Source organism: Bradyrhizobium sp. in8p8 (assembly GCF_000426845.1).
Classification (GTDB): domain Bacteria; phylum Pseudomonadota; class Alphaproteobacteria; order Rhizobiales; family Xanthobacteraceae; genus Bradyrhizobium; species Bradyrhizobium japonicum_C.
Map to the genome: position 1 here is coordinate 283,091 of NZ_AUGD01000010.1, position 56,823 is coordinate 339,913.

Annotated in this window: 53 protein-coding genes, 1 pseudogene and 1 riboswitch (2 of these 55 only partly in view); of the genes and pseudogenes, 37 read left to right on the top strand and 17 right to left on the bottom strand. The window is 64.3% G+C overall.

What is annotated here, in order from left to right:
- From dctP to K408_RS0125400, 3 genes are all read left to right on the top strand, one after another.
- On the top strand, positions 1-342 hold the end of the coding sequence (dctP, locus tag K408_RS0125390) for a TRAP transporter substrate-binding protein DctP (protein ID WP_024341288.1). Its footprint begins 699 nt before the window's first position; only the last 342 of its 1,041 coding nucleotides appear in the window; its start codon lies beyond the left edge, outside the window; the stop codon is at positions 340-342.
- A 121-nt stretch (positions 343-463) separates the two neighbouring features.
- Positions 464-1,006 (top strand): TRAP transporter small permease subunit, encoded by a 543-nt coding sequence (locus K408_RS0125395; RefSeq protein WP_024341289.1) that lies wholly within the window; start codon positions 464-466, stop codon positions 1,004-1,006.
- 15 nt (positions 1,007-1,021) lie between these two features.
- Positions 1,022-2,344: a TRAP transporter large permease gene (locus K408_RS0125400; RefSeq protein ID WP_024341290.1), complete on the top strand. Its 1,323-nt coding sequence runs from the start codon at positions 1,022-1,024 to the stop codon at positions 2,342-2,344.
- 660 nt (positions 2,345-3,004) lie between these two features.
- On the opposite strand, the gene gltA is transcribed toward K408_RS0125400, so the two are convergent.
- Complete coding sequence (gene gltA / locus K408_RS0125410) at positions 3,005-4,306, bottom strand: citrate synthase (RefSeq protein WP_024341292.1); 1,302 nt, start codon at positions 4,304-4,306, stop codon at positions 3,005-3,007.
- Between the two features lie 147 nt (positions 4,307-4,453).
- Complete coding sequence (gltX, locus tag K408_RS0125415; RefSeq protein ID WP_024341293.1) at positions 4,454-5,881, bottom strand: glutamate--tRNA ligase; 1,428 nt, start codon at positions 5,879-5,881, stop codon at positions 4,454-4,456.
- A gap of 142 nt (positions 5,882-6,023) precedes the next feature.
- On the opposite strand from gltX, the gene K408_RS0125420 reads away from it, so the two are divergent.
- The 4 genes from K408_RS0125420 (at position 6,024) to K408_RS0125435 (ending at position 10,803) form a co-directional block, all read left to right on the top strand.
- Complete coding sequence (locus K408_RS0125420; protein WP_024341294.1) at positions 6,024-7,700, top strand: glutamine--tRNA ligase/YqeY domain fusion protein; 1,677 nt, start codon at positions 6,024-6,026, stop codon at positions 7,698-7,700.
- Positions 7,701-7,710: 10 nt separating this feature from the next.
- Positions 7,711-8,097 carry a nuclear transport factor 2 family protein gene (locus K408_RS0125425; RefSeq protein WP_024341295.1) on the top strand — a complete coding sequence of 129 codons (387 nt, stop codon included), beginning with the start codon at positions 7,711-7,713 and terminating at the stop codon, positions 8,095-8,097.
- Positions 8,098-8,186: 89 nt separating this feature from the next.
- A complete protein-coding gene (locus K408_RS0125430) occupies positions 8,187-8,420 on the top strand; it encodes a DUF2171 domain-containing protein (protein WP_024341296.1) in 234 nt (77 codons plus the stop codon).
- A 97-nt stretch (positions 8,421-8,517) separates the two neighbouring features.
- A complete protein-coding gene (locus K408_RS0125435; RefSeq protein WP_024341297.1) occupies positions 8,518-10,803 on the top strand; it encodes a ComEC/Rec2 family competence protein in 2,286 nt (761 codons plus the stop codon).
- A gap of 114 nt (positions 10,804-10,917) precedes the next feature.
- Here the strand turns inward: K408_RS0125435 and K408_RS0125440 are convergent, their stop codons facing one another.
- The 6 genes from K408_RS0125440 to K408_RS0125465 form a co-directional block, all read right to left on the bottom strand.
- Entirely contained in the window at positions 10,918-11,352 is a 435-nt protein-coding gene (locus K408_RS0125440) for a hypothetical protein (protein WP_024341298.1), read from the bottom strand.
- Between the two features lie 443 nt (positions 11,353-11,795).
- Positions 11,796-12,497 carry a transcriptional repressor LexA gene (gene lexA / locus K408_RS0125445; protein WP_024341299.1) on the bottom strand — a complete coding sequence of 234 codons (702 nt, stop codon included), beginning with the start codon at positions 12,495-12,497 and terminating at the stop codon, positions 11,796-11,798.
- Between the two features lie 177 nt (positions 12,498-12,674).
- Positions 12,675-13,886 (bottom strand): molybdopterin molybdotransferase MoeA, encoded by a 1,212-nt coding sequence (locus K408_RS0125450; RefSeq protein WP_024341300.1) that lies wholly within the window; start codon positions 13,884-13,886, stop codon positions 12,675-12,677.
- 206 nt (positions 13,887-14,092) lie between these two features.
- On the bottom strand, positions 14,093-14,299 hold the full coding sequence (locus tag K408_RS0125455; protein ID WP_024341301.1) for a hypothetical protein: 207 nt from the start codon (positions 14,297-14,299) through the stop codon (positions 14,093-14,095).
- A 155-nt stretch (positions 14,300-14,454) separates the two neighbouring features.
- Entirely contained in the window at positions 14,455-15,078 is a 624-nt protein-coding gene (locus K408_RS0125460; RefSeq protein ID WP_024341302.1) for an HAD family hydrolase, read from the bottom strand.
- Positions 15,079-15,107: 29 nt separating this feature from the next.
- On the bottom strand, positions 15,108-16,241 hold the full coding sequence (locus tag K408_RS0125465; protein ID WP_024341303.1) for an alpha-hydroxy acid oxidase: 1,134 nt from the start codon (positions 16,239-16,241) through the stop codon (positions 15,108-15,110).
- A gap of 303 nt (positions 16,242-16,544) precedes the next feature.
- Between K408_RS0125465 and K408_RS0125470 the strand changes: the two genes are divergently transcribed.
- Positions 16,545-17,882, top strand: a complete 1,338-nt coding sequence (locus K408_RS0125470) for a S41 family peptidase (protein ID WP_024341304.1) — start codon at positions 16,545-16,547, stop codon at positions 17,880-17,882.
- Between the two features lie 113 nt (positions 17,883-17,995).
- On the opposite strand, the pseudogene K408_RS0125475 reads toward K408_RS0125470, so the two are convergent.
- Positions 17,996-18,433, bottom strand: a pseudogene (locus K408_RS0125475) (EAL domain-containing protein); the annotation flags it as partial.
- On the opposite strand from K408_RS0125475, the gene K408_RS44320 reads away from it, so the two are divergent.
- Both K408_RS44320 and K408_RS38680 read left to right on the top strand, forming a co-directional pair.
- A complete protein-coding gene (locus K408_RS44320; RefSeq protein WP_024341306.1) occupies positions 18,366-19,043 on the top strand; it encodes a dimethylarginine dimethylaminohydrolase family protein in 678 nt (225 codons plus the stop codon). The pseudogene K408_RS0125475 and the gene K408_RS44320 sit on opposite strands and share 68 nt — an antisense overlap.
- Before the next feature lie 20 nt (positions 19,044-19,063).
- The gene (locus tag K408_RS38680) at positions 19,064-19,642 is read left to right on the top strand and encodes a histidine phosphatase family protein (protein WP_024341307.1); all 579 of its coding nucleotides are present in this window, start codon (positions 19,064-19,066) and stop codon (positions 19,640-19,642) included.
- A 278-nt stretch (positions 19,643-19,920) separates the two neighbouring features.
- Here K408_RS38680 and K408_RS0125490 read toward each other — a convergent pair whose 3' ends face one another.
- The 5 genes from K408_RS0125490 to K408_RS0125510 all read right to left on the bottom strand — a co-directional run bounded on the left by K408_RS0125490 (position 19,921) and on the right by K408_RS0125510 (position 27,119).
- Positions 19,921-22,653 carry a bifunctional diguanylate cyclase/phosphodiesterase gene (locus tag K408_RS0125490; protein WP_024341308.1) on the bottom strand — a complete coding sequence of 911 codons (2,733 nt, stop codon included), beginning with the start codon at positions 22,651-22,653 and terminating at the stop codon, positions 19,921-19,923.
- Between the two features lie 176 nt (positions 22,654-22,829).
- Entirely contained in the window at positions 22,830-23,363 is a 534-nt protein-coding gene (gene moaC / locus K408_RS0125495; protein ID WP_024341309.1) for a cyclic pyranopterin monophosphate synthase MoaC, read from the bottom strand.
- 1 nt (position 23,364) lies between these two features.
- Entirely contained in the window at positions 23,365-24,186 is an 822-nt protein-coding gene (gene trpC / locus K408_RS0125500) for an indole-3-glycerol phosphate synthase TrpC (protein WP_024341310.1), read from the bottom strand.
- Between the two features lie 6 nt (positions 24,187-24,192).
- On the bottom strand, positions 24,193-25,206 hold the full coding sequence (trpD, locus tag K408_RS0125505) for an anthranilate phosphoribosyltransferase (protein WP_024341311.1): 1,014 nt from the start codon (positions 25,204-25,206) through the stop codon (positions 24,193-24,195).
- Positions 25,207-25,220: 14 nt separating this feature from the next.
- Positions 25,221-27,119, bottom strand: a complete 1,899-nt coding sequence (locus K408_RS0125510; protein WP_024341312.1) for a SurA N-terminal domain-containing protein — start codon at positions 27,117-27,119, stop codon at positions 25,221-25,223.
- A gap of 221 nt (positions 27,120-27,340) precedes the next feature.
- Here K408_RS0125510 and tpiA point away from each other — a divergent pair, with 221 nt between their 5' ends.
- The 6 genes from tpiA to K408_RS0125540 all read left to right on the top strand — a co-directional run bounded on the left by tpiA (position 27,341) and on the right by K408_RS0125540 (position 32,997).
- A complete protein-coding gene (gene tpiA, locus K408_RS0125515) occupies positions 27,341-28,096 on the top strand; it encodes a triose-phosphate isomerase (protein WP_024341313.1) in 756 nt (251 codons plus the stop codon).
- Positions 28,097-28,235: 139 nt separating this feature from the next.
- On the top strand, positions 28,236-28,619 hold the full coding sequence (gene secG / locus K408_RS0125520) for a preprotein translocase subunit SecG (RefSeq protein WP_024341314.1): 384 nt from the start codon (positions 28,236-28,238) through the stop codon (positions 28,617-28,619).
- A gap of 166 nt (positions 28,620-28,785) precedes the next feature.
- Positions 28,786-30,417: a CTP synthase gene (pyrG, locus tag K408_RS0125525; RefSeq protein WP_024341315.1), complete on the top strand. Its 1,632-nt coding sequence runs from the start codon at positions 28,786-28,788 to the stop codon at positions 30,415-30,417.
- Positions 30,418-30,498: 81 nt separating this feature from the next.
- Complete coding sequence (locus K408_RS0125530) at positions 30,499-30,825, top strand: NIPSNAP family protein (protein ID WP_024341316.1); 327 nt, start codon at positions 30,499-30,501, stop codon at positions 30,823-30,825.
- A 118-nt stretch (positions 30,826-30,943) separates the two neighbouring features.
- Positions 30,944-31,792, top strand: coding sequence for a 3-deoxy-8-phosphooctulonate synthase (kdsA, locus tag K408_RS0125535; RefSeq protein ID WP_024341317.1), 849 nt, complete (start codon positions 30,944-30,946; stop codon positions 31,790-31,792).
- Positions 31,792-32,997 carry an MFS transporter gene (locus K408_RS0125540; protein WP_024341318.1) on the top strand — a complete coding sequence of 402 codons (1,206 nt, stop codon included), beginning with the start codon at positions 31,792-31,794 and terminating at the stop codon, positions 32,995-32,997. The genes kdsA and K408_RS0125540 overlap by 1 nt, the downstream gene beginning before the upstream one ends.
- A 42-nt stretch (positions 32,998-33,039) precedes the next feature.
- On the opposite strand, the gene queF is transcribed toward K408_RS0125540, so the two are convergent.
- Positions 33,040-33,528, bottom strand: a complete 489-nt coding sequence (queF, locus tag K408_RS0125545) for a preQ(1) synthase (protein ID WP_024341319.1) — start codon at positions 33,526-33,528, stop codon at positions 33,040-33,042.
- Between the two features lie 127 nt (positions 33,529-33,655).
- On the opposite strand from queF, the gene eno reads away from it, so the two are divergent.
- From eno to K408_RS0125575, 6 genes are all read left to right on the top strand, one after another.
- The gene (eno, locus tag K408_RS0125550) at positions 33,656-34,939 is read left to right on the top strand and encodes a phosphopyruvate hydratase (RefSeq protein WP_024341320.1); all 1,284 of its coding nucleotides are present in this window, start codon (positions 33,656-33,658) and stop codon (positions 34,937-34,939) included.
- Between the two features lie 39 nt (positions 34,940-34,978).
- Entirely contained in the window at positions 34,979-36,112 is a 1,134-nt protein-coding gene (locus tag K408_RS0125555; RefSeq protein ID WP_024341321.1) for a zinc-binding dehydrogenase, read from the top strand.
- A gap of 117 nt (positions 36,113-36,229) precedes the next feature.
- Positions 36,230-37,228 carry an MBL fold metallo-hydrolase gene (locus tag K408_RS0125560; protein ID WP_024341322.1) on the top strand — a complete coding sequence of 333 codons (999 nt, stop codon included), beginning with the start codon at positions 36,230-36,232 and terminating at the stop codon, positions 37,226-37,228.
- 204 nt (positions 37,229-37,432) lie between these two features.
- Complete coding sequence (locus K408_RS0125565) at positions 37,433-37,984, top strand: NADPH-dependent FMN reductase (RefSeq protein ID WP_024341323.1); 552 nt, start codon at positions 37,433-37,435, stop codon at positions 37,982-37,984.
- Positions 37,985-38,185: 201 nt separating this feature from the next.
- On the top strand, positions 38,186-38,503 hold the full coding sequence (locus K408_RS0125570) for an FtsB family cell division protein (RefSeq protein WP_024341324.1): 318 nt from the start codon (positions 38,186-38,188) through the stop codon (positions 38,501-38,503).
- A 201-nt stretch (positions 38,504-38,704) separates the two neighbouring features.
- Positions 38,705-39,667: a helix-turn-helix domain-containing protein gene (locus tag K408_RS0125575; RefSeq protein WP_024341325.1), complete on the top strand. Its 963-nt coding sequence runs from the start codon at positions 38,705-38,707 to the stop codon at positions 39,665-39,667.
- On the opposite strand, the gene K408_RS42270 is transcribed toward K408_RS0125575, so the two are convergent.
- A complete protein-coding gene (locus tag K408_RS42270) occupies positions 39,648-39,887 on the bottom strand; it encodes a hypothetical protein (RefSeq protein ID WP_155248625.1) in 240 nt (79 codons plus the stop codon). The genes K408_RS0125575 and K408_RS42270 overlap by 20 nt on opposite strands.
- Between K408_RS42270 and adh the strand changes: the two genes are divergently transcribed.
- The 10 genes from adh to K408_RS0125625 all read left to right on the top strand — a co-directional run bounded on the left by adh (position 39,880) and on the right by K408_RS0125625 (position 50,416).
- Positions 39,880-41,397: an aldehyde dehydrogenase gene (gene adh / locus K408_RS0125580; RefSeq protein ID WP_024341326.1), complete on the top strand. Its 1,518-nt coding sequence runs from the start codon at positions 39,880-39,882 to the stop codon at positions 41,395-41,397. The genes K408_RS42270 and adh overlap by 8 nt on opposite strands.
- A 259-nt stretch (positions 41,398-41,656) precedes the next feature.
- The gene (gene pdhA, locus K408_RS0125585; protein WP_024341327.1) at positions 41,657-42,679 is read left to right on the top strand and encodes a pyruvate dehydrogenase (acetyl-transferring) E1 component subunit alpha; all 1,023 of its coding nucleotides are present in this window, start codon (positions 41,657-41,659) and stop codon (positions 42,677-42,679) included.
- Positions 42,680-42,708: 29 nt separating this feature from the next.
- Positions 42,709-44,103 (top strand): pyruvate dehydrogenase complex E1 component subunit beta, encoded by a 1,395-nt coding sequence (locus K408_RS0125590; protein ID WP_024341328.1) that lies wholly within the window; start codon positions 42,709-42,711, stop codon positions 44,101-44,103.
- Positions 44,104-44,106: 3 nt separating this feature from the next.
- Positions 44,107-44,409, top strand: coding sequence for a DUF5076 domain-containing protein (locus K408_RS0125595; protein ID WP_018320291.1), 303 nt, complete (start codon positions 44,107-44,109; stop codon positions 44,407-44,409).
- A gap of 2 nt (positions 44,410-44,411) precedes the next feature.
- Positions 44,412-44,864, top strand: a complete 453-nt coding sequence (locus tag K408_RS0125600) for a nucleoside deaminase (RefSeq protein ID WP_024341329.1) — start codon at positions 44,412-44,414, stop codon at positions 44,862-44,864.
- Positions 44,865-44,926: 62 nt separating this feature from the next.
- Complete coding sequence (locus K408_RS0125605; RefSeq protein WP_024341330.1) at positions 44,927-46,303, top strand: pyruvate dehydrogenase complex dihydrolipoamide acetyltransferase; 1,377 nt, start codon at positions 44,927-44,929, stop codon at positions 46,301-46,303.
- A gap of 16 nt (positions 46,304-46,319) precedes the next feature.
- Positions 46,320-46,559, top strand: a complete 240-nt coding sequence (locus K408_RS0125610) for a hypothetical protein (RefSeq protein ID WP_349509769.1) — start codon at positions 46,320-46,322, stop codon at positions 46,557-46,559.
- 17 nt (positions 46,560-46,576) lie between these two features.
- On the top strand, positions 46,577-47,998 hold the full coding sequence (gene lpdA / locus K408_RS0125615) for a dihydrolipoyl dehydrogenase (protein WP_024341332.1): 1,422 nt from the start codon (positions 46,577-46,579) through the stop codon (positions 47,996-47,998).
- Between the two features lie 123 nt (positions 47,999-48,121).
- Complete coding sequence (locus K408_RS0125620) at positions 48,122-49,363, top strand: threonine synthase (RefSeq protein ID WP_024341333.1); 1,242 nt, start codon at positions 48,122-48,124, stop codon at positions 49,361-49,363.
- An 81-nt stretch (positions 49,364-49,444) separates the two neighbouring features.
- Positions 49,445-50,416 carry a tripartite tricarboxylate transporter substrate binding protein BugD gene (locus K408_RS0125625; protein ID WP_024341334.1) on the top strand — a complete coding sequence of 324 codons (972 nt, stop codon included), beginning with the start codon at positions 49,445-49,447 and terminating at the stop codon, positions 50,414-50,416.
- Between the two features lie 104 nt (positions 50,417-50,520).
- Here K408_RS0125625 and K408_RS0125630 read toward each other — a convergent pair whose 3' ends face one another.
- Positions 50,521-52,707, bottom strand: a complete 2,187-nt coding sequence (locus tag K408_RS0125630) for a lytic transglycosylase domain-containing protein (protein ID WP_024341335.1) — start codon at positions 52,705-52,707, stop codon at positions 50,521-50,523.
- Positions 52,708-53,024: 317 nt separating this feature from the next.
- Between K408_RS0125630 and K408_RS0125640 the strand changes: the two genes are divergently transcribed.
- The 5 genes from K408_RS0125640 to K408_RS0125660 form a co-directional block, all read left to right on the top strand.
- Positions 53,025-54,761 carry an adenylate/guanylate cyclase domain-containing protein gene (locus tag K408_RS0125640; RefSeq protein WP_024341336.1) on the top strand — a complete coding sequence of 579 codons (1,737 nt, stop codon included), beginning with the start codon at positions 53,025-53,027 and terminating at the stop codon, positions 54,759-54,761.
- A 102-nt stretch (positions 54,762-54,863) separates the two neighbouring features.
- Positions 54,864-55,040 (top strand): hypothetical protein, encoded by a 177-nt coding sequence (locus tag K408_RS42870; protein WP_196232397.1) that lies wholly within the window; start codon positions 54,864-54,866, stop codon positions 55,038-55,040.
- A gap of 153 nt (positions 55,041-55,193) precedes the next feature.
- On the top strand, positions 55,194-55,406 hold the full coding sequence (locus K408_RS0125650) for a hypothetical protein (protein WP_024341337.1): 213 nt from the start codon (positions 55,194-55,196) through the stop codon (positions 55,404-55,406).
- A 123-nt stretch (positions 55,407-55,529) separates the two neighbouring features.
- The gene (locus K408_RS0125655) at positions 55,530-55,787 is read left to right on the top strand and encodes a hypothetical protein (protein ID WP_024341338.1); all 258 of its coding nucleotides are present in this window, start codon (positions 55,530-55,532) and stop codon (positions 55,785-55,787) included.
- Between the two features lie 65 nt (positions 55,788-55,852).
- A riboswitch (cobalamin riboswitch) is annotated at positions 55,853-56,067 on the top strand.
- Positions 56,068-56,180: 113 nt separating this feature from the next.
- Positions 56,181-56,823, top strand: the 5' end (the start) of a protein-coding gene (locus K408_RS0125660) for a TonB-dependent receptor (RefSeq protein WP_024341339.1). 1,583 nt of this gene lie beyond the right edge of the window; only the first 643 of its 2,226 coding nucleotides appear in the window; its start codon is at positions 56,181-56,183; its stop codon lies off the right edge, out of view.

Consider the following 56,823-nt stretch of genomic DNA (forward strand, 5'->3'; position numbering starts at 1 on the left):
CCCTATCACATGAAACCGGCGCTCGGCGTCACTAACGACTGCTGGATCATCAGCACCGCTGCGCTGGACAAGTTGCCTGCCGATCTCCGGCTCCAGTTTCTCGCCTTGATCGAAGAGCGCTACTTCCGTCGCTCGGTCGAGTATCTGCACAAGGAAGCGATTGCGCTGACCACCGGCAAGACGAAGATGAACGTTGAGGTAGTTCGCTTTCCCGACGACGTGCTCAAGAAGTTCGCCGATGCTTCGAAGGGCATTCTCCAGAAGGAGATCGCCAAGGGACCTGTTGCGAGCAAGGGTGGCGAGGCCCTGACGACATTGATGACCGATCTCGGTTACGTCTGACATTACCGGCCGCCGGCCGGCGGGGCACGGCAGGCGGCACGGCTGCTTCAAAATCGTTCCGAATCACCGACAGCGTGAACAGGCGGCGCTGACTTGCGGTCGTCAGAATACGGGTCATAGAATGCTGAAACTCGCCAGGACGGTCACGCACCTGAATATCTGGATCGGCAAGGTCGCGGCATGGCTGATCGCGCCGATGTTCCTGCTGCTGATGACCGACGTGATCATGCGCTACGTCGTCGGCAGTGCGGCTATCTGGACCGCCGAATTCGCACAGCTGATCTTCGGCGGGTACGCGGTGATTGCCGGCGGGTATCTGTTGGTCGAGCGGGCCCATGTCAACGTCGACATCATCTATGGCAAGTTCAGCCGCGTGAACAAGGCGGTCGTCGATCTCGCTACTTCATTCCTGTTCTTCCTTTTCCTCGGGGTGCTGATCTGGCAAGGCGTCGACATGGCCTGGGATTCCGCGGCCAAGTTCGAGAGATCGTCCAGTCTCTGGAATCCGCATATCTGGCCGGTCAAGATCATCATCCCAGTCGCGGGCGTGCTGTTGCTGCTGCAGGGCCTCGTCCGGTTTGTCTCGGACATCCGCACCGTCAAGGGGCTGGAGAACGACCCGGATACGTTCGGCAAGCAGGCGACCGACGAACCCTCTCATTAGACGAACGGATCCATTGTGTCAGTCGAGCTTCTCACGCTTCTATTCTTCGGTTCGCTGCTGGTCTTCCTTTTCATCGGCACGCCGCTTACCTTCACCCTCGGCGGCATCTCGGTCGTCTTCCTGTACTTCACGATGGGGCCGGTCGGGTTCTACATCGTCGCGTCCAAGTTCTGGGACTCGATGATGAGCTTCACGCTGATCGCGATACCGATGTACGTTTATATGGCGATGCTGCTCGAGAAGTCGGGTGTCGCGAACGATCTTTACCGGATGATGCATCTCTGGTTCGGCGGCTTTCGCGGCGGGCTTGCGATCGGCACCGTAGCGATCTGCGCGATCTTTGCCGCGATGAGCGGGATCAGCGGCGCCGCAGTCGTGACGATGGGCACCATAGCGCTGCCGCGGATGCTGGAGCGCGGCTACGACAAGCGGCTCGCTGTCGGCGCGATCAACTGCGGCGGCGGCTGGGGCATCCTGATCCCCCCATCGATCCTGATGGTGCTTTACGCTTTGCTGACCGAGGTATCAGTCGGCCGGCTGTTCGCATCCGGAATCGGTCCCGGCATCCTGCTGTTCGTGCTGGTTTCGATCTATATCGGCGTTCGCGCCTGGTTGCAGCCATCGCTTGCGCCTGCATTGCCGATCGAGGAGCGCGGCGACTGGCAAACGAAGTTCGCTTCACTGAAAGCCGTGTTCTTGCCGCTGTTCATCGTGTTTCTGGTGCTCGGCGCCATCTTCGGCGGCTTTGCAACACCGACGGAGGCTGCCGCGCTGGGCGTGTTCGGCGCGCTGATCGCATCCGCCGTTCATCGCAGGCTGTCGGTGGCCGTGCTGAACGACGCGGCGATCCAAACCCTGCGCCTGACGGCGCTGATCATGTGGATCTTGTTCGCCGCGCATGCGTTCTCGACGGCATACACGACGCTGGGTGCCAGCGAGTTGATGAATCACCTGATGACGCTTGTTCCCGGCGGAAAGTGGGGAGCCCTCGCGTTCATGTTGTTCGTGCTGCTGATCCTGGGCATGGTGCTTGACCCGGTCGGGATCATGCTGATCACGCTTCCGGTGTTCCTGCCGGTGGTCCAGGCCTACAATTTTGATCCGATCTGGTTCGGCGTGATTTTCATCATTATGATGGAGATCGGCTATATGACACCACCTTTCGGCTTCAATCTGTTTTATCTGAAGAGCGTGGCGCCGCCGGAAGTCACGATGGGTGATATCTACTGGTCCGTGATTCCGTACGTGCTTGTGACTATGGTCGGTGTGCTGATCCTGATCGTTTTCCCGGATATCGCGCTGTACTTCCCGAACCTGTTCTTCGGCGTGGCGAGGTAGCAGCTTAACAGGTGAAGGACGCGGCGCGCCATTGTGCTGGCTCGCAACACAACTTCCAGCCGTCTACCGCGCGGTTCTACGTTTTTGCATCGCTCGCTCCGACTTTGCCGGCATCAACAGCCGCGAGGATGTGACCGGAAGTTTGCAGCCGAGCGTGACAGCAAGGCGATTGACACGGAGCGGATGTTTACGATTTCGGTGGGCAAACATCCGTTGCTACGCCTGCTCATTTCGCACCCCAAGAGACCATCGATCGTAGATCGCCTTGATCGCGACCTGGATCAATATCCGCGACATCTCCGTCGCGCAACGCGAACCCGAGACGAATTCGGGTGCACACCCTGGGCGAGACCCGCATCGCCCCGAAAATACAGACCGGCGATGCGATGGCTATCCCGGGAGGCGAGGAACAGCTCCATGGTGGCAATGTCGTCGGGCTTCGCCGCACCGCGGACGGCCCGACGCGAGCGCCTCTCGGCAATGGCCTGCACCTTTCGGATACCGCAGCCGGCGGCGGCGCTCGGTGATCACCACGCCCTTCGCAATCACGTGGACGCGAATGCTGCCGGGACCGAGCAGACAGGTCAGGCGCAATGTTCCGCCAAACGAAAACGGCGCCATCTTGCGATGGCGCCGCTTCGAAACCCGTGACGGCCGGCGTTAGCGCTTGTCGATCGGAACGTAATCGCGCTTTGTCACGCCGGTATAGAGCTGGCGCGGACGGCCGATCTTCTGTTGCGGATCCTCGATCATCTCGCTCCACTGGCTGATCCAGCCGACGGTGCGTGCGACCGCGAACAGCACGGTGAACATCGACACCGGGAAGCCCATCGCCTTCAGCGTGATGCCTGAATAGAAGTCGACGTTCGGGTAGAGCTTGCGGTCGATGAAGTACTGGTCGCTGAGCGCGATCTTTTCGAGCTCCATCGCCACCTTCAGCATCGGATCGTCGCCATGGCCAGTCTCCTTGAGCACGGCGTGACACATCTTCTGCATGATCTTGGCGCGCGGATCGTAGTTCTTGTAGACGCGGTGACCGAAGCCCATCAGGCGGACCTCGGAGCTCTTGTCCTTCACCTTGGCGATGAACTCGGGGATCTTGTCGACCGTGCCGATCTGATAGAGCATGTTCAGTGCGGCTTCGTTCGCGCCGCCATGCGCCGGGCCCCAGAGGCAGGCGATGCCCGCCGCGATGCAGGCGAACGGGTTGGCGCCGGAGGAGCCGGCAATACGCACTGTCGAGGTGGATGCGTTCTGCTCGTGGTCGGCGTGCAGGATGAAGATCTTCTCCAGCGCATCGGCGAGCACGGGGCTCACTTTGTAATCCTCGCAGGGCACCGCGAAGCACATGTTGAGGAAGTTCTCGGCAAAGCCCAGCGAGTTCTTCGGATACACGAAGGGCTGGCCGACGGTGTACTTGTAGGCCATCGCCGCCAGGGTCGGGATCTTCGCGATCATGCGCATGGACGCGATCATGCGCTGCTGCGGATCGTTGATGTCGGTGCTGTCGTGATAGAACGCGGCGAGCGCGCCGACGGCCGCAACCATGATCGCCATCGGATGGGCGTCGCGGCGGAAGCCCTGGAAGAAGCGGGCCATCTGCTCGTGCACCATCGTGTGATGGGTCACGCGATGATCGAAATCCTTCTTCTGCGCGGCGGTGGGCAGGTTCCCGTAGAGCAGGAGATAGCAGGTCTCGAGGAAGTCGCCGTGCTCGGCAAGCTGCTCGATCGGGTAGCCCCGGTACTCCAGGACGCCCGCGTCGCCATCGATATAGGTGATCTTGGACTGGCAGCTCGCGGTCGAGGTGAAGCCCGGGTCGTAAGTGAACAGGCCGGACTGGCCGTAAAGCTTGCCGATATCGACGACATCAGGCCCGACGCTGCCGCTGAGGATCGGAAGATCGTAACTCTTGTTTCCAACCGTCAGAGTGGCGGTCTTGTTGCTTGGTTTTGCGTCCATCGTAGGTCCCCGATGTGTGGTGAAACGGGCCGGAGCCGGAGGCGCCCCTAGGGAGATAATGGGGGCAGGCCGGAAGTTCCAGAATGTACGGGGAGATGGGTATATTATTGCTATGTGCGCTGCAAGATCGCCGCGCGCATGGTCGACTTACGTCGTAGATTGATCCTTAAGCCGGTCGAGGCTCTCCTGGCGCCCCAGGACATCCAAAACCTCAAATATACCAGGCGACGTCGTCCGTCCGGTGAGCGCCGCCCGCAAAGGCTGGGCGACGGCGCCGAGCTTGAGACCATTTTCCTCGGCAAAGGCGCGCAGCGCGGCTTCGGTGGTGGAGCCGCTCCACGTCCCGACTTTCTCCAACGCGGAATGAAGCCGGCCGATCAGCCTGCGGTTTTCTTGTGTCAGCAACGCCTGCGCCTTGGGATCGGGCGTCAAGGGCCGGTCTGCGAAAATGAAATGGGCGCCGTCGATCAGCTCGATCAGCGTCTTGGCGCGCTCCTTCAGGGCCGGCATGGCCTTGAGAAGCTGTGCCCGTGTCGTGTCATTTAACTTGGCCTTAATCTCGTCGCGGCTCGGCACGACGTGGTCGAGCACGTCCTCGAACATCCTCACGAGCGATTGATCGTCGCTGTGGCGGATGTAGTGGCCGTTGAGGTTCTCCAGCTTGGCAAAATCGAAGCGGGCGGCGGCACGGCCGACGCTGGCAAGATCGAACGCCGCGATCATCTCCTCCGTCGAGAAGATCTCCTGGTCGCCATGGCTCCAGCCGAGCCGGACGAGATAGTTGCGCAGCGCTGCGGGCAGGTACCCCATGGCGCGGTAGGCATCGACGCCGAGCGCGCCGTGCCGCTTCGACAGCTTGGAGCCATCCGGCCCGTGAATGAGCGGGATATGGGACATGCTGGGCAGCGTCCAGCCCATTGCATCATAGATCTGCTTCTGGCGCGCGGCGTTGATCAGATGGTCGTCGCCGCGGATGACGTGGGTGACGCCCATGTCGTGGTCGTCGACCACCACGGCGAGCATGTAGGTCGGGTTGCCGTCGCCGCGCAAAAGGACGAGGTCGTCGAGGTTCTCGTTCTGCCAGACCACGCGGCCCTGAACCTGGTCCTCGATCACGGTCTCGCCGGTCTGCGGCGCGCGCAGCCGGATGGTCGGCTTGACATCGCTCGGAGCGGTCGCGGGATCGCGGTCGCGCCACATGCCGTCATAGAGGCGGGTACGGCCTTCGGCGCGCGCCTTCTCGCGCATGGCGGCGAGCTCCTCGGCGGTGGCGTAGCAGCGATAGGCCTTGCCGTCGGCCAGCAGCTGCTCGGCGACCTCGCGGTGGCGGGCGGCGCGGGCGAACTGGTAGATGACATCGCCGTCCCAGCCGAGCTCCAGCCATTTGAGGCCATCGAGGATGGCCGCGATGGCAGCCTCCGTGGAGCGCTCCCGGTCGGTGTCCTCGATCCGGAGCAGCATCTTGCCGCCATGCTTCTTCGCATAGAGCCAGTTGAAAAGCGCCGTGCGGGCACCCCCGATATGGAGAAAGCCGGTCGGCGAGGGAGCGAAGCGGGTGACGACGGAATCGGACATTCTTGGCAGGGCCCATGCATTGGAAGCGGTGGTGTATAGCAGGCCCGGAGCATAACTAAAGCCCGACGGCGGACGGCAAGGCCTTGGCGCGGCGACGCGAATTTGGCAGAAGGACCGCTGATTTCCTTACAGGATTTTCGTGATGACAGAACCGGTGGCAGCTGAGGTTGGGCGCGATTTCATTCGTGACATCATCCAGGCCGACCTCGAGCAGGGCAAGTACAAGGAGATCGTGACCCGGTTCCCGCCGGAGCCGAACGGCTACCTGCATATCGGCCACGCCAAGTCGATCGCACTCAACTTCGGCATCGCCCAGGAGTTTCCGGGCCGCTGTCACTTGCGCTTCGACGACACCAACCCGGTCAAGGAGGAACAGGAATACATCGATTCCATCCAGGCCGACGTGCGCTGGCTCGGCTTCGACTGGGGCAAGAACCTGTTCTATGCCTCGGACTATTTCGACCGCCTGTACGAATGGGCGGAGCAGCTGATCCGCGACGGGCTCGCCTATGTCGACGACCAGAGCCAGGAGGAGATCCGTCTCTCGCGCGGCACGCTGACCGAGCCCGGCAAGAACTCGCCGTTCCGCGACCGCAGCGTGGAGGAGAATCTCGACCTGTTCCGCCGCATGAAGGCCGGCGAATTCCCCAACGGTGCGCGCGTGCTGCGGGCCAAGATCGACATGGCCGCGGGCAACATCAACCTGCGCGACCCCGTGCTGTACCGCATCCTGCATGCGCACCATCCGCGCACCGGCACGAAGTGGAGCATCTATCCGAGCTACGACTATGCGCATGGCCAGTCCGACGCCATCGAAGGCATCACGCATTCGATCTGCACGCTGGAGTTCGAGGACCACCGGCCGCTCTATGACTGGTTCATCGAGAAGCTGCCGGTGCCGTCCAAGCCGCACCAGTATGAGTTCGCGCGGCTGAACCTGACCTACACGCTGCTGTCGAAGCGCGTGCTGACCCAGCTGGTCCGCGACGGTCATGTCGCGGGCTGGGACGATCCGCGCATGCCGACCATGGCAGGCATGCGCCGCCGCGGCGTGCCGCCGGCGGCCTTGCGCGAATTCGTCAGGCGCATCGGCGTCGCCAAGGCCAACAGCGTGGTGGATGTCGGCATGCTCGAGTTCTGCATCCGCGAGGAGCTGAACCGCACGGCCCAGCGCCGCATGGCGGTGTTGAGGCCGCTGAAGGTCGTAATCGAGAATTATCCGGAAGGGCAGACCGAAGAGCTCGAGGCGATCAACCATCCCGACGACGCCAGCGCCGGCACGCGCAAGATCACTTTCGGCCGCGAGATCTATATCGAGCAGGACGACTTCATGGAGAACCCGCCCAAGAAGTTCTTCCGTCTGTCGCCGGGCAACGAGGTGCGGCTGCGTTATGCCTATTTCGTCAAATGCACCGGCGTGATCAAGAACGACAAGGGCGAGGTGGTGGAGCTGCGCTGCACCTACGATCCCGCGACCAAGGGCGGCAACGCGCCCGACGGCCGCAAGGTCAAGGCGACCATGCACTGGCTGCCGGCCGCGACTTCGAAGCCGGCGGAGATCCGCATCTACAACCAGCTTTTCGCCAATCCGACCCCAGACGCCTCCAATTTTGCAGCCGATCTCAATCCGAACTCGCTGGAGATTCTCTCCGACGCGCGGGTGGAGGCTTCCGTTGCCGAGAGCAATTCGACCGAGCCGATGCAGTTCGAGCGCCAGGGCTATTTCGTGCGTGACAAGGACTCGACGCCTGGCAAGCCGGTGTTCTCGCGCACCATCGGCCTACGTGATACGTTTGCGAAGGAAGTCGCCAAAGGCTGAGGGAGCGGTCATGAGCAGTGAGGCCGGCGAGATCGTTTCCGCCATCATCTCGAAATGGTGCGCAGGCTTCGCAAAGCTCGACGCCTCGGCGCTGTCGTCGCTGTATTCGAAGAACGCGTTCTTCTTCGGCTCCAATCCGAAACTCTATCGGGGCAGGGACGGCGTCGCCGACTATTTCAACGGCTTGCCGCGCTGGCGCAAACCGAGCGCCGCGTTCTCGGATGTACAGGCGGCTCAGTCGGGTCCCGACCTCATCAACATGGCTGCGACCATCTCGTTCGATCTTGCCGGCGAGCGTGCCGATCTCATGGTCAAGATGAGCTGGGTGATCGTCCGCGAGGACGGCGACTGGAAGATTGTCAACCACCATGCCTCCTCGCAGGCGCCGCTGATCTGACGTGCCTCGCCGCACACAGGATCCTCATCAGGTGCTGGAAACGAACGTGGGGCTGGTGCGTTGAGTGGGATCCAAACAGGGATCCGGCCATGCAGAACATTGCAGAGCATATGGAAGTGATCGGCGCCGACGGCGTTCATGTCGGCACCGTCGATCGCGTCGAGGGCAATCGCATCAAGCTGACCAAGAAGGACAGTGGCGAGGGCAGTCACAAGGGTCACCATCATTTCATCGACAAGGGCCTCGTTGCCGACGTCGAAGGCAACAAGGTCCGTCTGTCCGCCAAGGCGTCGGTGGCCGTGACGATGGAAGAGGAAAAGTAGGGCGCTCGGCCGCTTGTTCCTGATCTGTACCGCTATCTGAGCAGTCGCACCTTCCAGTAGCCTCGTCGCCCGTCGCGTATCGCAAGGTGCAGGGGGAATGGCGGAGCGGAGCCGGCCAGTGCGCTCCCAGGGAGTCGCCGGGACGTGGCCGGTCGGCCGTGTCGCGCCCGCTGGCGGCTTCGCGCCGGCTGACCTTGGCCTTTGGCCCGCCATCGCCGAGACGCTGCGCCAATGGGCCCGCGCCGAGGCGGGGCCCGGCCGGTTGTTGCCCTGGGTGCCGGTCGCCTTCGGGGGCGGGATTGCACTCTACTTCGCCGCGGATCACGAGCCTGTGCTGTGGGTCGTGGCAACGACAGCGGCCGCGCTGATGCTCGGCGCGGTGCTGCTGCGGCGGAGCCGCCTGTTCGCCCCCGCCATCATGATCGCAGCGGTCGCCGTCGGCTTTGCCGTCGCGACCTGGAAGACCGCGCGCGTCGCTCACACCGTTTTGGCAAAGCCGCTCTATTCGGTGTCGCTGTCGGGGTTCGTTGAAGCGCGGGACATCCGCGAGCGCACCGATCGTTTCGTGCTGCGCGTCACCGCGATGGAGGCGCAGCGCAGCGACATCAAGCTCGAGCGCGTGCGTCTTTCGGTTCGGAAGGGAACGGCACCGGAGGTCGGCAGCTTCGTGCAGCTGAAGGCCCGGCTGCTGCCGCCGATCTCGCCGGTGCGCCCCGGCAGCTATGATTTCTCACGCGACATGTTCTTCCAGGGCATCGGCGCCTCCGGCTTCGTGATGGGCACGATCACGGCGTCGACGCCGCCGGATGCCGGCGGCTTGCGGCTGCGCTACGCGGCTTTCATGCAGGGCCTGCGCGATGCGATCGACGGGCGCATCCGTGCCACGCTCGAAGGCGACAACCGAGCGATCGCGACGGCGCTGCTCACCGGCCGGCGTGATGCGATCACCGCGCCCGTCAACGACGCCATGTTCGTCTCGGGGCTGGGCCATGTGCTGTCGATCTCCGGCTACCACATGGCGGTCGTCGCCGGCGTCGTATTCTTCGCAGTGCGCGCGCTGCTGGCGTTGATCCCGGGACTGGCGGCCGGCTTCGCGATCAAGAAGTGGTCGGCGGCAGCGGCGCTGGTTGCGGCTGCGTTCTACCTGCTGCTGTCGGGCGCAGAGGTCGCGACGCAGAGGTCGTTCTTCATGACGGCGGTGGTGCTGATCGCCGTGATGGTGGACCGCCGCGCCATCACGTTCAGGACGCTTGCGGTGGCCGCACTGATCGTGCTCGCGGTCGCACCGGAGGCCCTGGTTCATCCCAGTTTTCAGATGTCATTTGCCGCAACGCTCGGGCTGGTGGCGCTGGTGCAGATCGGCATGCCGAACCTGCTCGCATCGCCCGATCATTCCGCAACGGCGCGGATCGCGCTGTGGGGCGGCCGCGAGATCGCGATATTGTTCCTGGCCTCCTTGATCGCCGGGCTTGCCACCACGCCCTATGCCGCCTTCCACTTCCACCGCGTGACGCCATACGGCGTGCTCGCCAATCTCGGCGCGATGCCGGTGGTCTCGGCGCTGGTGATGCCGGCCGGGCTGTTGGGGCTGCTCGCGGCGCCGTTCGGGCTCGACGGCGTGTTCTGGTGGCTGATGGGGATCGGCATCGACTGGATGGTCGCGGTCTCGCGCTGGGTGGCGGCATTGCCCGGCGCGGTCGGCCGCATTCCCGCGTTCGGGATCGCGCCGCTGATCGCGGCGAGCCTCGGGATCATCGTGATGGGCCTGTTGCGCACGCCCTTGCGCTGGTCCGGTGCGCTGGTGCTGTTTGCCGCGATCATCTGGGGGCTGTCGGTGCGACAGCCCGATATCCTGATCGCCGGGGACGGCGCGAGCGTCGCCGTGCGGGGCAGGGACGGGCATCTGCATGTGATCCGCGCGAGCAGGGATGGCTTCCTGCTCAAGCAATGGCTGGCTGCCGACGGCGATCCCCGCGACGCCGGCAGTGCCTCGCTGGCCGACGGTGTGTCTTGCGACGCGTCCGGCTGCGTCACGGCCTTGGCTGACGGGCGCTTGGTCGCGCTTTCTCTCCGCATCGACGCGCTGGCGGACGATTGCAGCCGCGCCGCGCTGGTGGTGACGGCGCGGCCCGTGCCCCCTGATTGCGCGGCGATGGTCATCGACCGGCCGCGTCTGGCCAGTCAGGGTGCACTGGCTCTGACGCGGAGCGGCGAAGGCTTCTCGGTTCAGGCCGTGAGGGCGCGCAGCGCAAGCCGCCCCTGGTTGCCGGCGGGCGCCGGCGAGGGAGACTTCGACGGCAGCCTCGCGCCGAAGACGGCACTGCCCCGCAATCGGGACGCAACGCCATCGGATGCCGACTTGCAGGCTGACGATGGAGGATAGACGGGACCAGGCGAACCGACGGGCTTCCATGAACGCACCCATACCATCTCGCCGGCCGCGGCCGGCGATGGCATTTTGATCCTGGTTCTCGACCTCTCGGTCGGGACGACGGCTTCAGTCGATCGACAGGCGGGTGATCGTCGACCGGGTCCCGGCGGCGATCTGCGGCTTGTGCTCGCGCTCGCCAATTGTCTGGGTCACCGGCAGCTGCAGCACGGTCGCGCGCTGGCCTTCGACCAGCTGTGTCACCAGCACGGACTTGCCGTCCGGGAATTCGATCGCGTCATGATGGCGATCGGGAATGTGCGGGTCGATCTTGCCGAACTTGCCGACGCGGGAGTTGACGGTGCGCGTCCAGATCCAGCGATTATCGTAACGGACGTTGTCGGCAAAAGCGAGCTCGGTGCCCGGCAGCAGGCAGACTGCGACGGAGAGATCGGCTTCAGACGCGAAGCCGCGCGTTGAGGTGCCGCGGAACGTTGTCGTGACGATGGTCTCGCCGACTTCGGCCGGGCGCGTCGCGATGGCATGCAGGCTGTAGTCACACATCGGGTGCTCCTCATGTGAAGATGACCCGCACCTCTTTGAGGCGCAGGCCTCCAACAGGGTGGAAGCACGCAACGCTCTGCTTCGTTGTAGGCAAATCTGCGGCTGCGTCCGCAGGCCGCGATCACATTATCTTTCCCCAATCCAATAGGAACAAAGCTCGCTTCGGAGCATTTTCGGCAGCCGCATACGATTGCTCTGCAGACGATGCGGCGATCGTGCAACAGCCACACGACGCCGATGCTGCCATCAGCGCTGCTGCGCTTCCGCTCAAAGCGAACCGACGCGCGGTCGTCGCTTTGAATCGGCGGGCGGCGATGCTGCTCGCAAGCAAGCCTGAGACATCGCGCGGGAGAAAAAGGGGCCGGATAATCTGCGCAGAACCAGAAAACCATCCAGCCGGAGCGATCTTCATCCGCGCCACAAAGCTCGGACGCTGGATCCGCTCAGTACTTCCGGTAAAGCCCGATCAGCTTGCCCTGAATTTTCACGCGGTTCGGCGGCAGGATGCGGACCTCGTAGGCGGCATTGGCAGGCTCGAGCGCAATCGAGGCACCGCGGCGGCGGAAGCGCTTGAGCGTGGCCTCCTCGTCATCGATCAGCGCCACCACGATGTCACCGGTATTGGCACTCTCGTTGCGCTGGATCAGAGCCATGTCGCCGTCGAGGATGCCGGCCTCGACCATCGAATCGCCGCGTACCTCGAGCGCATAATGCTCGCCTGAGCCGAGCATGTCAGGCGGCACGCTGATGGTGTGGCTCCGGGTCTGCAACGCCTCGATCGGCGTGCCGGCTGCGATGCGCCCCATCACGGGCACCGCAACGGGACGCTCGCCTTCGTCCGCAGGCGGGCTGGACGTGGGGCGTATCCTCCCGAGATTGCCCTCGATGACGCTAGGCGTGAAGCCGCGGCGGCTGCCGGCAGCGGCCTGGAGCTCCGGCAGCTTGATCACCTCGATGGCACGGGCCCGGTTTGGCAGGCGGCGGATGAAGCCGCGTTCCTCGAGCGCCGTGATCAGGCGATGGATGCCTGACTTCGAGCGCAGGTCGAGCGCATCCTTCATCTCATCGAAGGATGGCGGCACGCCGCTCTCCTTCAGACGTTCGCTGATGAACCGCAGAAGCTCGTATTGTTTGCGCGTCAACATCTCGACCAAAGTCCCCCGGTTGATGTCGTTCGATTCCGAGACGATGAATTTCGGCGATAAGGCCGCTACATCTCGAAACAAATCATGAACGGACACTATATGTTCGATATGTGTTCCGCAACTGCTTAATTTACGGTGAACGGGGCGGAGTTCGCGGAATGCGTGTGGCCCTGCAGCTCAGACCGGAAGCCGCAGCACCTCGCATGGCGTGCCGGCTTCGGCCTTCGGCGCGAACGGTGCGCGCACGAGAAGTACCTGTGCCGCAGCAAGATTCGCAAGCAGCGAGGAGTCCTGATGGCTCACGGGAACGGCAACGAGCGCGCCGTCGTCGCGCAGCTCCAGGCGTGCGCGCAGATAATCCTCGCGCTGGTCATTGGCACCGAGGTCGCGACCCAGCACGGCGCGCTCGCGCTGATGATGAATCATTGAGCGGCCCGATAGCGCACGAATCAGCGGCACCATGAACAGGAAGGCGCACACGTAAGATGATACGGGATTGCCGGGCAGGCCGATCACGCGCATCGCGCCGAGCCGGCCGTGCATCATCGGCTTGCCGGGCCGAATCGCGATCTTCCAGAACGCCATCGAGATGCCTTCGTCCCTCAGCGCCTGCTGGACCAGGTCGTGGTCGCCGACCGACGCTCCACCGGTGGTGATCAGGATGTCGGCACCGCTCTCGCGGGCGCGGCGGATGCCGGCGGACGTGGACTTCAGCGTATCGGCGGCAACGCCGAGATCGATGGTCTCGGCGCCCTCGCTGCGCGCGAGCGCGTGCAGGGCGTAGCCGTTGGAATAGACGATCTGGCCGGGACCGGGCGAACTGCCCGGCGCAACCAGTTCGTCGCCGGTGGCAAGGATCGCGACCTTCGGACGGCGGCAGACGGCGAGCTGCGGGTGATTCATCGCCGCGGCCAGCGCCAGATCGCGCTCGGTGAGGCGGGTTCCCTTGCGCAGCAGCACATCGCCCTCGCGGAAGTCGACGCCGGCGGGGCGGATGTGCCGGCCGGGAACCGCGGCCTCCTTGATCGTGATGAGCTTTCCTTGGGCGATCGTGTCCTCCTGGATCACAACCGCGTCGGCGCCATCGGGAACGACGCCGCCCGTGAAGATTCGTACGGCTTCGCCGGCGCCGACCCTTCCAGCGAACGGACGGCCCGCTGCGACCTCGCCCGTTACCGTCAGCCTGGAATCGATCGTGGCCGCATCGGCCGCCCGCACTGCGTAACCGTCCATCGCCGACATCGCCTCAGGCGGTTGCGTGCGCCGCGCCGCGACGTCGCGCGCGAGCACGCGATGGTAGGCCCCCTCGAGGGAAACCGTTTCTTCGGCCAGCGGCTCGGCCCCGGCCAGCACCGCCGCGAGCGCGTCAGAAACCGGCATCAGGGCCACGGGCGGAAACTCCTGCTGAGCAGATCGCAAATGCGGCGAGAGTTCTAGCGGAGTGCGAACGCGAGGCAAAGCGGGAAGCAGGATGATTTATCCTGCGTCATCAATGAGGCTCAACTCCGCCTGGGCATGGTCCGGAAGGTGAGACAGACCGGCATGAGGATGGCCATGGCGAGCACGAGAAGAACGAGCGCCGCGGCCAACGTCGGTCAACTTCCGCTTGGTCGGCCCCAGCCGTCGTTCGAGGCGACGTCGGGCGCTTTGGGGCCTTGATCCTTGTCTGGCAGAGGGTCGGCCTGGGACTTCAGGTCGGCGGCCTTGCTGATCAGCTTGGCGGAAAGTTCAGAATCCGAGGTGGTTCTGGCGAATTCAAGCAGCAGAGAAGCCTGCCTGGTGAGATAGGTTTTGCCCAGCACGTGGATAAGTCCAATGTAGAAGTCCCAACGGACTCATGAGTCCGTTGGGTGGTATTCTGTTCCGGGAACTCCGTATAAAAATGCACAAAGGCCTCGGGTTCCTGAGCTGCGCCAATCCAGTTCCGGGAACCGTGTCGTGACGCCTGCAAGGGGTTTCAGATACCCAAGGCCCTCAATGCGTTGCCGACATCGCGCGGCGACGTCACATGGACGGCGGTCAGGCCGCGCGCCCGTGCGCCTTCGATATTCTCTGCCAGATCATCGAAGAACACAATGCGCTCCGCCGGCACGCCGATCGCCGCCACGACGTGATCGAATGCCTCGGCATCCGGTTTGCGCAGGCCGATGCTGGACGACAAATACAGTTCGCGGAAATGGCCGAGCACGCTGGCATATTCCTTCGAGAAATAGTCCACATGCGGCCGATTGGTGTTGGAAAAGGCATAGAGCGGCATCAGTTTCGCCGCGCGCGGCAGCAGCTCGGCGATGTCAGGCATCTCCCCGGCGAAGATCGCGTTCCAGCCTTCCAGGAATTGCGCGTCCGAGATGCCGATTCCGAGTGAAGCACGCAGCGAGGCGAAATAGTCCTCGTCACTGATCTTCCCGATCTCGTGCAGCCGGTAGGCCTCGTCGCGCACATAGCGCGCGACGATGGCCTCCGGCTGGCAACCGGCATGCCCTGCCCAGCAGGCGATCGCCTTGGAGAAGTCGATGTCGAGCACCACGCGCCCGAGGTCGAACAGAAGCGCATCCGCGCTGCCGGGAGAGAGCGATGTCATTGCTTCCTTCTGACGTCAGTATTGGCAGGTCAGTAGCGATAGGGCTCATGGTCGAACAGCGGGAACGCGCTGAACACGCTCGGCGCGTTGGTGGCGGTTGCCGGATGCAGGCAGGACTTGTCCACCTCGGCGAACGAGGTGGCGCCCAACAGGCCAAGGCAGCGCAGCACCTCGTCCTCAAGCAGCTCCAGCATCCGTGCGACTCCGGCTTCGCCTGCCGCCGCCAGCGCCCAGCATTGCAACCGCCCGATGCCGACGAGGTCCGCGCCCGCAGCGATCGCCTTGACGATGTCGGTGCCGCGACCGAAACCGCCGTCGACCATGATCTTGGCGCGGCCCTTCACGGCATCGACGATCTCGGGCAGCACATGCATGGCACCGCGGCCGTGGTCGAGTTGGCGGCCGCCATGGTTGGAGACGTAAATCCAGTCCACGCCATGATCGAGTGCGATCAGCGCGTCCTCTGCCGTGGCGATGCCCTTCAGAATCAGTGGTATCTCGAATTTGTCCTTGATCATCTTGACCGTCCGCCATTCCAGGCCCTTCTGGAAATCGCCCCCTGTGGCGCGCAGGCGGCTCTCGCGAACGTAGCGCTTGGCGATGTCGCGTTCACGACGGCTGTAATGGGCGGTGTCAACGGTCAGGCAGAAGGCCGCATAGGCGTTCTTCTCGGCCCGGCTGACGACATCGGCGACGACGGCATCGTCGCCGCGGACATAGAGCTGATAAAGCCGTAGCGCATCGGGCGCGGATTCGGCGGTCTTTTCCAGTCCTGGTTCGGATACCGAGCTCAGCATGTGCGCCGCACCGAAAGCGCCGGCGGCGCGCGCCACGCTTGCCGCGCCATCCGGATCGAAGATCTCGAGGGCACCGACGGGAGCGAGCACGACCGGCAAGCGCATCCTGCGGCCGAACTGATCGACCCCGCCGTCGACCTTGCGGACGTCGCGCAGCACGCGCGGGCGGAAGGCGATCTCGTCCAGAGCCATGCGGTTGCGGCGCATCGTGGTTTCGGTCTCGGCGGCGCCGACGATGTAGTCCCAGGCATTCTGGTTGAGGTTGGCGCGCGCTTTCCGGATGAACTCGTGCAGGTTCTGGAACGGCTCGTTGCTGGCACCGAGCTCGACGTTCCGGTCCGGCTGGATGCGGGGCGCTTCGTTCATTGTTATCCTCCCGAGAATTTGAAGCCTTATCGTCATCGCCTATCGCGTCCGGGCCTCCCAAACCATCGTAAAATCGCATAGCTGCGAGGCGCGGCGGGCCGACCGGTTTGCGCTTTCCGCGCAACAACCGGGACGTTGCCAAAAGTTTAGTCCAAGGCGAAGGGATTTCGTCGGCATACCCGCCAACGTGGCATCCCGGCCTTGAAGAAACCGGAATGGTATTGTGAGAAGCGGGCTGGATCGCCATTTGTATGGCGCCTCCTCAGCTCCAAGAGAACCGCCAAGCAAAAGGCACCCTCATCCATGCGGAAATCCCTGCTGTTCCCCCTCGGCGCACTCACCGGAGCCTGCCTGACCCTTCTGGTAGCGAGCCCGCACGGCTCCGTATGGGCGGCGCGGGCGGCGGCGGGCGCGAATGATGCCTACAGCCAGCTCAATCTGTTCGGCGCGGTGTTCGAGCGCGTCAAGGCGAGCTATGTGGAGAAGCCCGACAATGCCAAGCTGATCGAGGGTGCGATCACCGGCATGGTGACTTCGCTCGATCCGCATTCGCGCTATATGAACGCGAAGGCCTGGACCGAGATGCAGGAGACCACCTCCGGCGAGTTCGGCGGCCTCGGCATCGAGGTCACGATGGAGGATGGCCTCGTCAAGGTGGTGTCGCCCATCGACGACACGCCGGCGTCCAAGGCCGGTCTCATGTCCGGCGACCTCATCAGCAAGATCGACGGCGAAGCCGTGCAGGGCATGACGCTCGAGCAGGCGGTCAACAAGATGAAGGGCCCGGTCAACACCAAGACCAAGCTGACCATCGTGCGCAAGGGCGCGGACGCGCCGCTTGAAGTCGCGATCACGCGCGAGATCATCCACGTGCGCCCCGTGCGCTTCCGCGTCGAGAACGGCGACATCGGCTATATCCGCATTACCTCATTCAACGAGCAGACCACCGATGGCCTGAAGAAGGCGATCGCGTCGATCTCCAAGCAGGTGTCGCCGGAGAAGCTCACAGGCTACGTGCTGGATCTGCGCAACAATCCCGGCGGCCTGCTCGACCAGGCCGTGTCGGTGTCCAGCGCCTTCATGCAGCGTGGCGAGGTCGTGTCGACCCGCGGCCGCAGTCCGGAAGAAACCCAGCGCTTCACCGCCCAAGGCGGCGATCTCACCAAGGGCAAGCCGATCGTGGTGCTGATCAACGGCGGCTCGGCCTCGGCCTCCGAGATCGTCGCCGGTGCGCTGCACGACCACAAGCGGGCGACGATCATCGGCACGCGTTCTTTCGGTAAGGGCTCCGTGCAGACCATCATTCCGCTCGGCTCCGGCAACGGCGCGCTGGCGCTGACGACGGCGCGCTACTACACGCCGTCGGGTCGCTCGATCCAGGCCCAGGGCATCGCGCCCGACATCGAGATCCTCCAGGACGTGCCGCCGGAGCTGAAGGGCCGGATGGACACCATGGCCGAGGCCCAGATGCGCGGGCATCTCTCGGCCGGCGAGGGCGGCGAGCAGACCGGGTCGCAATCCTATGTTCCGCCGAAGGAGGAGGACGACAAGGCCCTGCATGCAGCGTTCGACTTCCTGCACGGCGGCACGGCGAACGCCATCGCCGCCAAGCGGCCGGCGAAAGCTGCGGTGCCGAACTGATCTGATGACCTCAGACTTAGATCTTGATCGCCCGGGAGTGGATGTCCGCTTCCGGGCGAATTTGTTCGGGCGCTGTCTCCGCGTCGACGTCAGCCCCTCGGTCTCGCCGAAGCCTAACCGGCCTCGCGGCGGCGGCTCTCGCTGCCTTCGCGCCGGGCGAGCCGGCTGCGGTGCAGCGCGAACAGCTCCAGCACCTTGTCGGCGGGCCTGGCGGCGCTGAACAGATAGCCCTGCATCTCCGAGCAGCCGAGCGTGCGCAGCAGGCGCTGCTGCTCCTCGGTCTCGACGCCCTCGGCCGTGGTGGTCATGCGGCGGGCAGTCGCCAGATTGACGACGGCCTGTACGATGCTGGCCGAGCCGTCGGGGCGGGCGATGTCGTCGACGAAGCAGCGATCGATCTTGATCTTGTCGAACGGGAAGCGGTGCAGATAGCTCAGCGACGAGTAGCCGGTGCCGAAATCGTCGAGCGCGATCCGCACCCCGATGGCGTGGAGCTGGTGCAGGATCGCGAGCGCGGCATCGTCGTCGCGGATCAGGACCGCCTCCGTGACGCCGGAGGGCGCAATCATCTGCCGCTTAGCGGGAGCGTCGCGTGCCGGCGAGGAGATCAAGACCGCCTCTAGACTCGCGGAGCTTTCCGTACCAATCCTTTTCACAGTACACGGCCATGGCACGTTTGAAGGACCTGATTTACTGTTCTTTGGTCCTCGACGAGCTTTCGTGGCGAACTCAATTCGTTCGAATGCGGAAGGTGTGAAGCAAATTGCGGAGTGCTTGCGGTTTCAGCAGATTGAAGTAGTCGCTGTCGAAACCACATTCGGGTGTGGCCATCTGGACGGAGTGGTCAGCTTGGTGGACAAGGATCTTGCTATAATTTACCCGAAGCATGCTTCATACAAACTCTACGAGACGCTAGGAGGAGCAGATTATGAAATAATTCAGCTGCCGGACGAGCAGGAGGCGAGGAATGGGATGCCCATCAACATGGTCGCTCTGGGGCCAAGGCGAGTTCTAATTCCCATGGGAAATCCGCGGACGATCGATATGCTGGGTCGACACGGAGTTGATTGCATCGAGGTCGATCTGTCTGAGATAATGAAGGCGGGCGGCGCCGTGCACTGCGTTACCGGTATCTTGCGAAGAGAGCCAAGATCGACTTGAGCCTTTCTGGTTCCATACCCATGTCAACTCTCTTCTTTCTTACACATCCAGAGGTCGTGATAGACCCCAAGGTTCCTGTGCCGGAATGGCATTTGTCCCCTATTGGACGTGCTAGGATGGAGAGTTTCTGCGCCCGCAAGGAGGTATCCAACGTCAGACATGTCTACACAAGTTCAGAGCGCAAGGCCCTCGATGGAGGCGAAATCATCAGCCATCGGCTTGGGGTACCTTTAGATGTCGATAGTCGGCTTGGCGAGATCGATCGTTCATCGACCGGATACCTGCCAAAAGCTCTGCATGACAGTCTAGGCGAACTGGCGATGGAAAACCCGATGCACAGCGTCAGGGGCTGGGAGCGGGCAGTGGACGCGCAGCGGCGCGTCGCGAATGCCGTGCGCGATATCCGAACCAGGCACCCTTTCGAAGATGTCGTTGTAGTCTCGCACGGGGGCGTCGGTCTGTTGTTTCTCTGCAGTGTGCTCGGCGTCGAGATTTCGCGGGCCTATACAGCGCCGAACAGAAATGGGGGCTGCTATTTCTGCATTGACTCGAGCTCGGGTGCGCTGAGGACTAGCTGGAAAGATATCGAAGAGACTTAGCTACGGGAGCCGGCGTTTTAAGCCGCGCGGTGGTGCGCGGGCGGCACGTCCTCGTTCGAGTACATCCGAAGCACATAAAGGATGCCGTTGAGAACCCGACGGTCGTCCGCCCGCGCGACACCACGTGAGTTATTTGCTGCAACGGCTTGATCAAAAGAGGCTTGACCAAAACCCCTTTCTCGGTCGCTCCGGTCGAACCGCGCTATGTCTCGTTCTAAATTACCGGAAGAACTAAATCACGTTTGGCAAGCTAACGGATTCGCGTTATGAGCACAGGACTAACCGGCCTCGCGCCGGCGGCGCTCGCTGCCTTCGCGCCGGGCGAGCCGGCTGCGGTGCAGCGCGAACAGTTCCAGCATCTTGTCGGCGGGCCTGGCGGCGCTGAACAGATAGCCCTGCATCTCCGAGCAGCCGAGCGTGCGAAGCAGGCGCTGCTGCTCCTCGGTCTCGACGCCCTCGGCCGTGGTAGTCATGCGCCGGGCGGCCGCCAAATTGACCACGGCCTGAACGATGCTGGCGGAGCCGTCGGGGCGGGCGATATCGTCGACGAAACAGCGATCGATCTTGATCTTGTCGAACGGGAAGCGGTGAAGATAGCTCAGCGATGAGTAGCCGGTGCCGAAATCGTCGAGCGCGATGCGCACGCCGATGGCGCGGAGCTGGTGCAGGATCGCGAGCGCGGCATCGTCGTCACGGATCAGGACCGCCTCGGTGATCTCGAGCTCGAGCCGGCTCGCCGGCAGGTTCGAGGCGGCGAGCGCCGCCATGATCTTGAGCGCCAGCGTGCCGCTCTTGAACTGCACCGGAGAGACGTTGACCGCGAGGCGGATGTCGTCGGGCCAGTTTGCTGCATCCCGGCACGCGGTCGCCAGCACCCACTCGCCGATCTCGTTGATCAGGCCGGTGTCCTCCGCGATGGGGATGAATTCGGCAGGCGAGACCCAGCCGCGCCCGGGGTGGCGCCAGCGCACCAGCGCCTCGCAGCCGGTGATGCGGTCGTCCTTCAAGCCGAGACAGGGTTGGTAGTAGACCTCGAGCCCGCCTTCCAGACCCCCTTGGGCAAGGGCGTGGCGCAGGTCGCTCTCGAGCTGGCGGCGCTCGCGGACCTTGGCATCCATCTCCGGCTCGAAGAAACGATAGGTGCGGCGTCCGGCAGACTTGGCCGCATACATTGCCATGTCCGCGTTCTTGAGGATCTGATCGAGCACCGTGCCGTGTTCCGGCGCGAGCGCAATACCGATGCTGGCATCGCTGGTGAGATGGTGGCCCATGCAGTCGAACGGCGTGCGGATGGCTTCGAAAACCCGCGCGACGAGTTCGCTGACCCGGTCCGATGACGTCACAGCGCTTTGCACAATGGCGAACTCGTCGCCGCCGAGCCGCGCCACGAAATCGGCGGGGCCCGCACAGCGGCGAAGGTTCGTGGCCACCGATTTCAAGAGCTCGTCGCCCACGAGATGGCCAAGCGCGTCGTTAACGCCCTTGAATTCGTCGATGTCGATGTAGTGCACGGCAATCTGCTCGCCGTCGCGGAGCGCAGCCAGCTCTCCGCGCAGATGCTCATGGAACATGGTGCGGTTGGGCAGATCCGTCAGCGAGTCGTAGTGGGCGAGATGGGTGATGCGCTCCTCGATGCGGCGGCGCTCCGTGATGTCCTCATGGGTCGCGACCCAGCCGCCGTCCGCAAGCGGTTCATTGAGGATGTGGATCGACCGGCCGTCGGCGGTGTCGACCACCATGGAGTTGCGGACATGGATGTCCTTCAGCACGAGCGCGACGTAAGCGTCGACGTCGCCGGTGAACGAGCCGGTCGCCTTGCGATGGGCGATGATGTCGTGGAAGCTGGAGCCGGGTTTCACGATGTCAGGCGACAGTCCGTACATCTCGATGTAGCGCTGGTTGCAGACCACGAGCCGCCGCTCGGAATCGAACAGCAAGAGGCCTTGCGTCATGTTGTTGACGGCGTGATCGAGCCGTTGCTTTTCCAGCGTCAGCCGTTCGCGGGAAAGGCGGTGCTGCTCAAGCAGCTTGCGCACGACCGCGATCAGCACGCCTGCGATGGCGAGCGCGGACGAGGCGGCGACCGACGTCAGAATTCCGATTTGCTCGCGCCAGTCCGTCAGGGCCGACGCGCGCGTCGTGGTGGCCATCATCAGGATCGGGAAGTGGGGCAGGGCCCGCGAGGAGATCAGCCGGTCCTCGCCGTCGACGGGACTCGTAAAGCGGCCGGCAAAATGATCCAGCCCGAACACCCTCTGGTGCTCGAACGGGCCGGTCTTGAAGTTCCGTCCCATCAATTCGCGGGAGTGCGGATAGCGGGCGAGCAGCGTGCCGTCCCGATGCAGCATCGAGATGGTCGCGCCGTCGCCGAGCACGACGGAGGCGAAGAATTTCTCGAAATTGGCGGGCTCGATGCCGCGACCGACGACACCGAGGAACTCGCCACCGGGACCGACGATTCTGCGGGCTACCAGAATGGTCCAGGCACCGGAGAGGCGGCTATACAGCGGCTCGATCAGCACGTCAGGCGAAAAGGGGTCGTACTTGAAGGTGCGGAAGTAGGCGCGGTCGGCAACGTTCACTTTTGGGGCTGGCCATGCCGTCGACGAATTGATCAGATTGCCCTCGGCATCGATGACGTTGACGCCTCCGATGTAGGGCAGGGCCTCGATCTTCGACCGCAGCATTCGGTGAACGTCCTCGCCCGAGAGGCGCGTACGATACTGCTCTCCGGTCGTGATTCCAATCGAGCGGACATGATCGATGAAGGCTTTCTGGATGACCCCGAAATCCTGCAATTGCTGATCGAAATGATGAGCGAGCAGCAGCACGGTATTCTCCAGCTCGCGGCTGGAGTTGCGCAGCGCCCGCTCCCGGAAGTTCTGCGCCATCAGGACCGAGCCGATGGCGATGGTTGCGATCAGAAGCGTGCCGCCCGCCACCAGCCAACGGATCGGTCCGCTGCGCACGAAGATTTGGTCAAAGAGACGACTTCCGAATTTCATCTTCATGCTGGATCATTGCCGCGCACACGTCAGGATCAATTCATGACCCTGAAGACATCCGTTGGTTTACGGGGACGGTGTGGAGGTAAAGTTAGGAAGCGCGGTTAACGAAGCGTGAACGATTGCGCGCAAAGGCGATCCAGTGCCGGCACGAGGGCTGAGCACTCCAGGGCGAGCGTGCTTCAGGCGCGATAATGGCCGGACTTGCCGCCGAGCTTCTCGACGAGATGGATGCCCTCGATGCGTACGCCGCGCTCGACCGCCTTGATCATGTCGTAGATGGTGAGGCACGCGACCGAGACGGCCGTGAGCGCCTCCATCTCGACGCCGGTCGGGCCGGTCACCTTCACGCTGGCGCGAACGAGGCAGCCCGGCAGTTTGACGTCAGGCTCGATCTCGACCGTCACCTTGGACAGCGCTAGCGGATGGCAGAGCGGGATCAGCTCCGAGGTGCGCTTGGCCGCCATGATGCCGGCGATGCGCGCGGTGCCGAGCACGTCGCCCTTCTTGGCGTTGCCGGATACGATCAGGTCGAGCGTTGCCTTGGTCATGACGACGCGCCCTTCCGCGACGGCAAGGCGCTCCGTCGCGGGCTTGTCCGAGACGTCGACCATCCTGGCCTCGCCGGAGGCGCCGATATGGGTGAGCGCAGGGCCGGCCTTGGATGTGGCCGCCCTCGTCTTGGCCGGATTCGCTTTGGCCGGCTTGCGCGCCATGTCAGCGCGTGCCCGCCGCATGCGCCGCGGTCTTGCGCGCGAGCAGCGCGTGCGTCGCGGCAGTGACGTCGGCCTGGCGCATCAGGCTTTCACCGACCAGGAACGTCGACATGCCGACGCGCTCGAGGCGGGTGAGATCTTCGGGCGTGAAGATACCGCTCTCGCCGACCATCAGCCGTTGCTGAGGGATCAGTGGTGCCAGCAGCTCGCTGGTCGCAAGCGTAGTCTCGAAGGTGCGCAAATTGCGGTTGTTGACGCCGATCATCTGGGATCGCAGCTTCAGCGCCCGTTCGAGCTCGGCGCGATCGTGGATTTCGATCAGCACGTCCATGCCATAGGCGATGGCGGCATCTTCGATGTCCTTCGCGGCGGCATCGTCGAGCGCCGCCATGATGATCAGGATGCAGTCGGCGCCGTGGGCGCGGGCCTCGACCACCTGGTAGGTGTCGAACATGAAGTCCTTGCGCAGCACCGGCAGCGACGTCGCCGCGCGCGCCGCCACCATGAAGTCGAGATGCCCCTGGAAGGAGGGTGTGTCGGTCAGCACCGAAAGGCAGGCTGCGCCGCCGGCCTCGTAGGCTCTCGCGAGTGCCGGCGGGTCGAAATCAGCGCGAATGAGACCTTTGGAAGGTGAAGCTTTTTTGATCTCGGCGATCAGCGCGAAATCGCCATGCGCGTGCTTGGCCTTGATCGCCCGCACGAAGCCGCGTGGCGCGGCTTGCGCCTTCGCCTTCGCCTCGAGGTCCGAGAGCGGCTGTGCGCACTTGGCGGCAGCGATCTCGTCGCGCTTGTAGGTTTCGATCTTGGTCAGGATGTCCGACATGCGCATTCAGCTGTTGGAGACTGCCACCAGGTGCTTCAGCTTCGCGTTGGCCGCGCCGCTGTCGATCGAACGGGCGCCGATCGCGACGCCCTCCTTGAGGTCCTTGGCACGGCCGGCCACGACCAGCGCGGCGGCAGCATTGATCAGAGCGACGTCGCGGTAGGGGCTCGGCTTGCCGTCGAGCACGCTTTGCAGCGCGACCGCATTGGCATCGGCGTCACCGCCCTTAAGCGCGCCGGCCTCGCAACGCGAGAGCCCGGCCTCCTCGGGGGTCACCTCGAAATTCCGGATCTCGCCATTGTGGAGCGCGGACACGAAGGTCGGGCCGGTGAGGGTGATCTCGTCGAGACCGTCGGTGCCGTGCACCACCCATGCAGATTCCGAGCCGAGGTTCTTCAGCACCTGTGCCAGCGGTTGCACCCATTGCCTGGAGAACACGCCAACCATCTGCCGCTTCACGCCGGCCGGGTTGGAGAGAGGGCCGAGCAGATTGAAGATCGTGCGCGTGGCAAGCTCGACCCGGGTCGGACCGACGTTCTTCATGGCGGGATGGTGGGCGGGGGCGAACATGAAGCCGATGCCGCATTCGCGCACGCAGCGCCCGACCTGCTCAGGCTTCAGGTCGATCTTGACGCCGAGCGAGGCCAGCACGTCGGCGGCCCCCGAGCGCGACGACAGCGCGCGGTTGCCGTGCTTGGCCACCGGCACGCCGGCGCCCGAGACGATGAAGGCGGCGCAGGTCGAGACGTTGACCGAGCCCGAGCCGTCGCCGCCGGTGCCGACGATGTCGACCGCTTCGGGCGGGGCCGTCACGGTCAGCATCTTGGAGCGCATCGCCGCGACGGCGCCGGTGATCTCGTCAACGGTCTCGCCGCGCACCCGCAGCGCCATCAACAGGCCGCCCATCTGCGACGGTGTGGCCTCGCCGCTCATCATGGCATCGAAGGCGGAAGCGGCTTCGTCGCGCGACAGGCTGGCACCAGTCGCGACTTTTCCAATGATCGATTTCAGGTCGTCCATCGCGTGCTTTCAACTCACTGGTTCGCGCCGGTCACCTGCGCGAAGGCGGCCTGATTGATGGTGGTCCCGATGTCGGCTTCGAGCTTGTTGATGTAGGAGGCGACCTGTTCCTCGGTCTGGGCCCGGTCGAGGCTCTCCTTCAGCTTCTTGACCGCATCGGAGGCGACGTCGACCGCGGGTTCGACGATGTCGGTGACGCGGAAGACGATCACCTCGCTGCCGCCGCTCACGGCCGTCTGTCCGACGCCATCCTTGGCGGTACGGAAAGCCGCCGCGACGACCGTGCCGGGCACGCCGGCCGGAGAATCGTCGCGCTTGAATCCGGTCGCGGTCTCGACCTTGACGCCGATCGCGGCGGCCTCATCCGCGAGCTTGCCGCCCGCTTCGAGCTTCTGCACCATCTCGGTCGCCTTCGTCTTCAGCTTGGCTGCGATCTGGTCCTGGCGCCAGCGCGCCTCGACTTGGTCTCGGACCTCGTCGAGATTGCGGTCTCGCGAGGGCGTGATGGCGAGCACGTCGTACCAGACATAGCCGCCCTTGTAGGAGATCGCATCGCTGTCGACGCCGACATCGGTGTTGAAGGCCTGCGATACAACGTCGAGGCCCTGCGGGATGTTGGCGACCGGCTGGCCGTCCGGGGCGCGGCCGGAGCGGTCGACGGCGTCGATGGTCACCGCGGTGAGGCCGAGCTTCTGCGCCGCGTCGATCACGCTGGAGCCGCCGCCGCGCTCGTCTTCCATCTTGTCGCGGAGATCGGCGACCTTGACGCGCGCACGCTCGGTCGCGATCTCACGTTTGATGTCGCCGGCAAGGCTGGCGTAGTCGGCCTCCTTGCCCGGCTCGATCTTGTCGACCTTGACGATCGCGACGCCGAGCCCGCTCTGGATCGGCTGGCTGATCTCGCCGACGGGAAGCGCGAAGGCGGCATCTCCGACGGCAGGCGTGAGCGAAGACTTGGTCACGAGCCCGAGGTCGATGTCGGACGCGCTCAGCCCGCGTTCCTTGCCGAGATCCTCGAACGACGTCCCGCTGACGAGGCGCTCGCGTGCGGCTTGCGCTTCGGCGACGTTCGGAAACACGATCTGCTGGATCTGGCGCTTCTCCGGCGTGCCGAGCCGGTCCTTGCGCTGTTCGAACACCTTCTTGGCATCCTCGTCCGACACCTCGGTCCATTTGCCGATGTCCTCCGGCGAGACCACGACGAAGGCGATCTTGCGGTATTCGGGCGCCCGGAATTGGACCTTATGATCCTCGAAATAGGCGGCGAGCGCCTCGGGCGAGGGCGGGTCGATGGTCCCGGCCTGAGCCGCGTCGAGCCGGACGAATTCGATCGAGCGTTGTTCGTTCTGGTAGCGCGTCAGCATGTCGATCATGGTCTTCGGCGGCTCGATGCCGGCACCGATGGTGCCGGTGATCTGCCGGCGCAGCGACACCTTGCGCTGCTCGGCAACGTAGCGCTGCTCGGTGTAGCCGAAATTGCGGATCACGGCCTGAAAGCGGTTCGCATCGAAGTTTCCGCCGACGCCCTTGAAGTTGGGATCGTTCATGATGACGTGGCGGATCTGCTCGTCCGACTGGCCGAGCCCGAGCCTGCGCGCCTCCTCGTCGAGGGCGGCTTCGGCGATGGTCTGCTGGAGCACCTGGCGATCGATGCCGAAGGCACGCGCCTGGTCGGGCGTCAACGGACGGCCGAACTGGCGGCTGATCTGCTGTAGCCGGTCGGTGTAGATCTGGCGGAACTCGTTGAGAGAGATCTCGGTGCTGCCGACCTTGGCCACCGTGGACTGCCCGAAGCCCTTGAAAATGTCGGCGATGCCCCAAATGCCGAAACTGATGATCAACACGCCCATCACCATGGCCATAATGGTCTTGCCGAGCCAGTTTGATGAGGCCTTGCGCATTCCTCGAAGCATTTGGTCCAACTTGTTTGGTCAGGAGGGGAACGGAGCGCGTCTTAATGCAGATTCCGCAAAAGCGCGTCACCAAATTGATCAATCATCATAAAGTGGCGGCTTTCCCCCCGCAACCTCGCCTCGGGCGCCGCTTCGAGCCTGCGGTTAAAGGCCTCTAGGTCTGGAACTGCCGCGGCAGCTCTGCTAGCGCATGCGCAAACCCTCATCCTGCTGGAAATGACATGACCGACGCCATCCGACCGCTGATCGCCGGCAACTGGAAAATGAACGGCCTCAGGGCCCAGGCTGCCGAATTCGACGCCATGCTCAGCGGCGCGGCAGACGTGGCCGGCAAGGCCGATCTCCTGGTCTGCCCGCCGGCGACCCTGATCGCCGCCTTCGCCGACAAGGCGCGCGGCAAGAAGGTTGCGGTCGGAGCCCAGGATTGCCACCCCAAGGCCTCCGGCGCCCATACCGGCGATGTCGCCGCCGAAATGCTGGTGGACGCGGGTGCAAACGCCATCATCGTTGGCCATTCCGAGCGCCGCGCCGATCATGGCGAGAGCGACGCTCTCGTCAGGCAGAAGGCGGAAGCCGCCTGGCGGGCCGGGGCGGCGGCGATCGTCTGCATCGGCGAGACGCAGGCCCAGCGCGACGCCGGGCAGACGCTGGACATTCTGCGTGGCCAGCTCGGCGGCTCGCTGCCGGACGGCTCGACCGCCGCGAATCTGATCGTCGCCTATGAGCCGGTCTGGGCGATCGGCACCGGCCTGACCCCCACGGCCCAGGATGTCGAGCAGATTCATGGCTTTATCCGGGAACTCCTGACCTCCAGGTTCAAGGACGAGGGGACCAAGATGCGGATTCTCTACGGCGGCTCGGTCAAACCGTCGAATGCGGCCGAGCTGATGGCGGTGAAGAACGTCAACGGCGCCCTGGTCGGCGGCGCGAGCCTGAAAGCGGCCGATTTCCTTGCCATTGCCAAGGGCTGCCCTTAGCTAAACCCAAACCATTGGTCGGACCGATCGGGGGTGGCAATAGCCCTCCCGATCGTGTAACACCGCGCAACTTCAGGACAACCCCGCGAAGCGCGATCGGCCGCCGTCAGGCGCCGCCCGCTTGTGACGGAAGGATATCATGCAGACCGTTGTCATCGTCATCCACCTCATGATCGTCGCCGTCATGATTGGCGCCGTCCTGCTGCAGAAGTCGGAAGGCGGCGGCCTCGGCATGGGCGGAGGCGCCGGCTTCATGTCGAGCCGCGGTACGGCGAACCTTCTGACGCGGACCACTGCCATCCTGGCGGTGGGCTTCTTCATCACCAGCCTGTTCCTCTCCTGGTACGCTGGTTACAACCGGGCGCCGTCGTCGATCATCGGCCAGCCGTCGCAGACCCAGCCGGCCGGCGGATCGCCGATCGCGCCGCCCACCTCGGGCGGCATCCTGGATTCGCTGAAGAAGGCCGACGAGCAGCAGCAGAACCAGGCGCCGTCAGGTCCGCAGGTGCCGCGTTCGCAATAAAGCAGGGGGGCCATGCAGGGTGGCTGCTACCGTCCTGCATCAACAATCCCCATCAAGGCACTGTCACCACTCTTAGTTCTGGCTCACCCACAGGCCCGCAAAATCTTTGGGGCGGAATACGAATCGCTTTGGCGAATCGAATGTAGGGGATTAGAGGTTAAGTCCCATGGCGCGGTACATATTCATCACCGGCGGCGTGGTTTCTTCGCTCGGCAAGGGTCTGGCTTCAGCGGCACTGGGTGCCCTGCTGCAGGCCCGGGGCTACAAGGTCCGCCTCCGCAAGCTCGATCCCTATCTCAACCTCGATCCCGGAACGATGTCGCCGTATCAGCACGGCGAAGTGTTCGTGACCGATGACGGCGCGGAGACCGATCTCGACCTCGGTCACTACGAGCGCTTCACCGGCCGGCCAGCGACCAAGGCCGACAACATCACCACGGGGCGCATCTACCAGGACATCATCTCCAAGGAGCGTCGCGGCGATTATCTCGGCGCAACCATTCAGGTGGTTCCGCACGTCACCAACGCCATCAAGGAATTCGTCCTCGAAGGCAATGACGAGTTCGACTTCGTGCTGGTCGAGATCGGCGGAACCGTCGGCGACATCGAGGGACTGCCGTTCTTCGAGGCGATCCGCCAGCTCAAGAACGAGCTGCCGCGCGACCATGCCGTCTATATCCATCTGACGCTGCTGCCTTACATTCCGAGCGCCGGCGAATTGAAGACCAAGCCGACGCAGCACTCGGTGAAGGAGCTGCGCTCGATCGGCATCCAGCCGGACATCCTGCTCTGCCGCACCGACCGCGAGATCCCGAAGGAAGAGCGGCGCAAGCTCGGGCTGTTCTGCAACGTGCGCGAAAGCGCCGTGATCGAGGCCCGCGACGTCGACAACATCTATGCCGTTCCCGAGGCCTACCACGACGCCGGGCTCGACGACGAGGTGCTCGCCGCCTTCGGCATTGCCTCGCGGATCCCGCCGGAGCTGCGCAGCTGGCGGGAGATCAACGAGCGCATCCGCAATCCCGAGGGCAACGTTACCATCGCCATCGTCGGCAAATACACCGGCATGAAGGATGCCTATAAGTCGCTGATCGAAGCGCTCTCGCATGGCGGCATCGCCAACAAGGTGAAGGTCAATCTCGACTGGATCGAGAGCGAGATCTTCGAGAAAGAGGATCCGGCGCCGTTCCTCGAGCACGTCAATGGCATCCTGGTGCCGGGCGGCTTCGGCCAGCGCGGCGCGGAGGGCAAGATCAAGGCGGCGCAGTTCGCGCGCGAGCGCGACGTGCCGTATTTCGGCATCTGCTTCGGTATGCAGATGGCGGTGATCGAGGCCGCACGAAACCTCGTCGGAATCGAGGATGCCAACTCCACCGAGTTCGGCCCAACCAAGGAGCCGCTGGTCGGCCTGATGACGGAATGGCTGCGCGGCAACGAGCTGGAGAAACGCTCGCAGGCCGGCGACCTCGGCGGGACGATGCGGCTCGGCGCGTATCCGGCGGCGCTCAATCGCGGCAGCCGGGTGTCGCAGGTCTATGGCGGCGCCACCGAGATTTCCGAGCGGCACCGCCACCGCTATGAGGTCAACACCGCCTACAAGGATCGTCTCGAGCAGCACGGCTTGAAATTTTCGGGTCTGTCGCCGGACGGCGTGCTGCCTGAGATCGTCGAGTACGAGGATCATCCCTGGTTCATCGGCGTCCAGTTCCATCCCGAGCTGAAGTCGCGGCCGTTCGAGCCGCACCCGCTATTCGCCTCGTTCATCGAGGCGGCGGCGAAGCAGAGTCGGCTGGTGTAACGCTTCTCCGACCTTTGACGACCGCGCGGATTGTTGCGACAACTCCCTGCGCAAGAACAACAGAGCAGGGAGTGAACTTCGATGATCTACGAAATGCGCGTCTATCGCTGCGTGCCCGGCCGGCTGCCGGCGCTCCTGAAGCGATTCGAAGCCATCACGCTCAAGCTCTGGGAAAAGCACGGCATCAAGCAGGCCGGCTTCTTCACGACGCTGATCGGTGAGTCAAACCAGGAGCTGACCTATTTCCTGGCCTGGGACTCGCTCGCCGAGCGCGAGAAGAAGTGGGGCGCGTTCATGACCGATCCGGATTGGCTCGAGGCGCGGGCAAAGTCGGAAGCGGACGGCCAGATCGTCGGCAACATCGTCAGCCAGATTCTGGCGCCGACCGCCTTCTCGGCCGTGAGGTAAGCGCAGCCCACGGCAGCGGTGAGCCCTGGCGCAACCCTGTTATTCGTACGGCCCGGGCGGAAGAGGGTTGATCCGACCCTCATCACGGCTATGGTCGCGCCGAAACGAGGGATCTGCCTTGAGCTCTTCGACGTCAGCGGCGCCGGTCGTCACCATTGGCACGGTCAAGTTCGGCAACGATCTGCCGATCTCGATCATTGCCGGACCCTGCCAGCTCGAAAGCCGCCAGCATGCGCTTGAAGTGGCCTCTGCGCTGAAGGAGATCGCCGCGCGGCTCAACATCGGCCTCGTCTACAAGACCTCCTTCGACAAGGCCAACCGCACCAGCGCGTCAGCGGCGCGCGGGCTGGGCCTTGCGCAGTCGCTGCCGATCTTCGCCGAGATCCGCGCCTCGCTGGGCCTGCCTGTCCTGACCGACGTGCACGAGGCCGCGCAATGCGCCGAGGTGGCCCAGGCGGTCGACATCCTGCAGATTCCAGCCTTCCTGTGCCGGCAGACTGACTTGCTGCTTGCGGCGGCCGCGACCGGCAAGGTCGTCAACGTCAAGAAGGGCCAGTTCCTGGCGCCGTGGGACATGGCGAATGTCGTCGCGAAGATCACGACCGCTGATAATTCCAACGTGCTCGTCACCGAGCGCGGTGTCTCCTTCGGCTACAACACGCTGGTCTCCGACATGCGCGCGCTGCCGATCCTGGCACGCACCACCGGCGCGCCGGTCATCTTCGACGCCACCCATTCGGTGCAGCAGCCGGGCGGGAAGGGGGCCTCGTCGGGTGGCGAACGGGAGTTCGTCCCGGTGCTTGCGCGCGCGGCCGTTGCCGTCGGCGTTGCCGGTGTCTTCATCGAGACCCATCCCGACCCCGACCGGGCGCCCTCTGACGGGCCCAACATGGTGCCGCTGCGCGAGTTCGAGGGGCTGATCGCCAGGCTGATGGCGTTCGACGCGCTGGCGAAGAACCCGCGCTGATGCAGCAAGGCGAGACGCGGTCGCACGATCAGGGCTTGCCGGCAGCGCTCTACGTCATATCAGGCGCGAGCTTCGCCGCGGCACTCTCGGCTCGCGCGCTCGATCCGGTGCTGCCGCACGTCGCCGAGGATTTTGGCGTCAGCATCGCCACCGCTGCGGGCTTCGCCGCGGTGTTCGCTTTCACCTTCTCGATCATCCAGCCGATCATCGGCGCCGCCGCCGACCTGTTCGGCAAGACGCGGCTGATGATCGGCTGCCTCGCGCTGCTTGGCCTCGCCAACATCCTGGGTGCGTTCTCGACCTCGTTTTCGGTCCTGTTTGCGACCCGCATCCTCGCCGGCATCGGTTCAGGCGGGGTTTTTCCGGTGGCGCTGAGTCTCACCAGCGATCTCGTCGGTCCCGACAAGCGCCAGGTCGCGATCAGCCGCACGCTTGCAGGCGCCATGACCGGAAATCTGCTCGGCGCCTCGGCCTCCGGCCTGATCGGCGATTTTCTCGGCTGGCGCGGCGTGCTGGCGGTGCTCGGTGCGATCGTGATCGTGGCGTCGATCGCGGTTGCCGCCGGCTTTCGAGGCGCCAAGGTCAAGCATCCGCCGAAGACGAGCCTGTCGGCGTTGAAGGCCGGCTATCGCACCATCTTCACCAACCCGAACGCCTATGTCTGCTACTCGGCGGTGTTCATCGAAGGCTGCTGCGTGCTGGGCCTGTTTCCCTACATTGCCTCGTTCCTGTTCGATCTCGGCCAGACCTCGCTGTCGATCGCCGGTATCGTCATCGCGGGCTTTGCGGTCGGCGGCCTGTTCTACACGCTGACGGTGTCGCGCCTGCTGCCGCGGCTCGGCGTGAAGGGCATGATGATCGCAGGCATGACGCTGGTCGCTTCGCAGCTCATCGCCGTCGCCTTCGGCCCGCGCTGGGAGGTGCAGGCGTTGAACCTCATCGTGATGGGATGGGGCTTCTACATCGCACACGGCTGTCTGCAGGTGTTCGCCAGCGAGCTTTCGGTCGAGGCGCGCGCCACCGCGCTGTCGCTGCATTCGTTCTTCTTCTTCATGGGGCAGACTGTGGGGCCGCTCGCCTATGGATTTGGACTCCAGCATGCCGGCAAGATGCCGACCCTGTTCACGAGCGCGTTGATCATGGCGGTACTGGGCTTGTTCTGCGCGCGGCTTCTCAAGCAGCGTGCCCCGGCGGATGCGCGCTAGATAAGCCGTGGGTGCGAAATCACGGGCGCGGGGAAAAAGACTCTAGCCCCGCCCGCGATAGGGCGCGACGCCCTGCTCCGGCACCCACAGGCCTTTCGGTATGCGGCCGGTCTGCCAGAACACGTCGATCGGGATGCCGCCGCGCGGATACCAATAGCCCCCGATGCGCAGCCATTTCGGCTTGATCTCGCTGGCGATGCGCTTGCCGATCATGACGGTGCAGTCCTCGTGGAAGGCGCCGTGGTTGCGGAAGCTCGCGATGTAGAGCTTGAGCGATTTCGACTCCAGCAGCCAGGCTCCCGGCGCGTAGTCGATCATCAGATGCGCGAAGTCCGGCTGGCCCGTGACCGGGCAGAGCGAGGTGAATTCCGGGACGGTGAAGCGCACCAGATAATCGGTGCCGCTTTGCGGATTGGGCACGCGGTCGAGCTGGGCCTTGTCCGGCGCATCCGGCCATGCCACGGCGTGGCCGAGCTGCAGGGCAGCCGGGTCCAGGCGTGGGGTCTTCGATTTGCTGGGCTTTTTCGACATGAGGGCCGCCTCCGAGCGGCCCTCTTAGCCAATCATCCGGCGGCCGTCACCCGGCCTTTTCCGCTTCGATGCATTGCGGTAGAAGCACCGCCAACCGCCCCCTTTGTGTTCCCGAAAAGAGGCCCTCATGACCGCCATCATCGACATCATCGGACGCGAAATTCTCGACAGCCGGGGCAATCCCACGGTCGAGGTCGATGTCGTGCTGGAGGACGGTGCGCTCGGTCGCGCGGCGGTACCGTCGGGCGCCTCCACCGGCGCCCATGAGGCCGTGGAACTGCGCGACGGCGACAAGGCGCGCTATCTCGGCAAGGGCGTGACCAAGGCGGTCGGCGCCGTCAACGGCGAGATCTTCGAGGCGCTGAGCGGTCTCGACGTCGAGCAGCAGGCCCAGATCGATCAGATCATGATCGACCTCGACGGCACGCCAAACAAAGGCCGGCTGGGCGCCAACGCCATCCTCGGCGTCTCGCTCGCCTGCGCCAAGGCGGCCGCGAACTCGCTCGACATGCCCCTCTATCGCTATGTCGGCGGCACCTCGGCGCGGCTCCTGCCGGTGCCGATGATGAACATCATCAATGGCGGCGTGCATGCCGACAACCCGATCGACTTCCAGGAGTTCATGATCCTGCCGGTCGGAGCATCCTCATTTGCCGAGGGTCTGCGCTATGGTGCTGAAGTCTTCCACACCCTGAAGTCGGAGCTAAAGAAGGCCGGCCACAACACCAATGTCGGCGACGAGGGCGGCTTTGCCCCGAACCTGCCGTCGGCGGACGCCGCGCTCGACTTCGTCATGAACGCGATCGGCAAGGCCGGCTTCAAGGCGGGGACCGACATCATGCTCGGCCTCGACTGCGCCTCGACCGAGTTCTTCAAGGACGGAAAGTATGTCTATGAAGGCGAGGGCAAGAGCCGCTCGATCTCCGACCAGGCCAAGTATCTTGCAGACCTGGTCGCGCGCTATCCTATCGTGACCATCGAGGACGGCATGTCGGAAGACGACATGGAGGGCTGGAAGGAGCTCACCGACCTCATCGGCAAGAAGTGCCAGCTGGTCGGCGACGATCTGTTCGTCACCAACGTCAAGCGCCTTGCCGAGGGCATCAAGGCCGGCCGCGCCAACTCGATCCTGATCAAGGTCAACCAGATCGGCACGCTGACCGAGACGCTCGCTGCCGTCGAGATGGCCCACAAGGCCGGCTACACCTCGGTGATGTCGCACCGCTCCGGCGAGACCGAGGATTCCACCATTGCCGACCTCGCGGTCGCCACCAATTGCGGCCAGATCAAGACCGGCTCCCTTGCACGTTCCGACCGCACCGCCAAATACAACCAGCTCCTGCGCATCGAGCAGCAGCTCGGCAAGCAGGCACTCTATGGCGGCAAGGCGGCACTGAAGGCGCTGGCATAAGCCAGCGCTTCACGGAAACAACCACAGGGGAGGATCGACATGAGCGACGGCACCACGGGACTGGAATTGCGTTCGCTGCTGAAGAAGAGCGGCGAGCTGGAATTGTCCCTCGTGAATGTCCCGACCCCGGAGCCGGCCGACGATGAAGTCGTGGTTCGCGTCGAGGCGACGCCAATCAACCCCTCCGATCTCGGCCTCCTGATCGGCCCGGCCGACATGTCCGCCGCCAAGGCGTCCGGCACCAAGGAGATGCCGGTCATCACCGCCAGGATGCCGGAGGGAGCGATGCGGATGATGGCGGCGAGGTTCGATCAGTCGCTACCGGTCGGCAACGAGGGCGCGGGCACGGTGATCCGGACCGGCTCGTCGGACGCGGCCAAAGCGCTGATGGGCAAGACGGTGTCGATGATCGGCGGCGCGATGTACACGCAGTACCGCGTGCTCAAGGTCCGCGACGTCATGGAGCTGCCGGCGGGCACCACGGCCGCCGACGGTGCCTCCTGGTTCGTCAATCCGCTGACCGCGCTGGGCATGACCGAGACGATGCGGCGGGAGAACCACAAGGCGCTCGTGCACACGGCCGCCGCCTCCAATCTCGGCCAGATGCTCAACAAGATCTGCATCAGGGACGGCATTGGTCTCGTCAACATCGTCAGGAGCAAGGAGCAGGCCGACATCCTGCACAAGATCGGTGCCAAACACGTCGTGGATTCCAGCGCACCGAGCTTCATGGACGATCTCACCAACGCGCTGGTCGAGACCGGCGCGACGATCGCCTTCGACGCCATCGGCGGCGGCAAGCTGGCGGGCCAGATCCTCACGGCCATGGAGATCGCTGCCAACAAGACGGCGAAGGAATACAGCCGCTACGGCTCCAACGTGTACAAGCAGGTCTACATCTATGGCAGCCTCGACCCGCGCCCGACCGAGCTGAACCGTTCCTTCGGCCTGAGCTGGGGCGTCGGCGGCTGGCTGCTCACCCCGTTCCTCCAGAAGATCGGTCCTGCCGAGATCGGCCGCCTGCGCCAGCGCGTGGCGTCCGAGCTCAAGACGACCTTCGCCAGCCACTACACCAAGGTGGTCTCGCTCCCCGAGGCGCTCGATCTCGCCAACATCGCGGTGTACGCCAAACGCGCCACCGGCGAAAAATTCCTCATCAACCCAAATAAATAATCGTGGCGTGCGACGGCACGTCACCAAGGGAAGGTCTTGCCTTCTGAGCGAAGCGGGCGATTATTCCGCCGCCATTTGAAGCGGAACAGCCGCTGGACGCTCAGAAGGGACATTTTCATGATCGATCTCAATCGACGTCACCTGCTCGCTGGCGCTGCCGCCATGGGCGCAGCTGCCGCTACCGGGCTCCGGCCCATCGCCGCGAATGCCGCAGCGCCGCAGGTGGGGACGCAGGCGCCCGGCTTCTATCGCTACAAGGTCGGCAGCTTCGAGTGCACTTCGATCAACGATGGCGCGCGAACCTTCCCGATGCCGGACAAGTTCGTCGCCAACATTCCGAAGGAAGAGGCGCTGGCGGCGGGTGAGGCGGCCCACATGCCAAAGGGCATGGTCACGGTGCCGTTCAATCCGCAGCTCATCAACACCGGCTCCAAGCTTGTGCTGATCGATACCGGCAACGGCATCGCGAACTTCGAAGCGAGCAAGGGCGCGGTCGGTCGCACGCTGCAAAACCTTCAGGCTGCCGGCGTCGACCCCAAGAACGTCGACGTTGTGCTGCTGTCGCACATGCACGGCGACCACATCAACGGGATTCGCCTGGCCGATGGCGCGCTGGCCTTTCCGAATGCGGAGATCATGGTGCCTGGCAAGGAGTGGGAGTTCTGGACCAGCGAGGACAACGCCGCCAAGGCCGAGTCCAACGCCGCGTTGAAGAACAACTTTGCCAACGTGAAGAAGACCTTCGCCGGTCTCGAGTCCAAGGTCACGAGGTACGACTGGGGCAAGGAGGTCGCGCCGGGCATCACCTCGATCGCGACGCCGGGCCATACGCCCGGCCACACCTCGTTCGCGGTTGCTTCTGGCGATGCCAAGGTACTGATCCAGTCCGACGTCACCAACATTCCGGAATTCTTCCTGCGCAATCCGGACTGGCACGTGATGTTCGACATGGATGCCGCGATGGCGCAGGCGACGCGCCACAAGTTCTACGATATGGCGGCCGCGGAGAAGGCGACCGTGATCGGCTTCCACTTCACGTTCCCTTCGGTCGGTCACGTCGCGAAAGACGGTGCCAAGTATCGCTTGATCCCGTCAGCGTGGAATCCGACGATCTGAGCCGGAGCTGCAGAGTTGCCGTGACATCAGGCCGCCACTTGGCGGCCTGATTGATTTGAGACGATCAATGTCGGCCTCCCATGACCGGCGACTTTCGCGAAACGTAGCGTTTCCAAATCGGGCCGGTTCATGCACTTGCATCCATCGGTCCGGTTGGCTTAAGTCCCCACCCGGCACTTTCGCTCAAGCCTTCAAGGACACCCAATGGCCTACAACATCGTCACCATCGCCGGCAGCCTGCGCAAGGAGAGCTTCTCGCTCAAGATCGCCAATGCGCTCGCCAAGCTCGCGCCTGGCTCGCTCAGGCTCGAGGTGATCACGCCGGCGGGCATCTCGTTCTTCAACCAGGATCTCGAGGGCACGCCGCCCGCGGACTGGGTCGCCTTCCGCGAGAAGCTCCAGGGGTCGAACGGCATCCTGTTTGTCACGCCCGAATACAACCGCTCGATCCCGGGCGTCCTCAAGAATGCCATCGATGTCGCCTCGCGGCCGTATGGTAAGAGCTCGCTCCTCGGCAAACCGGTCGGCATCATCTCCAACTCGCCTGGGCTGCTTGGCGGCGTCAGCGCGGCCAAGCATCTGCAGAACGTGCTGCCGGGCATTTCCGGTCCCGTCCTCCAGCAGCCGGAAATCTACCTCAGTGGAGTCGGCGACGCTTTCGACGCAGATGGCAACCTGACCAAGGACTCGCTCAAGACGGTGCTGCAGCAGTACATCGACGCGTTCGCTGCGCACGTGGCGAAGCACCAAGGCTGAGGCCAGATATCCCCGCGGGCACACCCCAGGTCCTCATCCTGAGGACACCGCGAAGCGGTCGTCTCGAAGGATGGCCGCGGGGACAGTCGGGCCTGCATGGTTCGAGACGGCGCTTCGCGCCTCCTCACCATGAGGGTCTGGTGGGGCGGGGAGCTGCCTGCAATTAGCGCTCTCTTAACCAACCTGTCCCATCTTCCCGGGATGGTCTCGCGCGCCCGCCTGAAATCGATCCTGACCGGACTTGCCCTCTATGCGATGGCGGCGGCCATCGTCGGCTATTTCGGCGTCAATGCCTATACCGGCAAATACGGCCTCAACGCCCGCCAGGAGCTCGATCAGGAGATCATCGCGCTGACCAGCGAATTGGCCCAGCTCAAGCGTGAGCGCGCCAGGAGTGAACATCGGGTATCGCTGCTGCGGTCCGAGAAGATCGACCCCGACATGCTGGATGAGCGGGCGCGCTACCAGCTCGATTATGTCAATCCGCGCGATCTCGTTCGGATCATCCCGGCGAATTAGCCATTCGCAGCTCTTCGAAAGCTGCTGCCGAAATCCGATGTACCTGTCTGAGTTCCGGCGAAAGTCGTAAGCCGGGAACCGGGTGACTGTCTTGACGGCAGCGCCGCAACGGCCCCATGGCTTTGTCGCGGTGCTCCAAGTTGACGCAGATCAAACAGGCCGCGCCGGCACGCTCTAAGCTTTCATCCGGAGGAAACAGTGATGAATGGGTCAACGCCCCGGCATCACGCGGCCCGTATCGAGGCCGCCATCGCGTCAGGCCAGGCGGCTCGTTCCGCGCTGGTGGCGTCCTGGCGCCGTTCCTCCAGATTGCATCGTCTCGATCCCGGCGGCCGCACCGCACCGATGCGGCTGACCGAAGCCGAACTGCGCGAGGCGCGCGAGCGCATCGCGCCGCTTCTGGCCGCGGCGCAAGGCGCAATGGACCGGCTTTATCAGGCCGTCGGCGCCGCGGGGTGCTGCGTGTTGCTCGCCGACCGGGAGGGCGTGCCGGTCGATCGCCGCGGCATGGTGGCGGACGACGCGACCTTTCAGTCCTGGGGCCTCTGGACCGGTGCGCTCTGGAGCGAGGAGCACGAGGGCACCAACGGCATCGGTACCTGCCTCGTCGAGCAGCGTCCGCTGACCATCGATCGCGATCAGCATTTCTTTGCCCGCAACACACTTTTGAGCTGCACCGCCGTTCCGATCTACGACCATGAGGCGGCGCTTGCGGGCGTGCTCGACGTATCCTCCTGCCGCGCAGATCGCACCGACGCCTTTGCCGGCCTGATTGCGCTTGCGACGGGCGAGGCGGCCAAGCGTATCGAGGCCGACCTGTTTCGAAAGGCCTTCGCCCATGCCCGTATCGTGCTGACGCAAGCTGCGGATGGAAGTTGCGGGGGCCTCATCGCCGTCGATGCGGACGATCTCGTGATCGGCGCAACCCGCTCTGCCCGGGTGGCGCTCGGACTGGCGCCCGGCCGGGCATTGCAGCCGGTGCCAGCCGCCGACCTTCTCGGCGACGATGCCGCGCGGGATCATCTCGCCGGCGGTCAGCGCGCGGTGTTGCAGCGAGCATTGCTCCGCGCCGGCGGCAACGTCTCGGCGGCCGCCAAGGCGCTCGGCATCAGCCGAGCCACGCTGCACCGGAAGCTCAAGCGGTTCAGGTTGAACGCGCATTGAGCCGCGCAATTTGCGCACTCGCAACGACGACGGTGTGGAAGCTGCGTGCACGCAATCCCGCACTGCCTCGCCCGCGACTGTCGCAGAACTGCGACAGGTCGGCCGCGCCATCGCTTTCCCACGGGCTGACAGGAAACACCTCCCGCGACATCGTCCGCGCAAGTCGCGCCAACGCGACGAATTGCGCAAACAGCAAACATCGGGAGTGATCAATGAACAAGGTGGAATTCCTCAGCGTCACCAAGGTTCCCTTTGCCGAACGCTACGACAATTTCATCGGCGGCAAGTTCGTGCCGCCGATCTCCGGCAAATATTTCGACAATGCTTCGCCAGTGACCGGCCAGATCGTCTGCAAGATCGCGCGGTCCGATGCGCAGGATGTGGAGGCGGCGCTCGATGCGGCGCATGCCGCCAAGGTGGGGTGGGGCCGTACCAGCGTCGCCGAGCGCGCCGCGATCCTGAATCGGATCGCCGACCGCATGGAAGACAATCTCGAGCGCCTTGCGATTGCCGAGACCTGGGACAACGGCAAGCCGATCCGCGAGACCCGCGCCGCCGACCTCCCGCTCGCGATCGATCACTTCCGTTACTTCGCCGGCGTCGTCCGCGCGCAGGAAGGCTCGATCAGCGAGATCGACCACGACACCATCGCCTATCATTTCCACGAGCCGCTCGGAGTTGTCGGCCAGATCATCCCCTGGAACTTCCCGCTGCTGATGGCCTGCTGGAAGCTCGCCCCGGCGCTCGCTGCCGGCAATTGTGTCGTGCTCAAACCTGCCGAGCAGACCCCGGCCTCGATCATGGTCTGGGCCGAGATCATCGCCGACATCCTGCCGCCGGGCGTCCTCAACATCGTCAACGGCTTTGGCCTGGAAGCGGGCAAGCCGCTGGCGTCGAGCCCGCGCATCGCCAAGATCGCCTTCACCGGCGAGACCACGACCGGCCGGCTGATCATGCAGTACGCCAGCCAGAACCTCATTCCGGTCACGCTGGAGCTCGGCGGCAAGTCGCCGAACATCTTCTTCAAGGACGTCATCGCCGAAGACGACGACTTCTTCGACAAGGCGATCGAAGGATTTGTGATGTTCGCGCTGAACCAGGGCGAGGTCTGCACCTGTCCGAGCCGCGCGCTTGTCCACGCGGACATCTATGACCGCTTCATGGAGCGGGCGTTGAAGCGGGTCGCCGCGATCAAGCAGGGCGATCCCCGCGATCCCACGACCATGATCGGCGCCCAGGCCTCTGGCGAGCAGCTGTCCAAGATCCTCTCCTACATCGACATCGGCAGGCAGGAAGGCGCCAAGGTGCTCGCCGGTGGTCAACGTGCCGAACTGACGGGTGATCTCGCCGGCGGCTTCTATATCCAGCCGACCGTGTTCGAGGGGCACAACAAGATGCGGATTTTCCAGGAGGAGATTTTTGGCCCGGTCGTCTCGGTCACGACCTTCAAGTCTGACGAGGAAGCGCTCGCGATCGCCAACGATACGCTCTACGGCTTAGGTGCCGGTGTCTGGAGCCGCGATGCCAATCGCTGCTACCGTTTCGGCCGGGAGATCCAGGCCGGCCGTGTCTGGACCAACTGCTATCATGCCTATCCCGCGCATGCGGCGTTCGGCGGATACAAGCAGTCGGGCGTCGGCCGCGAGACCCACAAGATGATGCTCGATCACTATCAACAGACCAAGAACCTCCTGGTCAGCTACAGCCCGAAGAAGCTCGGCTTCTTCTGAACGAATAGTTCGAGAGGGCGGCGCCGTTCCGGCGCCGTTCTCTGAAACGCGGCCATGTGGCCAATCGTTGTTGATCCGCTCACGATTCGCGCGCGATCGCTTGCATAGATTTGTTGCCCGATCCGCGCCAAAGATTTTGCAATATTTCGATCAGGTTGCAGTGCGGCATAATGAAAGGCGTGGCATGCCGCCGCGGTGCTTCCGCACGCGGTTGACTTGGGTTAGAGAGGGCGAAAGTTTTCTCTGACCCGGAATTCCTATGGCCGCACCCAAGAAAGCCGCCGCAAGCACTCCACAGGACAAGACTGACGGCGGTTCGCCTCCGGAATTCACCAGGGAGCAGGAGCTCAAGGCGTTCCGCGACATGCTCCTGATCCGGCGGTTCGAGGAAAAGGCCGGGCAGCTCTACGGCATGGGCGCGATCGGCGGCTTCTGCCATCTCTATATCGGCCAGGAGGCCGTGGTGGTCGGCATGCAGATGGCCCTGAAACAGGGCGATCAGGTCATCACCGGCTATCGCGATCACGGTCACATGCTTGCCACCGGCATGGACGCCAACGGCGTCATGGCCGAGCTCACGGGCCGCCGCGGCGGCTATTCCAAGGGCAAGGGCGGCTCCATGCACATGTTCAGCAAGGAGAAGCATTTCTACGGCGGCCACGGCATCGTCGGCGCCCAGGTCTCGCTCGGCACCGGGCTTGCCTTCGCCAATCACTATCGCGGCAACGACAATATCAGCGTCACCTATTTCGGCGACGGCGCGGCCAACCAGGGCCAGGTCTATGAGAGCTTCAACATGGCGGAGCTCTGGAAGCTGCCGGTGATCTACGTCATCGAGAACAACCGCTACGCCATGGGCACCTCCGTCTCGCGCGCCTCGGCGCAGCAGGATTTTTCCAAGCGCGGCGTGTCCTTCAACATCCCCGGCAAGCAAATCGACGGCATGGACGTGCGCGCCGTCAAGGCGGCGGGCGAGGAGGCTGCGGCCTGGTGCCGCGCGGGCAAGGGCCCGTTCATCCTGGAGATGCAAACCTACCGCTATCGCGGTCACTCGATGTCCGACCCCGCAAAATATCGCACGCGCGAGGAGGTCGAGAAGGTCCGCCACGATCAGGACCCGATCGAGCAGGTGCGCAATCGCCTCCTCGCAGCGAAGGTCAGCGAGCAGGATCTCAAGGCGATCGACGCCGAGGTGCGTGACGTCGTCAACGCCGCCGCCGATTTCGCCCAGCATGATCCCGAGCCGGATGCAGCCGAGCTCTGGACCGACGTTTACCGCTGAACGCGCGCAAGCTTTCCTTTGGAGTCGATATGCCAATTCAAGTGCTGATGCCCGCGCTGTCGCCCACGATGGAGAAGGGCAACCTCGCCAAGTGGCTGAAGAAAGAGGGCGAGACGATCAAGTCGGGCGATGTGATCGCCGAGATCGAAACGGACAAGGCGACGATGGAAGTCGAGGCGACCGATGAGGGCACGCTCGGCAAGATCCTGATCCCTGAGGGCACCGCCGACGTCGCCGTCAACACGCCGATCGCCACCATCCTGGCCGACGGCGAAAGCGCGGCTGATCTTGCCAAGGCGCCTGCGCCCGCCAAGCAGGAGAAGGCCGCCGAGTCCGCGCCGCCGGCTGCTGCCAAGCCGGAGATGCCGCAGTCGAAGGCGCCGACCGGCGTGCCGCAGCAGGCCGTCGCCGAGCCCGATCCGGAGGTGCCTGCCGGCACCGAGATGGTGACGCAGACCATCCGCGAAGCCTTGCGTGACGCCATGGCCGAGGAGATGCGCCGGGACGCCGACGTCTTCGTGATGGGCGAAGAGGTGGCCGAATATCAGGGCGCCTACAAGGTGACGCAGGGCTTGCTCCAGGAGTTCGGCGCCAAGCGCGTGATCGACACTCCGATTACCGAGCACGGCTTTGCAGGCGTCGGCGTCGGTGCCGCGATGGCCGGCCTGAAGCCGATCGTCGAGTTCATGACCTTCAACTTCGCCATGCAGGCGATCGACCAGATCATCAACTCGGCGGCCAAGACGCTCTATATGTCCGGCGGCCAGATGGGCTGCTCGATCGTGTTCCGCGGTCCCAACGGTGCGGCTGCGCGCGTCGCCGCCCAGCACAGCCAGGATTACTCGGCCTGGTACTCGCACGTTCCGGGCCTCAAGGTCGTCGCGCCGTATTCGGCCGCCGACGCCAAGGGTCTGCTCAAGGCCGCGATCCGCGATCCCAATCCGGTGATCTTCCTCGAGAACGAGGTGCTCTACGGTCACACCGGCGAAGTGCCCAAGCTGGATGATTTCATCATCCCGATCGGCAAGGCGCGCATCGTGCGGTCGGGCAGCCACGTCACCATTATTTCCTGGTCGAATGGCATGACCTATGCGCTCAAGGCCGCCGATGAGCTCGCCAAGGACGGCATCGAGGCCGAGGTGATCGATTTGCGCACGCTGCGGCCGATGGACACCGAGACCATCATCAACTCCGTCAAGAAGACCGGTCGCGCGGTCACGGTGGAAGAAGGCTGGGCCCAGAGTGGCGTCGGCTCCGAGATCGCCGCGCGCATCATGGAGAACGCCTTCGATTACCTGGACGCGCCGGTGACCCGCGTCTCCGGCAAGGACGTGCCCATGCCCTATGCCGCAAACCTGGAGAAGCTTGCTCTGCCCTCGGCGGCGGAAGTCGTCGAGGCCGCCAAAGCCGTCTGTTACAGGTAGACCATGGCGGGCCCGAAGGAGCAGCCACTGCCGCCCGATGTCATGACCCGCGACGACGCGGTCGAGATCCTGCGCGTGTTCGTGCTGGACGGCGGGCTGTCGATGGCGTTCCAGCGCGCCTTCGAGGAGCCCGACATGTGGGGCCTCCTGCTGGTCGATCTCGCCCGTCACGCCGCGCGCGCCTATGCACGCGAGAGCGAGTATACCGAGGAGGACGCGCTGAACCGGATCCTCGAGATGTTCCAGGCCGAGATCGAGCGTCCCACCGACACCGGCACGACGACGCCGCGCGGCAAGGGGCACTGATCGTGGCAATCGAATCCTATCACTACGATTTCATGCTGGAAGCGATCCGCGAGGCGGAATCCTCGATCGCGCAGGGCGGTCTGCCGATCGGTGCCGTGCTGACGCGCGGCAACAAGATCATCGCGCGCGGCCACAACAATCGCGTGCAGGAGAACAATCCCATTCTGCACGGCGAGATGAGCTGCCTGCGCGAAGCGGGCGCGATCTCGTTCCACGACACCGTCATGTACACCACGCTGTCGCCATGCTCGATGTGCGCCGGCGCGCTCGCGCTGTTCAAGGTCAGGCTGGTCGTGATCGGGGAATCCGTCACCTTCGAGGGATCCAAGGACATCCTCGACAAGTTCGGGATCCCGTGGATCGACCTCGCCGACGACCGCTCCATCACCATGATGAAGAATTGGCGTTCCATCGCTGCCAATGAGCGCCTGTGGCAGGGCGACATCGGCAACTAAACCTGGTCTGGTCGTCTTCGCTGTCGGAGGCGACGTTTTGAGAAGTTCTTCGTGAGGTCAGCATGCCCATCAACATCCTGATGCCCGCTCTGTCGCCGACGATGGAGAAGGGCAACCTCGCCAAGTGGCTGAAGAAGGAAGGCGACAAGGTCAAATCCGGCGACGTCATCGCCGAGATCGAGACCGACAAGGCGACCATGGAGGTCGAGGCCATCGACGAGGGCACCATCGCGAAGATCCTGGTGCCCGAGGGCACGCAGGATGTTCCGGTCAACGATGTGATTGCCGTGCTCGCGGGCGAAGGCGAGGACGTGAAGGCTGCGGGTAGCGCCAAGCCCAGCGCGTCGGCCGCGCCCCCGAAAGCTGCTGAAAAGACGGCAGACAAGCCCGCTGTGACTCCTGCTGCTGCGCCTGCTCCTGCGCCAGCGCCGGCGGCGCCCAGCGCGGCTCCGAGCGCCGCGACAGCTGCGCCGCAGGCTGCAGCTCCGGCCGCACAGGCCAATGGCCACGGCGGTCGCGTGTTCTCGTCGCCCCTGGCGCGACGCCTTGCGAAGGAAGCAGGCATCGATGTTGCGATGATCGCCGGTTCTGGTCCACACGGCCGCGTCGTCGCCCGCGACGTCGAGCAGGCCAAGTCCGGCAAGGGCCCGAAAGCACCGGCTGCAGCGCCGTCAGGCGCGCCCTCGATCGCGCCGACCATGTCGGACAAGCAGATCCTGTCGCTGTTCGAGCCCGGCTCCTACGACATCATCCCGCATGACGGCATGCGCCGCACGATTGCGCAGCGCCTGACCGCATCGATCCAGAACGTCCCGCACTTCTATCTCACCATCGACTGCGACATCGGCAAGCTGCTCGCCGCGCGCGAGGAGATCAACGCCGCCGCGCCGAAGGACAAGGAGAAGAAGCCGCTCTACAAGATCTCCGTCAACGACTTCGTTATCAAGGCGATGGCGGTCGCGCTGCAGAAGATCCCGAACTGCAACGTCAGCTGGACCGAAAGCGGCATGGTCAAGCACCACCATTCCGACGTCGGTGTTGCCGTGGCGATGCCGGGCGGCCTGATCACTCCGATCATCCGCAAGGCGGAGACCAAGACGCTCTCGACCATCTCCAACGAGATGAAGGATTTCGCCGCGCGCGCACGTTCCCGCAAGTTGAAGCCCGAGGAATACCAGGGTGGCACAACGGCCGTCTCCAATCTCGGCATGTACGGCATCAATCACTTCACGGCCGTGATCAATCCGCCGCATGCGACGATCCTTGCCGTCGGCACCAGCGAGGAGCGCCCCGTGGTGCGCGGCGGCAAGATCGAGATCGCGCACATGATGAGCGTGACCTTGTCCTGCGATCACCGCGCCATCGACGGCGCCCTCGGCGCCGAGCTGATCGGCGCATTCAAGCAGCTGATCGAAAATCCCGTCATGATGATGGTCTGACGCGGCGGCAGAGGGGGTGATCTTGCATGTCCGGACGCGCTGGCCATGGATATCGCTGCTGCTCGGCGCTGGCGTCGCGCTCAACCCGGTCGGGCTCGATTTTCTTCAGTCCGCCTTCCTGTCGGGAGAGCAGCTGTCGCGGAACATCGCTCAACCCATCGTGTTGAGCGCGCTGGCCATTCTTGTCCTTATTGGGACCATCGAATGGCTGGCCAGGTTTGTTGTCGTCAAGCGCCGCGCCCGCGGCGCCTCTTGAGTTGAACGGGAGCCGCCATGGCCGATACATCCTTCGACGTCATCATCATCGGCTCAGGTCCCGGCGGCTACGTTGCTGCGATCCGTGCCGCGCAGCTCGGCCTCAAGACCGCAATCGTCGAAAAGTCCTATCTGGGCGGCATCTGCCTGAACTGGGGCTGCATCCCGACCAAGGCGCTGCTGCGTTCGGCGGAGATCTACCACTACATGCAGCATGCCGGGGATTACGGCCTCTCGGCGGAAAAGGTCTCGTTCGATCCGAAGGCGGTGGTGCAGCGCTCGCGCGGCGTCTCCAAGCGCCTCAATGAGGGCGTCGGCTTCCTGATGAAGAAGAACAAGGTGAGCGTAATCTGGGGCGCCGCCATGATCGACGCGCCGGGCAAGATCACCGTGAAGAAGTCCGACGTCGAGGGACCGAAGGGCGCGTTGGGCGAGGGTGCCTATCAGGCCAAGCACATCATCGTCGCGACAGGTGCGCGGCCGCGCGTGCTGCCCGGGCTCGAGCCCGACAAGAAGCTGATCTGGACCTATTTCGAGGCGATGGTGCCGGAGCGGATGCCGAAGTCGCTGCTGGTGGTCGGCTCCGGCGCGATCGGCATCGAGTTCGCCTCGTTCTTCCATACCATGGGCTCTGACGTCACTGTGGTCGAGGTGCTGCCGCAGATCCTGCCCGTTGAGGATGCCGAGATCGCAGGTCTTGCGCGCAAGCGGCTCGAGAAGCAGGGCATCAAGATCATGACCTCGACCAAGGTGACCAAGCTGGAGAAGAAGGCCGATAGCGTCGTCGCCACCATCGACGACGGCAAGGGCAAGCCCGTCACCACCGAGTTCGAGCGAGTGATCTCGGCGGTCGGCGTCGCCGGGAACATCGAGAACCTCGGTCTCGAAAAGCTCGGCGTGAAGACCGACCGCGGCATCATCGTGATCGACGGCCACGGCAAGACCAACGTCCCCGGCATCTATGCCATTGGCGACGTCGCGGGCCCCCCGATGCTCGCGCACAAGGCCGAACATGAAGGCGTGATCTGTGTCGAGGCCATCAAGGGCCTCAACCCGCATCCCATGGACAAGAACATGATCCCGGGCTGCACCTACTGCCATCCACAGGTCGCATCGGTGGGCCTCACCGAAGCCAAGGCCAAGGAGAGCGGCCGCGAGATCCGCGTCGGCCGCTTTCCCTTCGTCGGCAACGGCAAGGCCATCGCGCTCGGCGAGGACCAGGGCCTGGTCAAGGTCATCTTCGACAAGAAGACCGGCCAGCTGCTCGGCGCCCACATGGTCGGCGCCGAGGTCACCGAGCTGATCCAGGGTTACGTCGTCGCCATGAATCTGGAGACGACGGAAGAAGAGCTGATGCACACGGTGTTCCCGCATCCGACGCTCTCGGAGATGATGAAGGAAGCCGTGCTGGATGCGTATGGAAGGGTGTTGAATGTTTGACGGCGAGCACGCCGCCCGCCGTCGTCATTGCGAGCGAAGCGAAGCAATTGCTTCGTCGCAAGAGCTCCTTGCAATGACGAGAGGAAATAGCTGCTTCAATAAGCAAGAAGAAAGAGCCCACGGATGAAAGACAACGACAACCTCACCATCGAACGCCCGACCTTCGTCACCCATCTCGAATGCGCGATGGAAGGCGATCACTACGCCGCCGACCAGGTCCACAACCTCTCCAAGGCCGGCAAGCCGCTGCTCGTCCGCTACGACCTCGCCGGCGTGAAGCAGGCGCTGACCAAGGATGCGCTCAGCCAGCGTCCCGGCGACATGTGGCGCTACCGTGAGCTGCTTCCGGTGCGCAAATGCAGGGACATCGTCTCGCTCGGCGAGGTGACCACACCGCTGATCCGGCTGCCGAAGCTCGGCGCAAAGCTGGGCGGCGGCGAGATCATCGTCAAGGACGAGGGGCGGCTGCCGACCGGCTCATTCAAGGCACGCGGCCTCGTCATGGCGGTGTCGATGGGCAAGGCGCTCGGCATCAAGCACATGGCGATGCCGACCAACGGTAATGCCGGCGCGGCGCTGGCGGCCTATGCGACGAACTGCGGCATCAAGACAACGATCTTCTGTCCGGCCGACACGCCGGAAGTGAACGTCAGCGAGATCGAGCTGCAGGGCGCGACCGTCTACCGCGTCAACGGCTATATCGACGATTGCGGCAAGATCGTTGGCGAGGGCAAGGCAAAGGTCGGCTGGTTCGACACCTCGACGCTGAAGGAGCCGTACCGCATCGAAGGGAAGAAGACGATGGGTCTCGAGCTCGCCGAGCAGCTCGGCTGGGACGTGCCTGACGTGATCTTCTATCCGACCGGCGGCGGTACCGGCCTGATCGGCATGTGGAAGGCGTTCGACGAGCTCGAGAAGATCGGCTTCATCGGAAGCAAGCGCCCGCGCATGGTTGCGGTGCAGGCCTCCGGCTGCGCGCCGATGGTGCGCGCTTACGAGGCTGGCACGGAGCACGCCACACGATGGGAAGACGCCCAGACCATTGCGTCGGGTATCCGCGTGCCGCAGGCAATCGGCGATTTCCTGATCTTGCGTGCTGTGCGCGAAAGCAAGGGCTTCGCGATCGCTGTCGACGATGACAAGATCTCCTCTGCGCTGAACGAGGTTGCGCGTGAGGAGGGGCTGTTGTTGTGCCCTGAGGGCGCCGCGACCTACGCCGCCTACAAGCAGAGCCTCGCCGACGGCCGCGTCTCGAAGGGTGACCGCGTGATGCTGTTCAACTGCGCGACTGGCCTGAAGTACCCGCTGCCGCCGGTCACCCGCGCGCTCGATCGCCACAAGCCGATCGATTACGCGCAGTTCTAGCGGCGCGATAGGCTACGAATGATCCCTCTTCCCGTACGCGGGCAGAGGGCCAAAAACAAAGATTTCGCTGGGGAGAGAACAATGACGAAGGCCGCCTGGGCTGCGCTGATTGCTATTCTCGTTGTGACCGGCGCCGCGCGCGCCGATGACTATCCCACCCGTCCCATCACCATCATCGTGCCTTTCGCGGCCGGCGGGCCGTCCGATGCCATGGCGCGGGTGCTTGCCGAGCGCATGAGAGTGCCGCTCGGCCAGCCCGTGGTGATCGAGAACGTCACCGGTGCAGGCGGCTCGATCGGCGTCGGCCGCGCCGTGCAGTCGCCGCCGGACGGCTACACCATTTCCTTCGGCCATCTCGGCACCCACGTCGCCAACGGTGCCGTCTACAAGCTCAAGTTCGATCTCGTCGCCGACCTCGAGCCCGTGGTGCTGCTGCCGAGCAATCCGATGATCCTGGTCACCAAGAATTCGGTGCCCGCGACCTCGCTGAAGGAGCTGTTGGCGTGGTTGAAATCGCGGCCGTCGCCCCCGACCGCAGGCACCGCCGGCGCCGGCTCCGGCAGCCACATCGCCGGCGTCTATCTCGAGAACGTTTCCGGCATCAAGCTGCAATACGTGCCGTATCGCGGCACCGCGCCGGCGCTGAACGATCTCATCGCCGGACAGATCGACCTGATGGTCGACCAGACCTCCAACTCCATCGGTCAGGTCCGCGCCGGCACCATTCGTGCCTACGCCATCACCGACGACAAGCGCCTGGCATCGGCGCCGGAGATCCCGACGGCGGACGAGGCCGGCTTGAAGGGCTTCAACATGACGCTGTGGTCGGGGATGTGGGTTCCGAAGGGCACGCCGAAGGAAATCGTGGCCAAGCTCAACGCCGCGGCCGTCGAGGCGCTGAACGATCCCGCCGTGAGGAAGCAGCTCGAAAGCCAGGGCCTGGAGATGACACCGAAGGATCAACTCACGCCCGAAGCGCTAGGCACGCGTCAGAAGGCCGAGATCGCCAAATGGTGGCCGATGATCAAGGCCGCGAACATCAAGGTGGACTGATCGCAGGTGCGTAGGGTGGATCAGCCAAGCGTAATTCTCCAACTTCTTTGCCGCCGGGGAAGAGGTGGATCACGCCTTCGGCCAATCCACCCTATGAACCCAACCTAATCCGCGTCCGTAGATGCCACCGGAGTTGCCGCGGCCGCGTCCTTGGTCACCACCCGCTGGTCGCTCTTGCCGGCGACCATGCTGCTGCCCTCGAACCTTGCGCGGTAGACCAGCACGTTCTCGATCACGCGCTGGACGTAGTTGCGCGTTTCCGACAGCGGGATGCGCTCGACCCAGTCGACCGGATCGACGTTGGGGTCCCGGGGATCGCCGCGCTTCTGCACCCATTCGCGCACGCGGCCGCGGCCGGCATTGTAGCCGGCGAAGGTCATGATCTGGTTGCCGCGATATTCCGAGAGCAGCGCGCTGAGCTCGGCGGCGCCCATCTGCGTGTTGTAGACGGGATCGGAGACCATCTTGTCCCAGTCGTATTTCAGGCCGAAGCGTTTTGCGGTGTCGCGCGCGGCTTCCGGCGTCACCTGCATCAGCCCGACCGCATTGGCGTGCGACTTGTCTCGCTGCTCGAAAGAGCTTTCGGTCCGCGCCACCGAATAGATCACGCTCGTCTCGATCGCGGGCGCGACCTGCTTGTGCTCGGGAATGCCGATGGTCGGGAACGCATAATGATCGAGCGCGAGCCCGCGCGCCAGCGCCGTCTTTCCGACCTCGAGCATCACGCGCGCATGGTTGTGCCGGCCGGCGAGCTCGCCGAGTGCTTCGAGCGCCGCGACGTCGGTGCTCTCCTTGGCGAAATCCCGAGCGTAGTAGAACACCATGTCGCGCTCGCCGAGGGCGTAGAGCATGTCGGCGGCGCGCACGCGCTCGTCCGCGACGTGTGTATCGGCGGCGGCCAGCACGGGTGCGGGCGGTCGCAATTCGATGCCTTCGAGGCCGAGCTTGGCGCGGGCGAGCTGGCCGTAATAGGCGGTGTGATAGCGCGCCGCCGCCCGATAGCTCATGCGCGCATCTGCCATCGCCCCCATGGCTTCTGCCGCGCGGCCGCGCCAGTAATGTGCCCGCGACAGCGCGATCGGATTGGTCGACCCGGCGTCGATCGATGCGAAATGCGCCATCGCCGTCTTGGGATCGTGGAGATAGCGTAGTGCGATCCAGCCGCACATGAAGTGATAGTCGACGCGATAGACTTCCTTTTCGGGCACGGCGGCCGTGTGCACCACCTCGTAGGCGGTCCTGGCCTTGCCCTGGTCGAGCAGCTTGCGCGCCAGCATGCGGCGCTCGCGCCACCAGGCATCGGTGTCCTGCGCCGCCATCATGTCGGGCTTGGCAGCGAGGATCACCTCGGCCGCGTCGTCGATGCGGTCGTTCTGAAGATGCCATTGTGCTCGGCACAGCACGTAGCCGAGATCGTGCCGCTCGCCGGCCGGGACCTCCTCGAGATAGTCCTTGGCCTTGCTCGCTTTGCCGGTGACGGCGGCGCAGGCCTTCACGATCGCGAGCGCGTCATCGCCGAGCCGTTTGGCCGCGCGCCTCGCGCCTGCGTAATCCTTGGCGCCGAGGCGCTTGTCCATGCGCGCGCGGTGATCGTCGGCGGACAGAAGGTCGCGGAACGTCGCGTAGGAATCCTCCTCGCTGCGCTCGGACAATTCCTCAGCGCGCCAGGCCTCGCGTACGAGCCGCGCCGCCCTGTCGGTCTCGCCCCCGGCGAGCAGTACGCGAGCGAGCGCAAACTTGCCCTTGGCGCTGATTGGCCGGTCCATCGTGAATTTGTGCACGGTAGCGGCGTCGCTCTTCTCCTGCCACAGCCGCGCCTCGGCGCGCCGGCGCAGAAGCGTGCGGCTCGGCCAGTCCGGATTGGCGGCGAGGAAGGCTGCGTAACGCTTGAAACTCGCCGTGCTGTCGGAATGACGCAGCATGAACCAGTCGGCGAGCTTCTGTCCGGCAGGGTCCGCGATACGGTCCCGCGCCGCGCTGGCGTCATCGGTCCTGCCCTTGCGCGCGAGATCGATGGCGTCCTTCAGTGCAGCGAGGTCGCCGGTCAGCGGCGGCAGTACCGGCTTGCCCGAGGGCTCGTCGGCCGTCTTCTTTGGCTTCCGTTTCGCCTCGGAGTGCTTGCCGTGCCGCGCCTTGCCGGCAGAGGCATGGCCGTGCTTGCCGGCTTTGGCCTCATGCGTCTTCTTCGGCGCGGACGGTTTATGGCTGCTCTTGGCCGAGACCTCGGTGGGAACGAAGGCCATCGCGGCCACGGCAACGACACACGCGAGCGAGCGTAGGCACTGGTTCATTGGATGGTCCCCCTGCGAAACCACTACAAACCAAGGTCCGCGATGGCATGCGGCTTGAGAATCAAAGCACCGGACGGCGCGACATCATCGTGTCGCATTCCTCACGCTGTCGCAACAATGCGGCAAAATCCGGTTGTGATAAGCGGAACTTGCGCAAGGGCGAAAAGGTCGCGCTTTAACCTTTGTTAACGATGAGGACTCCCACGACGGCAGACCCGACCTGGGGCGACCGCAGGGCGCAGATAACGCGTGTTCCCGTGGCCAGTCAGGTGTATGGAGTTCCATCGTTCCTTCCTTCAGCCTTTGCCTGCGCACCTATGCCGATTTTCAACCAGTCGATCCGGCGCAAGATCGTCGGCGTCGCCCTCGGATTGATCGTCCTGATGCTGTTCACCTCGATCCTGTCGATGGTGATGTCGAGCCAGGTCGGCGTCCTCCTGGACGAGCTCACCAATCGATACATCCCGGCCTATAGCCATCTGGCGCGCGCCAACAGCCGGTCGTTGGAGCGGGGGCTGGCGCTGCGGCGGATGGTCATGACCCGGATGGAGGCGCCCTCGGATGAGGAAGCCTACGCGGCGCGCCTTCGCGACTTCGAGGCGTCGGACCGCAAGATCGAGGAGGAGGCGGAGGCCGCGCGGAAACTGATCAACGCGATCATCGATGATCCCAGGACGTATTCCGACAACGCCGCACTGGGGCGGATCGATAGCCGCATCGAGACCGCCGTCAGCGAGCTGCGCCGCGACCTGAGCGAGGACCATGCCAAGCTCATCAAGCAGGTCGAGGCGAAGCAGATGTCCGAGGCCCGCGGCACGCTGGAGCACATCGACGCGCTGCGCGATCAGTTCAACCGGAAGGTCGACACGATTCGCGCCGACATGCTGACGCAGGTCTTCTTCTCGACGTCACAAGTGATCGGCCGCCAGCACCAGGCCATCATCGTTTCGGGTGTCGTGACATTGCTCGCGGCGATCGTCGGATTTGCCTTCGCGCTGTTGGTGTCAAGCGGCATCACTCGCCCGGTGCGGCTGCTGCTGGCCGGCACCCGCGAGGTCGAGGCAGGCCGGTTCGACAAGCCCATCACCGTCTCCACGCAGGACGAGATCGGCGAGCTCGCCGCGGCCTTCAACCGCATGATCGAGCAGCTCAGGCACAACGAGCGCATCCGCGAGACGTTCGGCCGCTACATCGACCCCAAGGTGGTGCAGGGCCTGATCGACCGGCCGGAGGTCGCGATCGACGGCGAGCGCCGGGTGATGACCATCTTGTTCTGCGACATGAGCGGCTTCACCTCGATGAGCGAAGGCATGACGCCGCGCGGCCTCGTCAAGGTGATGAATCACTATTTCACTGTGATGTCCGGCCCGATCAGGAGCAATCGCGGAGTCATCGACAAGTATATCGGCGACGCCATCATGGCGTATTGGGGGCCGCCCTTCATCGAGGAGGATGAGGCGGCGCTGCTTGCCGCGCTTGCTGCGATCGAGATGGCCGACCAGGTGCCCGCGCTCCAAAAGCAATTGCCCGATTTGCTTGGCATCCGCGCCATGCCGGCGCTGTGCGACCTGCGCATCGGCATTGCCACCGGTGAGGTTCTCACCGGCAGCATCGGCTCCGAGCTCATGATGAGCTTTACCGTCATGGGCGACGCCGTGAACCTCGCTTCGCGGCTGGAGGTCGTCAACAAAGTCTACGGCACCCGCATCCTGATCGCGCAGGGCACGGCGGATGCCATCGGCGCGCGCCTTGAACTGCGCGAGATCGACCGTCTGGCGGTGGCGGGCCAGAGCGCGCCCCAGGCGATCTTCGAAGTGATGGGCAGGGCCGGCGCACTCACCGATGCGCAGGCAGGTCTGCGCACGCACTATGCCGAAGGCCTCGCTGCCTATCGTGCCCGGCGCTTCGACGACGCCCGTGCGGCCTTCAACGCGGCGCTCGAGGCGATCCCCGGTGACGGGCCCTCGCGCACGATGCTCGGCCGCATCGCCCAGTTCGCAGCCAATCCGCCCGATGCCGGTTGGGACGGCGCTTGGCGGCTGGACCAGAAATAGTCTGCCGCGAAAAAATTGATGCTACCCGATAACGATGTTCGCTGTGACCTATTTCCCGGGATTAGGTTTGTTGCCCCTGAGGCGTCTGACGGGGATACGCCGATGACACATCTTACGGACAGGCTGGAACGGTTCGAGACGCTCACCGCCGAATGCGAGCTGATCGCCAAGCTTGCGACCGACAGCAGCAAGCGCGAGTTTTATCTGAAACTCGGGGAGCAGTATCGCCAGCTGGCGCTCGACATCCGGCGGGCGATCGCCACCACGGCTGCGGCCTGAGGCCGGCAGCAATCCGTTCTTAACATTTAACGCGCATCGTCAAGGCACGCGAGCTGCCGCTGACCGGTGATGGCTCGTGGTGGGAAAGCCGGGGTTCGTTGCATTGCAGCGTGTCTCGTGAGTGTCATTTGTCATGCTTGACAGGGCAACCCCATGCGCCTCGTTGCGGTGATCATTATCGCGCTCATGACGGTGGCCTGCGATCAGGAGCAGGACATCACCGGCTCGACGACGCCAGCCTGTCCGATGCGAAACTACAGCTACAATCCACGCGACTTGAGCCAGTGCGTCAATGCCTGCAGGTCGTGCGACCGCGGGACCACGGTCACCTGCACGACCTCCTGCACCCTCAAAGGGGCGCGCTGAACCGTTTGGAGAGCCGCGAGTTCGCGATTCCGGCCTGAGGTCACAGGGGCTGGTGCCCAGGCACCGGAACGATTCACCTGGATCAATCATTGATAGAGGCGGGCAGACGCGGAGCTCAATGGAATGGGTATGCTCGATCCCGGCCGATTTCTGGTGTCGTGCTCGCACTGCGATGCTTGGCCGATGGCGGCCAACGTCAAGCGGTCGAGTTGGTCGGCGTCTCCAAACGAGGTCCGCTTTGTCTGCACGCGCTGCCGGCGCGAGGAAACAGCGATCGTCTCCGCCTCCGGCGAGTTGATGCCCATCAAGCGCGTCGATGATCCGCCACGCGACGTCGCTGTCGCCTGGGCCCGGGCCCAGCGTTTACGGGGGCGGACCTGAATCGTCGATGCCGAGCAATCGTCGCGTAGCAGCTGCCGATCGATTGACTCCCGGCTTCTGCGCCCCGTAGATTGGCTGCCGACGGTTCTCCTTTCGGAGATCAAAAGGGAATGTGGTGCGAGGTCTTCCCAACGCCGGGATCTTCTCAACGCCACGGCTGCCCCCGCAACTGTAAGCGGTGAATCTCTCGTCCTATGCCACTGGGAATCTCGGTCCTGGGAAGGCGATGCAGAGGTGACGACCCGCGAGCCAGGAGACCTGCCGTCAGCCGTGGTCACACGCGAAGATGTCGGTCGGGGAGTACGGACATCAGCTTCACCGGAGCAATCGATCGCTCCGCCGTAAAGCCTCGTTCGCTGTGACGTGCCACTGACGTCTTCCGAGGCTAGAATTGTGTCCTGTTTCGTCACTGCCGCCAGGCGCTGCTGCGCCGGCATCGTTGCGGCCTTTTCCTTTCATTCGCTCAATCTCTCCATCGCCAACGCCGAGCAGCTTGCCGCCGAGCAACTGCCGCCGGTCGAGGTGACCAACTCTGACGATCAGAACCGTACGCGTGCGAGGGTAACCGGCGAAGGCGATAGGGGGCGGCGCCGGGCGACGCCGACCGGGGCGCCGGCGGGGACCAACTCGGCCGGCCCGGGCAGTGAGGCCGACAACGATGGCGGCATCGTCGGCGCGGCCACGACCGTCGTCACAGCCGCGGACCTCGCGCACGCGCCCACGCAGAATCTGGCCGAGATCATCGCGGCACAAGTGCCAGGCGCCCAGATCACAACGTTCTATGGCGGCCCGATCGGTGCCAAGACCAGCGTCGACCTGCGCGGCTTCGGTTCCTTCGCTACGGCGAATACGCTGGTGCTGGTCAACGGACGGCGGCTGAATGACATCGACATGGCGCAGGTGGATCTCGCCACCATCCCACTCAATGCCATCGAGCGCATCGAGATCACGCGCGGCAATTCCGGAGCGGTGCTCTACGGGGACAATGCGGTCGGCGGTGTCATCAACATCGTCACCAAGAACGGCGTCGGCGGCC

What these genes read in the sequence shown, in the direction of transcription:
- lexA (WP_024341299.1), bottom strand. Translation starts at nt 12,497, where the DNA reads ATGTTGACGCGCAAACAATACGAGCTTCTGCGGTTCATCAGCGAACGT.
- K408_RS0125470 (WP_024341304.1), top strand. Translation starts at nt 16,545, where the DNA reads ATGCGGAAATCCCTGCTGTTCCCCCTCGGCGCACTCACCGGAGCCTGC.
- trpD (WP_024341311.1), bottom strand. Translation starts at nt 25,206, where the DNA reads ATGGACGACCTGAAATCGATCATTGGAAAAGTCGCGACTGGTGCCAGC.
- K408_RS0125490 (WP_024341308.1), bottom strand. Translation starts at nt 22,653, where the DNA reads ATGAAGATGAAATTCGGAAGTCGTCTCTTTGACCAAATCTTCGTGCGC.
- adh (WP_024341326.1), top strand. Translation starts at nt 39,880, where the DNA reads ATGAACAAGGTGGAATTCCTCAGCGTCACCAAGGTTCCCTTTGCCGAA.
- K408_RS0125640 (WP_024341336.1), top strand. Translation starts at nt 53,025, where the DNA reads ATGCCGATTTTCAACCAGTCGATCCGGCGCAAGATCGTCGGCGTCGCC.
- trpC (WP_024341310.1), bottom strand. Translation starts at nt 24,186, where the DNA reads ATGTCGGACATCCTGACCAAGATCGAAACCTACAAGCGCGACGAGATC.
- pyrG (WP_024341315.1), top strand. Translation starts at nt 28,786, where the DNA reads ATGGCGCGGTACATATTCATCACCGGCGGCGTGGTTTCTTCGCTCGGC.
- eno (WP_024341320.1), top strand. Translation starts at nt 33,656, where the DNA reads ATGACCGCCATCATCGACATCATCGGACGCGAAATTCTCGACAGCCGG.
- K408_RS0125510 (WP_024341312.1), bottom strand. Translation starts at nt 27,119, where the DNA reads ATGCTTCGAGGAATGCGCAAGGCCTCATCAAACTGGCTCGGCAAGACC.
- K408_RS0125465 (WP_024341303.1), bottom strand. Translation starts at nt 16,241, where the DNA reads ATGAACGAAGCGCCCCGCATCCAGCCGGACCGGAACGTCGAGCTCGGT.
- lpdA (WP_024341332.1), top strand. Translation starts at nt 46,577, where the DNA reads ATGGCCGATACATCCTTCGACGTCATCATCATCGGCTCAGGTCCCGGC.
- K408_RS44320 (WP_024341306.1), top strand. Translation starts at nt 18,366, where the DNA reads ATGGCGTGGAGCTGGTGCAGGATCGCGAGCGCGGCATCGTCGTCGCGG.
- K408_RS0125540 (WP_024341318.1), top strand. Translation starts at nt 31,792, where the DNA reads ATGCAGCAAGGCGAGACGCGGTCGCACGATCAGGGCTTGCCGGCAGCG.
- K408_RS0125625 (WP_024341334.1), top strand. Translation starts at nt 49,445, where the DNA reads ATGACGAAGGCCGCCTGGGCTGCGCTGATTGCTATTCTCGTTGTGACC.
- secG (WP_024341314.1), top strand. Translation starts at nt 28,236, where the DNA reads ATGCAGACCGTTGTCATCGTCATCCACCTCATGATCGTCGCCGTCATG.
- K408_RS0125565 (WP_024341323.1), top strand. Translation starts at nt 37,433, where the DNA reads ATGGCCTACAACATCGTCACCATCGCCGGCAGCCTGCGCAAGGAGAGC.
- tpiA (WP_024341313.1), top strand. Translation starts at nt 27,341, where the DNA reads ATGACCGACGCCATCCGACCGCTGATCGCCGGCAACTGGAAAATGAAC.
- K408_RS0125440 (WP_024341298.1), bottom strand. Translation starts at nt 11,352, where the DNA reads ATGTGTGACTACAGCCTGCATGCCATCGCGACGCGCCCGGCCGAAGTC.
- K408_RS0125605 (WP_024341330.1), top strand. Translation starts at nt 44,927, where the DNA reads ATGCCCATCAACATCCTGATGCCCGCTCTGTCGCCGACGATGGAGAAG.
- K408_RS0125530 (WP_024341316.1), top strand. Translation starts at nt 30,499, where the DNA reads ATGATCTACGAAATGCGCGTCTATCGCTGCGTGCCCGGCCGGCTGCCG.
- K408_RS0125630 (WP_024341335.1), bottom strand. Translation starts at nt 52,707, where the DNA reads ATGAACCAGTGCCTACGCTCGCTCGCGTGTGTCGTTGCCGTGGCCGCG.
- K408_RS0125560 (WP_024341322.1), top strand. Translation starts at nt 36,230, where the DNA reads ATGATCGATCTCAATCGACGTCACCTGCTCGCTGGCGCTGCCGCCATG.
- pdhA (WP_024341327.1), top strand. Translation starts at nt 41,657, where the DNA reads ATGGCCGCACCCAAGAAAGCCGCCGCAAGCACTCCACAGGACAAGACT.
- queF (WP_024341319.1), bottom strand. Translation starts at nt 33,528, where the DNA reads ATGTCGAAAAAGCCCAGCAAATCGAAGACCCCACGCCTGGACCCGGCT.
- K408_RS0125425 (WP_024341295.1), top strand. Translation starts at nt 7,711, where the DNA reads ATGAGCAGTGAGGCCGGCGAGATCGTTTCCGCCATCATCTCGAAATGG.
- K408_RS0125430 (WP_024341296.1), top strand. Translation starts at nt 8,187, where the DNA reads ATGCAGAACATTGCAGAGCATATGGAAGTGATCGGCGCCGACGGCGTT.
- K408_RS0125395 (WP_024341289.1), top strand. Translation starts at nt 464, where the DNA reads ATGCTGAAACTCGCCAGGACGGTCACGCACCTGAATATCTGGATCGGC.
- K408_RS0125460 (WP_024341302.1), bottom strand. Translation starts at nt 15,078, where the DNA reads ATGACATCGCTCTCTCCCGGCAGCGCGGATGCGCTTCTGTTCGACCTC.
- K408_RS0125590 (WP_024341328.1), top strand. Translation starts at nt 42,709, where the DNA reads ATGCCAATTCAAGTGCTGATGCCCGCGCTGTCGCCCACGATGGAGAAG.
- K408_RS0125575 (WP_024341325.1), top strand. Translation starts at nt 38,705, where the DNA reads ATGAATGGGTCAACGCCCCGGCATCACGCGGCCCGTATCGAGGCCGCC.
- K408_RS0125655 (WP_024341338.1), top strand. Translation starts at nt 55,530, where the DNA reads ATGGGTATGCTCGATCCCGGCCGATTTCTGGTGTCGTGCTCGCACTGC.
- K408_RS0125570 (WP_024341324.1), top strand. Translation starts at nt 38,186, where the DNA reads ATGGTCTCGCGCGCCCGCCTGAAATCGATCCTGACCGGACTTGCCCTC.
- K408_RS0125620 (WP_024341333.1), top strand. Translation starts at nt 48,122, where the DNA reads ATGAAAGACAACGACAACCTCACCATCGAACGCCCGACCTTCGTCACC.
- gltA (WP_024341292.1), bottom strand. Translation starts at nt 4,306, where the DNA reads ATGGACGCAAAACCAAGCAACAAGACCGCCACTCTGACGGTTGGAAAC.
- K408_RS0125435 (WP_024341297.1), top strand. Translation starts at nt 8,518, where the DNA reads ATGGCGGAGCGGAGCCGGCCAGTGCGCTCCCAGGGAGTCGCCGGGACG.
- gltX (WP_024341293.1), bottom strand. Translation starts at nt 5,881, where the DNA reads ATGTCCGATTCCGTCGTCACCCGCTTCGCTCCCTCGCCGACCGGCTTT.
- K408_RS0125420 (WP_024341294.1), top strand. Translation starts at nt 6,024, where the DNA reads ATGACAGAACCGGTGGCAGCTGAGGTTGGGCGCGATTTCATTCGTGAC.
- K408_RS0125555 (WP_024341321.1), top strand. Translation starts at nt 34,979, where the DNA reads ATGAGCGACGGCACCACGGGACTGGAATTGCGTTCGCTGCTGAAGAAG.
- K408_RS0125595 (WP_018320291.1), top strand. Translation starts at nt 44,107, where the DNA reads ATGGCGGGCCCGAAGGAGCAGCCACTGCCGCCCGATGTCATGACCCGC.
- K408_RS38680 (WP_024341307.1), top strand. Translation starts at nt 19,064, where the DNA reads ATGTCAACTCTCTTCTTTCTTACACATCCAGAGGTCGTGATAGACCCC.
- moaC (WP_024341309.1), bottom strand. Translation starts at nt 23,363, where the DNA reads ATGGCGCGCAAGCCGGCCAAAGCGAATCCGGCCAAGACGAGGGCGGCC.
- K408_RS0125650 (WP_024341337.1), top strand. Translation starts at nt 55,194, where the DNA reads ATGCGCCTCGTTGCGGTGATCATTATCGCGCTCATGACGGTGGCCTGC.
- K408_RS42870 (WP_196232397.1), top strand. Translation starts at nt 54,864, where the DNA reads ATGACACATCTTACGGACAGGCTGGAACGGTTCGAGACGCTCACCGCC.